Source organism: Microcoleus sp. T3_B1, assembly GCF_036700445.1.
GTDB lineage: Bacteria > Cyanobacteriota > Cyanobacteriia > Cyanobacteriales > Microcoleaceae > Microcoleus.
In genome coordinates this window covers 110168-167838 of sequence record NZ_JAUBOX010000006.1, presented here as the reverse complement: position 1 = coordinate 167838, position 57671 = coordinate 110168, and the positions used below count along the sequence as shown (strand labels likewise).

Genomic DNA, 57671 nt, shown 5'->3' with positions numbered 1-57671 from the left:
AGCATTCATCACCCAACCGCGAGCCGGAACAACTTCCCCATCCTGGATTGGCCCCAATTCCGTCTTCGCTCGATCGGTTACATCCCGTACATTGCCCGTTGTCGAACTTCCTGCCTCTTCCACCCACGGAAACGGCGATGGAGCGCTGCTGAGGGAATCATTAGGACTCGGTGGCACTCCTCCTTTCCCAGTGACAGTAAATGCGCTCTCGACCCCTTGCGTGCAGGGATTTGCCGCAATTAAAGCAGTCGGATCGACAACATTTTGCGGCAGTTCCACTAAACCTTGAGCGGGATTGACGCCAGAAGCACTAAATGTAACAGTACCTTGCAAAGCCGGGCCGCTACTTTGGGAAATGGCGGCGATGTCGCTGGTGGAAAGCTCAGATGTAGGAGTTACTTGCAAAGCTGCAAATTGAGCGTCGCTCAGCCCCAACCGGTCTCTCACCTGTTCGCGGCCCGCTGCTGCAAAGCCCAAGATATTCGGGACATTGACATTAACGCGACCGCCTGCTGCACTGCGAGCGTTGGCGGTGATGTCGCTATTGTTTTGCCCCACTAGGATATCGCTGTTGAGGGTGATGTTGCCGCCGTCGGCAGCACCCGCATCGGTGGTAACTCGGCTGTTGTGGCGCAATTGGATGTCTCGCGATCGCAAGTTAATATTAGCCCCGATACCCGATACAGTCGTGCCGTCAATACTGCCTTTGTTGTTGAGGGCGATCGAATCTGCGACAACATTGATGCTGCCAGCCGCCCCCGTTCCATAACTTTGGACGCTAACCGTCGCCCCGTCTCGGACACTCAACCTGCCCGTTGCAATGCTCAAGCTTCCCGCGGCACCAGATGGAGGTTGCAGCCCCAACAAAGTCTGGTACAGCAAATCTCCCGAAGCTGTGCCAATGGTGCTGGGAAAGATCCCGTCTCTGGTAGTTCCGGCTATTTCCATCGATTCCGAAGCAGTGACAGTCACATTTCCCCCTTGTCCCGTACCCAGAGTTGAGGCTCCGATGGCTGCTCCGTCTCGGACAATCAACCGTCTGGCGTTCACCGTGACATCACCCCCTTTGCCGCCCCCAGCCGTTCCCGCAGCGATTATACTTCGGGAAGGGCGAGCGCCCGGTGCGGTGCCGAGCACTTCCACCGAGTCTGAGGCGTTGATGGTGATGTTTCCGCCAGGCCCGCCCACAGGAATCAACCTTTCTCCTGTGCTCAGCCCGCTCGCAGAAGAGATGCTAGCCCCTGCTTCTACGCGCAGGGAGCGGCTGTTAATTTCAATATTTCCTGCCCTTCCCGTGCCGCCAATACTGTTAGCGACTAGAGCCGTACTCAAAGGGCTATCCGATCGCTCTCTCGCTACTATTACCGAGTCAGAAGCTCTCACGCTCAGATTTCCGCTGTTCCCGGCACCAAAAGTCGAGGGGGAGACGATGGCTCCGTCGGTGACACTCAGTTGACCGGTTTCGATAGCGATACTGCCTGCATTTCCGCTGTTAAAAGTTGTGGTCAACAGCCCGGAGGCATTTATTTCTACCGATTCAGAGGCTCTAATTGTCACACCAGAGCCGTCTCCCGTACCGAGTGTAGGGTTGAGTATTACCGATCCGTCTCGGAGAGTTAATCGTTTTGTGTCGAGCGCGATCTCCCCGGATCTGCCGGCACCGAGAGTTCCGGTAATGATGCTGCTTTCGCGCTCGGTGATATCTCCCGGCTCTTGTGCTGCAGCACGATCGAGAAGCCGTCGCCGAAAGTTCTCAAATCCTATTCCCTTAAGTTCTATATTTTCGGCGGTGCGGATTTCGATCGGGCCTCCGGCTCCGCTTCCGGTAGTGGTGGAGCCGACAAAGGCTCGATCTAAAAGGCTAAATCGTGCTGCTTCGATATTGATGCCGCGGCCGTCAATATTTCCCAAGGTATCGGATACTAGGCTCGATCGATCGCGCAAAATCACATTTCCTCCCCGAAGTGCGATCGCGCCCCCACCGGGCCCGCTCGCCGTCACCGCCGATAAACCTGATAATTCAATGTTGCCAAAATTGGCAACATTTGTATAATCTAAACCTAATCCTATGGGCGTGATGTTGAAGCTTACCAAACCCGGACTTGCCACACTTCCTAATTGAATATTGCCACTAAAAGCGCTGGCAAAACCATTGTTAAAGATTAAATCTCCTCCTACCAGTGCTAAGGTTTGACCGGGAGGAACTGCCAAACCGACTGGAATTGTTGTGTCTTGAATAACTTGGGTGACACTGGAAGTGTTGACAATTGCGCCGGGATTCTCTCGAAATCTCAAACCCACCGGAATATTAACCGTCAATAGCGGCGCTGCTTGGGGATTGGCGCTGCTAAATTCAAAGCCGTTATTAAATACAATGCTGTCGGCAGTTCCAGCCAGAAAAGAGCCGCGCACATCTAACCGAGCGTTCGGCCCGAATACAATTCCTTTCGGGTTAATTAAGAATAAATTGCCGTTCCCCAACACTCCCAGAGTCCCTAAAATATTTGAGGAGTTGGGGCCCGTAACGCGGGTAAAAATATTAGAAATTCCGCTGGGATTTTCAAAATAAGCTCCCCGCCCTTCACCAACGTTGAATTCCCGCAAGCTGTGAAATAAATTAACGCCGCGTGTTGCTCCGCCAGTGATTCTATCTGAGGGTAGGTTATTGATAGTATCGGGAACTGTGCGGGAACTTTCCGGGCCCAGGGTATTATCGGGAATGATTTGGGCGATCGCGGAAGTGGGAAATAGCGACAGGAAGGCAAACAGTAGGGAGTAACTTACGGCCCGGCTAGATGCCCAACCCATATTCCCCACAATAAAATCTACTCTTTGTGGAACAGGCATCTTGCCTGTTCTTGAGAAGGGTGCAAATAGTAACGAGTAATGCAAGGGAGACATAAAAACACTCTTTCCAGGATAAAGTTTATCGGTGTAATCTCATCTCGTTGCTCTAAAGGTTTTGAATTTGGCTGCTGAGTACAAGTTGCTCAACCGTGATTTCTAGTTCGGGAAAAGTTTTAGAGATAATGCGCTCATTACCTCTAAAACTTTGAACTAAATAACTGCCATTTTCCAAAGAGTAAACGAAAACTGTGGGAATTTTGGGATTGCCTAGATAAGCCCTAGAAGCAATGGCTAAATAGTCCACAATCCAATACTCACAAATGCCGAGCCTTTGATACTCATCTAGCTTATCTACATAGTCGTCTTCCCAGTTAGTTGAGGCAACTTCTACTGCTAATTGGATAGGTTCGGTAAGGGCTCCGTAGCCACGTACATTACTGTTCCATACTGATGCCTTAACCACGCCGACATCAGGATTTCTGCCTTGTTCTTGTCCTGAAGCTGTTATTGTTCTCAAAACTATATCTTTGTCAACTATATAGTCAAGCCCCAAGCGTTCGCTTTCTCTGTCGAAAGACTTAACAAGAAATCGTGCCACATTTTTATGAGCCCTGGTTGCTTCCACTTTGACAATCTCTCCATTTACAAGTTCGTAGATGCCCGATCCGTCTGGGTACTTTTCGAGAAACTCTGCAAATGTTAGTTTAGTTTTTGTCTGAACCATAAAACCAGCCCTCTTGTGTTAACTAAGTTATACAATTGAGACTTGAGATTTGAGATTTGAGAGTTGAGATTTTATATCATTTCCGGTAACACCGGAATGATGTTGAGTGTTGACTGTTGACGGTTAACTGTTGACGCCGTGAACAGTGAACTGGAATTTACTATTCCGATGAAGTGCGGATTTGATATTATATCTAATCCGCACTTTATCGGAATTATTCATCTCTCTTCCCTTCCTCTGCGTTCTCTGCGTTCTCTGCGGTTAAATCATTCCAAGCTAACCGGAATTAATATTAGATTGAAGTAGAGCATGGAATTAGCTGATAGCAATTTAATGTGAAGTTGCACATATCTCGATCCCCCTAAATCCCCCTTAAGAAGGGGGACTTTGAGAAGAATCTTGTCCCCCCCTTATTAAGGGGGGCTAGGGGGGATCGGATTCTATGCAACCTCATAAAAAATTGGTATGAACTATATTTAATCGTTCTAGCGGTGGAATTCCGCTAGGATACAGGGGTTTCAACCCCAGCCAGAACTAGCTAGAAAGCAAAGTAATTAATCCGAAAGTAGATGCCTTTTTCCTGCAAAGTTCGATCGCCCGATCGAGCATTTATCAAAGGAATACCATAGTCGAGACGCACATTCAACCGATCGCCCATCTGCCAAATAAGCCCCAAACCTGCACCCAGCAGTTTATCCGAGTCAGGATTCGGCTTTTCTCCTGAATGGTTCCATCCTAACCCAAAATCGATAAACGGAGCCACTTGCAACAATCCTTCGACTTCCGGGACACGCCAAACCGGAATTCGCACTTCTGCAGACGCGATCGCACCGCTATCAGTTAACAGCAAATCTTGGCGGTATCCGCGCACACTTTGAACGCCACCGATCCCAATTTGTTCGAGGGAAAGCAGGGGGCGATCGGCTAATTGAATGTCAGAACGCACAATCAGCAAGGTTTCTGGCGCTAGCAGCCGCACGTACTGGGCTTGGCCGCGCCACGCCAGAAAACTGCTGTCGGGCCCGCTATCGTTCGCAGTAGCGCCGAACAGATTAGTGCCGAGGGAGAATTGCGATCGCGCCGCGAACACTTGGTTGGAAGTCCGCTGCACGTATTCTTGAAAAAACCGCACAGCCGAAACCCGCGTTTCGCCGCGCTCATTTGCTCCCGCCGAAAGCGCAAATCGTTCCCCTGACAGGAATGTATCGCTTTCTTGCCGCGAAAAACTCAGTCCCAAGGCCAAAGTGCGATCGGGCTTTTCGACAATCGGCTGGCGGTAAGTCAATTCGTAGGTGCGCGATTTCCCCTCAATTTCAGCAGCATCAAACGGTTCCTCGATGATATTGGTGCTAGCAGCACTCGCAGCGAACCCAATCGTGCCGTTGCGCGCATTGACGGGGACTGTGTAGCTGCCGTTAAATTCGTTGCTGCCGTCGGTGTTAGCATAAGATACCTCTAATCCGTCGCCCAAACCGAGCAAATTTGCTTGATTTATGCGAACACCGCGCCGAAAACTGCCGACGCTGGGCGATCGATTGTTGTCTGCGAACACTTCAGCGCTAAAGCTGTCTGCTTCTTTTACCCGCACTTCTAAGCGGCTGTTTTCCGGGCGGCTTCCGGCTTGCAATTCGGCGGAAATATTGCCAATTAAGGGGTCGAGTTGCAGCAGTTGCAAGGCTTCCAGCAAGCGAGATCGGTTGAGGGGCCGTCTGGTAGCGCGTTCTAGGCGCGATCGCACGTAATTTGAATTTAAGCGCCTGTTTCCAGTAATCACAATTTCATCTAATCCGCCTTCTACAATCCGCATTTTCACCACACCTCCTTCTCTCGGAAAGGTTTGGTTGGCGATGATTACAGCGCCGGAATTGATGTATCCGGCGGCTACATATTTTTGAGTGACGGCTGCTTCGGCTGCGATCAGTTCGGCAAAGGTGATTTCGCGGCCGGCAAACTGTTGCGTAACTTCTGCGAGTTCGCGATCGCTAAAGGCTGTGTTGCCCTCAAATTCAAAGCGATCGACCCTAATTGTACCTATAATCCCCGGTCTATCATCGCCGGGAACAGGTGTTAGCGGGGCTGGTGGGAGGGGAGACGGCGCAGGGGGTTGCGGCGGCTCAGGAGCTGGTAATTCTGGTTCTCGCGGCAGAATTGGGTTGGGCAGTTGGCTGAGTTGCGAGGCTCGATCGATACCCAATTCAATTTTTTTTCTGTCAATATTTTCTTCTAGCTTTTGATATGAGTTAAAAATCTCGGTTTCTGGAGTTTTTGCGCTGAATTTGCGATCCTCTCCGAGGGCTTCGCTAACGGCCTGAGATGTTGCACCCTTGTCAATAAGCCTGTTACCGGCGGGCTCTATGCCCACCCCACAATCAAACTCACTCGTTGTGGAACAGGCATCTTGCCTGTTCTTGAGAATGGTGTAAGATGTCACATCGACTGAATTTGCCGAGGAAGGGGGTAAGTCGGGAGTTTCCGCCGCCACCGAGTGTTCTGATTCAGCGGGTAACTGGGTTTCCTCATCTTTTACGGGCAAGTCTTCGCGTTTGTCAAGATTAGTATCGGGAAGGAAAGCTCGATCGCCTCTGCTGCTAACTGCGGCCAAATCCTCAACATTTGAGGTCAAAATTTCAACTGTGCTAGCGGATGTTTTCGCTGGTTTTGCCAACACAACTAACCCCAAAATACCAGCGAATAAAAATAGTTTTTGCGAGCGACAAGCCATATAATCTAATTATCTCGAATAATTGGGTGAAAATATTTTCCGCAATAGAGCACCCTCAAGTAAAAATCAATCTTAACAGCAAAAAAAAGAAACAGCCGTCGCAGCCAACAGTTTCGGCGACGGCTACAAACCAAAAGGTCGATCGACGGCTGTTCATTTCCCAACACTTACGCATCAACCAGGTTCTTATCCGAAAAAATATCGTGTAAGTCGATCGTAAACCGTAAAAAAAACCAAATTTTTTGGTTGCAAAACCTACGCTTTCATGGTAAGGCAGCGACCAGAACAGTCCTGGACACCAGGGTAAACCAGAAACGCGCTACAACTGAGATATTGCACCATTCTCAATAATCTTTTTATGAACAGGCAAGATGCCTGTTCCACAAGAAGAAAATTCATCTCTTGTGGAACGGGCATCTTGCCCGTTCTTGAGAATGGTGCAATGAGCTCGGACACCATCCTCAATAATCTTTTTATGAACAGGCAAGATGCCTGTTCCACAAGAAGAAAAGTCATCTCTTGTGGAACGGGCATCTTGCCCGTTCTTGAGAATGGTGGAAGATGTGAGTTACAACGCGCATAGCCACTAAAAAAGCCGGTTTCTTTGATTGTGGTGCATCATCCCAAATCCGACTGTAATACCCCCTTTATTATGGAGTCCGCGTCTACCCACATCCTGTGCGTAGACGCCGTTTCAACCGCCAAGCCTGATAAAGGGGGTTGGTAATGAATTATGCAGACCGGCCCGCACCAGCCGCAGCACCCATTTGAGCGCCGTCAGTCAATCCCACCAACTTAGCGCTCAACTCCCACATCCGCTCGCCTTTTTCATCATCGCGGGCCTGGGGAGAAACCTTTTGCACAAAAGACTTACCATCTTTTTTCTGGCGATTTCCCCAACTCCAATAAGCCCCAGATTGCTTGTATTCTGGATCGGCAACCACCATCGCCAGCCTTTCCCCCGCCAACTCCTGCGACACGTAACCCCCGGTGATATTCTTCTGAAACAGCGGGAACAGCTTCTGAAACAAAGGATAGTGGTTGCGGAAAAGCGGCGTATCCGCGACGCATCCCGGATACAGCGAAGTGAAAGTAATCCCCGTGGATTCGTGAAAGCGGCGGTGCAATTCCCGCATCGTCAGCACATTGCAAACTTTGCTATCTTTGTAAGCCTTGACCGGTTCAAACTTCTTGCCATCAACCATCGAAATCGGGTCTTTGAAACCCGCTTCAAAACCCTCAAACTTGCCCAAATCCGGGCGCGGCGGAATCTTCCCGCCCAACTCGTCTGGATTGTGAGTCACGGTTCCCAAAATCACGATTCTGGCATCGGAATAATAGGAAGGCTTCATATTTTCCATCATCAGGTTGCACAGCAGGAAATGACCCAGGTGATTGGTAGTCATCGTCAACTCGTAACCCTCCGGGCTCCGCAGCGGTTCCTTAATCAAAGGCATATAAATGGCGGCGTTGCACACCAAAGCGTCCAGAGGCCGGCCGCTGGCTTTAAATGCGCGAGCAAACCGGCGCACGCTCTCCAAATCGCCCAAGTCAATCTCCATGATGGAGAAACTGCCTTCAGGTATGCCCAACTCTCGCGCGGCGTCTCCGGCTTTCCGCACGTCCCGACAGGCCATGACTACGTGCCATCCCTTGTCTGCGAGAGCTTTCGCGCCGTACAAACCGACGCCGGAGGAAGCGCCGGTAATGATAACCGTTGATTTGTGATTTTGTGCCATCTTGTTAAAAGCGCTTCCGCTATGGATTTTTTTCAGGCACTCAAACGCTGAGCTAGCAGCTTGGATGTTTTGAAGTACCCTATGGTTATTAGGATATGGGGAAACGTTCTCGATCTCAACTGGGAGCCTCTCACTTTTGCAGCCAAGCTAGAAATTGGAGGCAGGAGAGGGGAGGCAGGGGGCAGGAGGCAGGGGACGGGAGGCAGGAGCCATAAGAAGTGTTTTTACAAATAATAAATACTCGTTTTCAACGGGGGATGAAAATTAAATATGAGTCCAACTCCGACTCTTATTTGGAGAAATTAACCATACATCTTTTATATCATGTCCAATCGATTGACCGCGATTAAAGACCGGGGCGGGTTTACAGATTTTCCCGTTTGTATTCAATATCTTGGTGAACCCGCCCATACAGGAATCATGGTTAATTGACCGGACATGATATTAGGGGCGGGTTGACCATTCTCTATGATGCACTTACTCGGTATTTATTGATAAACCCGCCCCTAAAAACTCAACTAAGAAATAGCTGCTGGTTCCTGATATAGCAATCCTAAATGATTCAGATACATTTGTAGGGGTAGTGCTACCCCTACTCCCCGTGCCTACCCCCTATCTATCGGGCAACCGGGCGTGGGATTGCCCCTACAATAATTATGCAAATGATTTAGGATTGCTATAGGTAGGAAAATCGATATAACCTTCAGGCCCAAAAGAATACCAGACGCCGACTTCAGCAGGCGGATTGAGCGGCCAACCATTAGTAAAACGCTCTACCAAGTCAGGATTGCTGATAAAATCCCGACCAAAAGCTATTAAATCGGCAAGTTTGCTGCTCAGGGCCGTTTCAGCCTGTTCTTGAGTATATCCGCAGTTGCCGACGAGCGGCCCTGCAAACACATCGCGAAACTCTCCTATCATCATCGGCGTTCCCAATTCGTGAAAGCCAAATGCCAGACCGTCTACCAAGTGCAGGTAAGCTAAATCATAGGCATTTAACTGCTTCGCGAAATACAGAAAATCTTCGCGGTAACTGGGAGAACCCATGTCATTGTAAACACCGTTGGGAGAAAGTCTAACTCCCACTCTGTTTGCCGGATATACTGTGATTATTGCCTCGACAATTTCCTTAAGAAAACGGTAGCGATTTTCAACTGTGCCGCCATAGGAATCAGTGCGGTGATTGGTTTTGGTTTGCAGGAATGTGTCAATGAGATAGCCGTTTGCCGCGTGAATTTCTACACCGTCAAAACCTGCCATTTTTGCTCGTTCTGCCGCCTTGCGATAATCTTCTACAACCAGGGAGATTTCATCGGTTTCTAGAGCGCGGGGAGTTTCGTAGGGTTGTTTGCCTAGAGGGGTATGAATTCCTTCTCCGTTTATTTTGATGGCAGAGGCTGCAACTGGCAATTGATTGTTTTGATGAAAACTACTGTGGGAAGCTCGTCCGCAGTGCCAAAGCTGCATGAAAATCGGCGTTTCGTGGGCATGAACCGCAGTCACAATTTGTTTCCAAGCTTCGCCTTGCTCGTCTGAATAAATACCGGGGGTATTGAGCCAACCATTAGCTTGAGTAGAAACCACTGTGGCTTCTGTAATGATTAAACCAGCGGAGGCTCGCTGAGTGTAATACTCTGCCATCAAGGCGTTGGGCATCCGCGCTTCACCGGCTCTGGCTCTGGTCATGGGTGCCATGAGTACCCGGTTTTTTAAGGATAAATCTCCGATTTTGAAGGGACTGAGTAGGAGTGGAGAAGTTGTTTGAGTGGTCATAATTTTGAGGTTTTGTCAACTGAAGAATCTGGGAAATTACATTTAGCAACGGCCGGTGTTAGGACGCAAGGCGCAAGACATCCAAGGGTCGCCAAAATGTAAGCAATCAAACTCATCAAGCTGTTTACGATTTTGACTTTTTAGCCAAGACTCTTCTTTGTTCAATTTTGTTAAACTCTGGAGAGTATGGGGGTAAATATAATAGTCTACACCCTGCTGTTTGAATCAATTCCTGAATCGGAGCACTTTTATCAAATGTGAGATTATCGATGAGCACCACCTGTACTGTGACAAGTGTTGGAAGTAAACTTGTTTAAGGCCTAGGAGATGAGTAAGGAGATGGATAGCTGCGAGGTTTCAATCCCTGGTAGGGTTTTAGGTTGTTTTCGGCGATGTGGATTTTGTAGCATGGCCAGCGATGTGCCGTTTCAATCCCTGGTAGGGTTTTAGGTTGTTTTCGGCTGGGCGCTATGCCTGGAAGCTTGAGAATGTACGGGCGATCGGTTTCAATCCCTGGTAGGGTTTTAGGTTGTTTTCGGCTCGAAATACTTTCACCGATTGAGTGCGATCGCCTGATGTTTCAATCCCTGGTAGGGTTTTAGGTTGTTTTCGGCTTAGAAGCTTTGCTCGAAAATGCGATTGCAGAGTTTCAATCCCTGGTAGGGTTTTAGGTTGTTTTCGGCGCTCTTTGGCCACCGGAGCTTTCGCTGCAACAACCTTAAAAGTTTCAATCCCTGGTAGGGTTTTAGGTTGTTTTCGGCCTACCAACAGGGGTAGATACCAGTAGGGTTATCGTTTCAATCCCTGGTAGGGTTTTAGGTTGTTTTCGGCACGTACAGAGCCTCTAGCATTCCATCAACCTCTATTTGGTCTGTTTCAATCCCTGGTAGGGTTTTAGGTTGTTTTCGGCGTATTGATAGTAGAACTAATTGTTGCCGAAGTTGTCGTTTCAATCCCTGGTAGGGTTTTAGGTTGTTTTCGGCGAGGTGACATTTCCGCAGGATTAAATGATTCAGGTTTCAATCCCTGGTAGGGTTTTAGGTTGTTTTCGGCATTAATTAAGTTGATTGATGGTTTGCAAAAAGAGGTTTCAATCCCTGGTAGGGTTTTAGGTTGTTTTCGGCTGCTAAATTCTTTGGGGACTTAGGGAAAAGTAGCCGTTTCAATCCCTGGTAGGGTTTTAGGTTGTTTTCGGCCAGCCAACTTTTCGGCGAGCCGATCGGCGATCGCCCAAGTTTCAATCCCTGGTAGGGTTTTAGGTTGTTTTCGGCAAGCATTATCAGATGTGGCGGCAGGCGTACCGAAAGTTTCAATCCCTGGTAGGGTTTTAGGTTGTTTTCGGCCGAGTGTAAGCGTCGTTGGCTACCGATTCAGATCGGTTTCAATCCCTGGTAGGGTTTTAGGTTGTTTTCGGCCAAAAATCTTCAAATTCACCTTTGCGCCCAGGACAATCGTTTCAATCCCTGGTAGGGTTTTAGGTTGTTTTCGGCTTAGCCGGACGCGGTGCAGCTTTTCGATCGCCAATTCAGTTTCAATCCCTGGTAGGGTTTTAGGTTGTTTTCGGCAAATTAGTTATCCCGAACCATGAAAACTGAATGCGTTTCAATCCCTGGTAGGGTTTTAGGTTGTTTTCGGCCGAAAAATTCAGCTAAAGCAGCATTAACCCCAGCGCTAGTTTCAATCCCTGGTAGGGTTTTAGGTTGTTTTCGGCCTAAACTTGCAGGAGGACTGAGGCTTTTAATTTCGTTTCAATCCCTGGTAGGGTTTTAGGTTGTTTTCGGCTGATTAGCACTGCTTATGGCATGGGGAATGTTCCGGTTTCAATCCCTGGTAGGGTTTTAGGTTGTTTTCGGCTCAATGCTGTCTACAGTGCTGTCTACAATGTCTACAGGTTTCAATCCCTGGTAGGGTTTTAGGTTGTTTTCGGCGAGCTGCTCAGTAATTCCATAAAGCCATTCAGCAGTTTCAATCCCTGGTAGGGTTTTAGGTTGTTTTCGGCAGCCTTAGAATTTCTCAGAGCGCGGATAACGGTTTCGTTTCAATCCCTGGTAGGGTTTTAGGTTGTTTTCGGCGAATGAGCGGCTTGAGTTCTCCTGGTATTGCAAAAAGTTTCAATCCCTGGTAGGGTTTTAGGTTGTTTTCGGCCTCAATCCCCTTGCCGTCTTGCACTTGTAGCCAGTGTTTCAATCCCTGGTAGGGTTTTAGGTTGTTTTCGGCCCTATTTATTCACAGGTTCCAGACTACTTAGAGAAGTTTCAATCCCTGGTAGGGTTTTAGGTTGTTTTCGGCTCTTTTGGTAACGGCTTCTTGAGTAAATCTTTAATAGGTTTCAATCCCTGGTAGGGTTTTAGGTTGTTTTCGGCAAAAAAGCGCTAACGATCAGTTAAAAATAGTTCAAGTTTCAATCCCTGGTAGGGTTTTAGGTTGTTTTCGGCACAGGGGTTATAGATAATCAACAGGCTGCTATCAAGTTTCAATCCCTGGTAGGGTTTTAGGTTGTTTTCGGCGCAAATTTGGCTCGATCCATGCTCAGGCTCGGTAACGGTTTCAATCCCTGGTAGGGTTTTAGGTTGTTTTCGGCCTTCCCCCGTCTCCCACCGTAGAAAAGCCAATTAGTTTCAATCCCTGGTAGGGTTTTAGGTTGTTTTCGGCAAAGTTGATGCGGCCGCGCCAGTAGCAGAGGGCTGTTTCAATCCCTGGTAGGGTTTTAGGTTGTTTTCGGCTGTTGAGGGATGCCCGCCGATTCAGTAAAGGTGTTGTTTCAATCCCTGGTAGGGTTTTAGGTTGTTTTCGGCATAAACGCCCTTGACTGTTCCTGTCGTATATCTTTTGTTTCAATCCCTGGTAGGGTTTTAGGTTGTTTTCGGCTGTAACCCGTAGCATCATCCCGATTTGCTTCGGGAAGTTTCAATCCCTGGTAGGGTTTTAGGTTGTTTTCGGCTTCTTTAAATCTCTGCTTCCCCCCAAAGTGAAACGTTTCAATCCCTGGTAGGGTTTTAGGTTGTTTTCGGCTAAATCTTTTCATAAAGCAATTATAGAAGTGAGAATAAAGTTTCAATCCCTGGTAGGGTTTTAGGTTGTTTTCGGCTCTTTTCATAAAGCAATTATAGAAGTGAGAATAAAGTTTCAATCCCTGGTAGGGTTTTAGGTTGTTTTCGGCAGATTGTCGTACAGCACTAATTTGTCCAGCCCTTTGGTTTCAATCCCTGGTAGGGTTTTAGGTTGTTTTCGGCAACACCAATTGTCACATTCTTAAAGAAACTTGATTTAGGGTTTCAATCCCTGGTAGGGTTTTAGGTTGTTTTCGGCGATTTTAGGGACTCCCACTTTTGCCTAAGCTTCTCGACCGCGTTTCAATCCCTGGTAGGGTTTTAGGTTGTTTTCGGCCGTACTTGGATTGCTTCTTTTTATTAATAGCAGCGGTTTCAATCCCTGGTAGGGTTTTAGGTTGTTTTCGGCCGTTTCGTATTCTTGATTTAAGATAACTTACATAGTTTCAATCCCTGGTAGGGTTTTAGGTTGTTTTCGGCTCTATTTGATAGAGTCTGGTTTCTCGTCTGCTGTCTGGGTTTCAATCCCTGGTAGGGTTTTAGGTTGTTTTCGGCTTTACGTTTTGGCTGTTCTGGTTCCTGAGATAATAGTTTCAATCCCTGGTAGGGTTTTAGGTTGTTTTCGGCACGGGATGAGATAGAACGAGATGCGCTGCGGGGGATTGTGTTTCAATCCCTGGTAGGGTTTTAGGTTGTTTTCGGCTGCTGAACTTCGCAAATTAGTGGATAAAGTGGCCGGTTTCAATCCCTGGTAGGGTTTTAGGTTGTTTTCGGCCTTCGCCTGCAAAGTGTAGCGCTGTGGCAAAAGCTCCGTTTCAATCCCTGGTAGGGTTTTAGGTTGTTTTCGGCGGATTTTTACAGCTATTGCTTACATGGCTTTGTCGAGTTTCAATCCCTGGTAGGGTTTTAGGTTGTTTTCGGCATTGTGATTGTCCGTAGCGTCGCATCGCGGCCCGGTTTCAATCCCTGGTAGGGTTTTAGGTTGTTTTCGGCTTTTCTGATATCATAGTGAGAACGATTCTTATTTTCTAAGGTTTCAATCCCTGGTAGGGTTTTAGGTTGTTTTCGGCAATCACATGGACAACCGACCCCTGACACCACGCGGTTTCAATCCCTGGTAGGGTTTTAGGTTGTTTTCGGCGCTAGAAATTTAATACTTCAGCGGCCGTATTTATATCAGGGTCGTTTCAATCCCTGGTAGGGTTTTAGGTTGTTTTCGGCCAAGCGATCGCTCCTTCTACTGTTAACACTCCTGTTCGTTTCAATCCCTGGTAGGGTTTTAGGTTGTTTTCGGCTTAACTATCGTTCCCGCTGGCAGCCCTGTACCGGTGTTTCAATCCCTGGTAGGGTTTTAGGTTGTTTTCGGCGGATTGCCGGTGCCGGTTGAATCGGTCAAGAAGAAGTTTCAATCCCTGGTAGGGTTTTAGGTTGTTTTCGGCTTATCTCTTTAAGCGATGGAACCGTTAATTGGAGTTTCAATCCCTGGTAGGGTTTTAGGTTGTTTTCGGCGTAAAAGGTCACGGTAACGCCGTATTGTTCGGCCTCGTTTCAATCCCTGGTAGGGTTTTAGGTTGTTTTCGGCATGATAAAAATCGGTGACAACCTTAGCTAAATCTTGTGGTTTCAATCCCTGGTAGGGTTTTAGGTTGTTTTCGGCGGAAAGGCGGCAGCCGGTTTACGCGCTCCTCAGAAAGTTTCAATCCCTGGTAGGGTTTTAGGTTGTTTTCGGCGAAATGATGGTGATTTTTCTAAAGCTTTACTCGAGTTTCAATCCCTGGTAGGGTTTTAGGTTGTTTTCGGCTTGATTTAGGTTTCTAGTTTCTAGTTTAGGAGTAGTTTCAATCCCTGGTAGGGTTTTAGGTTGTTTTCGGCTTGATTTAGGTTTCTAGTTTCTAGTTTAGGAGTAGTTTCAATCCCTGGTAGGGTTTTAGGTTGTTTTCGGCCTGGCACTGATTATTGGTTTTTTTATACCAGTGATGCGTTTCAATCCCTGGTAGGGTTTTAGGTTGTTTTCGGCCTTAGCTCTATGTTTGGAAGCACGGGCAAATTGAGTTTCAATCCCTGGTAGGGTTTTAGGTTGTTTTCGGCATTTGTTTGTTGGTTTAGAAGGATTTTCTTCTTCTGCGTTTCAATCCCTGGTAGGGTTTTAGGTTGTTTTCGGCTGGATACGTTTTTGTAAAGCTTGTCGATGATTATCGTGTTTCAATCCCTGGTAGGGTTTTAGGTTGTTTTCGGCAGTCTTTACGGCTGTCGGCGGCAATCCCACTGGTTTATAAAAGTTTCAATCCCTGGTAGGGTTTTAGGTTGTTTTCGGCGTTAATAAAGGCAATTCGTTCGCAGACTAATATTGATGTTTCAATCCCTGGTAGGGTTTTAGGTTGTTTTCGGCTGTTTTCGTCAACCCAACAAAACTCAACTTTTTCTCCAGTTTCAATCCCTGGTAGGGTTTTAGGTTGTTTTCGGCGTTAAAAAATCTCAGCGAATTAGAGAGTTAGAAGTCGGTTTCAATCCCTGGTAGGGTTTTAGGTTGTTTTCGGCGAGCCAGGGCCGATCGATCGGAAAATTCTGTGTAGAGTTTCAATCCCTGGTAGGGTTTTAGGTTGTTTTCGGCTGCCCGAATTACAGTTTCCCCAACTAGGCCAATGTTTCAATCCCTGGTAGGGTTTTAGGTTGTTTTCGGCTTAGCGCTGAAATTGTATCCGCCAAGCGGTATCAAGACGTTTCAATCCCTGGTAGGGTTTTAGGTTGTTTTCGGCTTTCGTGAAGTGTCAAGGTTTTCGATGTTTCTGTTTCGTTTCAATCCCTGGTAGGGTTTTAGGTTGTTTTCGGCTTGACTGGTTATTTGCTAGCGGAGCAAAGATAGGATTTGGTTTCAATCCCTGGTAGGGTTTTAGGTTGTTTTCGGCCTGGGCCCAGTATCCACCTATTGTCGCAACGATGTTTCAATCCCTGGTAGGGTTTTAGGTTGTTTTCGGCTCTTGGTCAACAAGGATATCGTACAGTTTTTGTTTTGTTTCAATCCCTGGTAGGGTTTTAGGTTGTTTTCGGCAATGCTGGGCAAAGCTCCTGAGAAAGTTGGAAAGGTGGCGTTTCAATCCCTGGTAGGGTTTTAGGTTGTTTTCGGCGTAGGCGTTAAATCCATATACTGTAAGGATTCCGTTTCAATCCCTGGTAGGGTTTTAGGTTGTTTTCGGCGAGAATCATAAAACCCGGTACATTACCGATGTCGAGTTTCAATCCCTGGTAGGGTTTTAGGTTGTTTTCGGCCATTATCCGGCGGTGAACTTGATGAAGGTTATGCTGTTTCAATCCCTGGTAGGGTTTTAGGTTGTTTTCGGCGCACTGTTTCTGTATTTAATATCGAGTTAATAAGGTTTCAATCCCTGGTAGGGTTTTAGGTTGTTTTCGGCAAGGGTAATATCATCAGTCTTTATTATGGATGATATGTTTCAATCCCTGGTAGGGTTTTAGGTTGTTTTCGGCGATGAGAGATTATTTGAGATTAACGTAATCTCCTACGTTTCAATCCCTGGTAGGGTTTTAGGTTGTTTTCGGCTGAATACCATTTAATTAAATCATCATTAGCGTGATATGTTTCAATCCCTGGTAGGGTTTTAGGTTGTTTTCGGCGAGAGTGAATAACAATCACTAATTATTCCCTGTTGCTCGTTTCAATCCCTGGTAGGGTTTTAGGTTGTTTTCGGCATTACTATTAAGAATACCCGCAAGAAACACGCTATTGTTTCAATCCCTGGTAGGGTTTTAGGTTGTTTTCGGCATTTCGATAGTTTGCATGGAATTGATGGCGGTAGCGGTTTCAATCCCTGGTAGGGTTTTAGGTTGTTTTCGGCCCAACTACACCGGGCTAGACGCTAGAAACCGAAAGTTTCAATCCCTGGTAGGGTTTTAGGTTGTTTTCGGCCTGCATCAGGGAATGATTTACCCAATCAATCAACTGGTTTCAATCCCTGGTAGGGTTTTAGGTTGTTTTCGGCGTTTTCGGCTACGCCGAAGTAGAAAATGAAGAGTACACAGTAAGTTTCAATCCCTGGTAGGGTTTTAGGTTGTTTTCGGCTCCTCACTCACTATCGAAGTGATTTGAAAATATGAGTTTCAATCCCTGGTAGGGTTTTAGGTTGTTTTCGGCCTAGATCAAGTTCAAACGGGTGGGGTAAATTTACTGTTTCAATCCCTGGTAGGGTTTTAGGTTGTTTTCGGCTAAACGGAAGCGAAGACCAAGTGTATGACTGGATGAGTTTCAATCCCTGGTAGGGTTTTAGGTTGTTTTCGGCTCTAGCTCGAATACCTTACCGTCCTCTAGCTCTATCAGTTTCAATCCCTGGTAGGGTTTTAGGTTGTTTTCGGCTAGACCGCTTGCTACGTTCAAAAGGATTATCGATTCAAGGTTTCAATCCCTGGTAGGGTTTTAGGTTGTTTTCGGCGCTCGATCGGCGCAAAGGTATCCGTTTCAAGGGAAAACCGTTTCAATCCCTGGTAGGGTTTTAGGTTGTTTTCGGCGTGTCGCCGACAACCTGGAAAAGCACTTATACAAATACACTTAAGTTTCAATCCCTGGTAGGGTTTTAGGTTGTTTTCGGCGATCGACTATCAACTGGCAAGCTTTTGATAGCGCTAGATGTTTCAATCCCTGGTAGGGTTTTAGGTTGTTTTCGGCGCTCCAACTACTAGCATCCCGTGTCCTGGTTTGCGTTTCAATCCCTGGTAGGGTTTTAGGTTGTTTTCGGCGAGATTGCTCTCGCGACTCCCAGTAGTTATTTTCAAACTTGTTTCAATCCCTGGTAGGGTTTTAGGTTGTTTTCGGCCCTGTTATCGTTGCTCAAAAGTCGCTCGATCGACGTTTCAATCCCTGGTAGGGTTTTAGGTTGTTTTCGGCTCTCGTGGAGAATTTCTTCTCCAAATGTCGCTAGAAGTTTCAATCCCTGGTAGGGTTTTAGGTTGTTTTCGGCCTTCGGCGCTGCTGAATCTGCCTATCAAATGGCGCGAACTCGTTTCAATCCCTGGTAGGGTTTTAGGTTGTTTTCGGCTTTTCAATGAAAAAACGAGCTGTGTATAAACGAAGTTTCAATCCCTGGTAGGGTTTTAGGTTGTTTTCGGCAGAAATTGATTGTCAGCACATAGCGTCAGATGTATTGTTTCAATCCCTGGTAGGGTTTTAGGTTGTTTTCGGCAAGTCAGAAGTTCCCCGCAAGGTTCGCTCTGTCGCCGTTTCAATCCCTGGTAGGGTTTTAGGTTGTTTTCGGCTCTGCCTCAAAAACTGCTTCTTCAGCCTCTAGTGTTTCAATCCCTGGTAGGGTTTTAGGTTGTTTTCGGCGAAATCCAATGAAGTATGCAACCTGGTACAGGGCTATTGTTTCAATCCCTGGTAGGGTTTTAGGTTGTTTTCGGCAATGTATGCCCTTCATCAAGAAGGTCTTGTGCAGATGTTTCAATCCCTGGTAGGGTTTTAGGTTGTTTTCGGCTCAATTGTAGAGTCTGTTGTAGGGGAAATTGCAGGTTTCAATCCCTGGTAGGGTTTTAGGTTGTTTTCGGCATGGAGCAGGAGGCTGAAAATTGTGGATTAAATATTTGTTTCAATCCCTGGTAGGGTTTTAGGTTGTTTTCGGCGTGAGGAATGGGAGAAAAAGTTCAATTCTAATAGTTTCAATCCCTGGTAGGGTTTTAGGTTGTTTTCGGCCTTGCGGATTTGCCCGAATTACAGTTTCCACATCGCGGCCAATGTTTCAATCCCTGGTAGGGTTTTAGGTTGTTTTCGGCATGGATTGATTATATACGCAGGTGAAGAAGCCAAAATATACGTTTCAATCCCTGGTAGGGTTTTAGGTTGTTTTCGGCATATCAGTTATTGTATAAGAATCAAGGAAAACACAGGAGTTTCAATCCCTGGTAGGGTTTTAGGTTGTTTTCGGCATAGCAAGTTATGCTGATTTTGCTAAAGCTGTAGGTTTCAATCCCTGGTAGGGTTTTAGGTTGTTTTCGGCTACCAGAACATACCAAACTATCTAGACTATCGCTTAAGTTTCAATCCCTGGTAGGGTTTTAGGTTGTTTTCGGCCAAAAGATTGTAGATGCCCATGAAAAATATCTTCGTTTCAATCCCTGGTAGGGTTTTAGGTTGTTTTCGGCTGTGGGTTCAATCAGTGCGATCGGCTCATTACTGGTTTCAATCCCTGGTAGGGTTTTAGGTTGTTTTCGGCTTCACTCTAAATCTGATTACCAGTTAAGGGGTGTGTTTCAATCCCTGGTAGGGTTTTAGGTTGTTTTCGGCAACGCACTGCACGGTACAGAGTCTAAATGGGAGTTTGTTTCAATCCCTGGTAGGGTTTTAGGTTGTTTTCGGCCTTACTTACCGTCCTCCTGGTACAAGGGAGAGGGTTTCAATCCCTGGTAGGGTTTTAGGTTGTTTTCGGCTGGAGGATTGGGAAGATCCTTCAGAAAGCCTTGTTTCAATCCCTGGTAGGGTTTTAGGTTGTTTTCGGCTGCTAGCTGTTTTATGGGCAGAAGTCAAAAAATTAAGTTTCAATCCCTGGTAGGGTTTTAGGTTGTTTTCGGCCCGGCTTAAGACAATTTCTCACGGGCATTTCACACGTTTCAATCCCTGGTAGGGTTTTAGGTTGTTTTCGGCTCAACGCCACATTTGGAAACCCTAGAGAAGTGGTGTTTCAATCCCTGGTAGGGTTTTAGGTTGTTTTCGGCGTGTCAAAGAAATGAGAATAGAAGCATATTTTGTGTTTCAATCCCTGGTAGGGTTTTAGGTTGTTTTCGGCGTAAGGGTTGCGAGCAAGGCTCAAGGAACGGGCGGTTTCAATCCCTGGTAGGGTTTTAGGTTGTTTTCGGCTTTGGTCAAGCATCCCTTTTACTCCTTATAATTTTTGTTTCAATCCCTGGTAGGGTTTTAGGTTGTTTTCGGCGCTTTTGGAATAATATCGTCAGCGCCGCTGGTGTTTCAATCCCTGGTAGGGTTTTAGGTTGTTTTCGGCCAAATGGGCTAGGTGCTATGTCTGGCGCACCAGGGTTTCAATCCCTGGTAGGGTTTTAGGTTGTTTTCGGCGGCGCACCAGGAACTTTAGGCGAAAAGATTAAAAGGTTTCAATCCCTGGTAGGGTTTTAGGTTGTTTTCGGCCTAACGGTCTTTTTCCGATTTCTGCTAGTAATTTGTTTCAATCCCTGGTAGGGTTTTAGGTTGTTTTCGGCCATAAGTTTGATGCTACAGCTTTTGGAATTGCTGGTTTCAATCCCTGGTAGGGTTTTAGGTTGTTTTCGGCACTAGGTTTTGCCCCTGTTAGCTCCTTAATTTTGGGTTTCAATCCCTGGTAGGGTTTTAGGTTGTTTTCGGCAAAAATCGGGGGTGCGTGAACAGTTGCTATATAATTAAGTTTCAATCCCTGGTAGGGTTTTAGGTTGTTTTCGGCTTTTTTCTCTGGAAATTTATTTCTAATCACCGAATCGCCGTTTCAATCCCTGGTAGGGTTTTAGGTTGTTTTCGGCAAATTTAAATCGATTCAAGCCGATTTTAGTCGGTGTTTCAATCCCTGGTAGGGTTTTAGGTTGTTTTCGGCTCTATGTCTGCTTTGCTTTTTTTCGATTTAGATGGGTTTCGTTTCAATCCCTGGTAGGGTTTTAGGTTGTTTTCGGCTTGGCGTTTGGCTAGTAGGAAATAATGATGCTGCGTTTCAATCCCTGGTAGGGTTTTAGGTTGTTTTCGGCCTTTTCGTCTTGTTTTTCCAAAAGAGCAAAACTATCATGTTTCAATCCCTGGTAGGGTTTTAGGTTGTTTTCGGCACTTTCTGAAAATATATTACAAACATCTGGATTAAGTTTCAATCCCTGGTAGGGTTTTAGGTTGTTTTCGGCAGCTAGCCGCCGTCATCGGTTTAGAAGAAGCAGTCATCTTCGTTTCAATCCCTGGTAGGGTTTTAGGTTGTTTTCGGCCAAATCTGAAAGACCCGGTTGACTCTAGCCACGCTAGTTTCAATCCCTGGTAGGGTTTTAGGTTGTTTTCGGCTGTAATTAAAGTTCTCGCATACGATGGTTAACAAATGCAAGTTTCAATCCCTGGTAGGGTTTTAGGTTGTTTTCGGCAAGCCGCACCGCCACGGGCACGGAGACGCCCCACCCGCCGAGTGTTTCAATCCCTGGTAGGGTTTTAGGTTGTTTTCGGCAATTTAAGAAAAAGTGCCAGTACGGGGAATTTGAAGTTTCAATCCCTGGTAGGGTTTTAGGTTGTTTTCGGCATGTTCTTTCTGTTCGGTAATATTGCCCCATTGCCTGTTTCAATCCCTGGTAGGGTTTTAGGTTGTTTTCGGCCATACCTTCAAAACACCAGTGATAGGATCGCGACCCTGTTTCAATCCCTGGTAGGGTTTTAGGTTGTTTTCGGCGCGGTTACAGGTAGCGCACAATACCCCAAGGATGCCGGTTTCAATCCCTGGTAGGGTTTTAGGTTGTTTTCGGCCCTCAACCGAAGGTTGCCACGAACAGCGCTAACTGTGTTTCAATCCCTGGTAGGGTTTTAGGTTGTTTTCGGCGATGGCAGCAATCAGACTGGAGAGCCAAAATTTTACGTGTTTCAATCCCTGGTAGGGTTTTAGGTTGTTTTCGGCCTGTACCCACGCCCGTGTACCCACGCCTACACCCGTTGCAAAGTTTCAATCCCTGGTAGGGTTTTAGGTTGTTTTCGGCAGAGAACACGCTTGCTCTCATGCGCTGGTTGGCACAGTTTCAATCCCTGGTAGGGTTTTAGGTTGTTTTCGGCCTTTCGTGTCACCAGCTAAATCAGAAGGTAAGTGTTTCAATCCCTGGTAGGGTTTTAGGTTGTTTTCGGCTTCCCTACATCCCAAGAAGGAAGATTTAGTGGATGCTCTAAGCGTTTCAATCCCTGGTAGGGTTTTAGGTTGTTTTCGGCGTACTAAGATTTGGATTCGTGGTGGCACCGGAGTAGGGTTTCAATCCCTGGTAGGGTTTTAGGTTGTTTTCGGCTTCCTCAGTTGGTGCAGTTTTAGAAGTAAATAAGTTTCAATCCCTGGTAGGGTTTTAGGTTGTTTTCGGCCGATGCGATTAAAGCCAAGCTGACGGGGGGGAATGTTTCAATCCCTGGTAGGGTTTTAGGTTGTTTTCGGCTTTCGATAGTTTGCATTGTGTGGAGGCGGTAGCGGTTTCAATCCCTGGTAGGGTTTTAGGTTGTTTTCGGCCATCAATCCCTGTTTCTTCCAGAATTCGATCGCCCTCTTGTTTCAATCCCTGGTAGGGTTTTAGGTTGTTTTCGGCTTGCTGCTGTTCATTGCTATCTTTTTTGATTGGCTGTTTCAATCCCTGGTAGGGTTTTAGGTTGTTTTCGGCTCCTACACGCGCACTGTCAGCAAATTAGTTAATTCCGGTTTCAATCCCTGGTAGGGTTTTAGGTTGTTTTCGGCCTAGGGTTTTGTTCCGTCCGGGCGTGGGAATTGGTGGTTTCAATCCCTGGTAGGGTTTTAGGTTGTTTTCGGCCATTGAGCAAATTGCCAATTTCACAAACTCTCTGTTTCAATCCCTGGTAGGGTTTTAGGTTGTTTTCGGCCCACTGGCTCCCAGTTGGTCGATTTACGATCGCTTGCGTTTCAATCCCTGGTAGGGTTTTAGGTTGTTTTCGGCAGACGGCGGGCGAATTGAGCTTTCTGTTGGGTATCTGTTTCAATCCCTGGTAGGGTTTTAGGTTGTTTTCGGCCGCCGGGGTCTGGGAGGCTTGAAATATAAGGTTTTCAAGGTTCAGTTGCGTCTGACTGCAATCAATATACCGTTTCAACGATCGCCCTGTCAAGGGGGCAAAATTCAAATAGACCTCAAACTCTCTCCCAGTAAAGGTTTCAGCATTTGCGTCTGACCCGCATGAGGTACAAACCACTGCAAACCCAGTCCTAGTAAAGCTCTCAGCCATTAAAATTCACCCCCTCAGTTTAACACCTACAGCCAGACGCAAAATCAAACCATAAAGATCGTAGTATCCAGCGGTGCCCGGCCGCCAATCCGCTCGATCTTGCCCTGACAGCAAGCACACAAATAGTGAAACAGGATGCTGTCTTCTTCCGACTTAATCACCCTACTCAGACGTTGGCGCATCCGGGCATACTGAGTATCCGTCACCTCGCAATGAAACACCGAATACTGCTTCCATTCCCCATAAGACTTGAGAATCTTGTGAATCTTAGTGCGGCGCTTGTCCTCAGAAATATCATAGCAAACCAAAACAAACATAATTTAATTGCCTCCCTATTTAAGAATCAAAGGCGGATACTTATCAACTTCACCCATCAAATACTTAGCCATCAGCCGCCCTTGAATTTCAAAAGCTTCTTGATAAGTGCACAACTTTCCCATCACAGGATGCTTAAACGTTGACTGCTTCTTTTCTTCGTAAAGTCGCAAAAAAATGTGCAGCGCTTCTTTTGTCAAAGAAACCGCCCCGCTCAACGGTTCTGCCGTAAAATCATTAGGCGAAACTTTCTGCAAATTAATCGCCTTCAACACTACAGCATCAACAACCAAAGGTCGAAATTCTTCCATCAAATCCAGCGCTAAGGAAGGACGGCCATAGCGCTCAAAATGCAAATATCCCAAATACGGATCGAATCCCACAATATTCACCGCACTTTGAACATCGTGCCGCAGCAGAGAATATCCCAAACTTAACAGAGAATTTACCGGGTCAGTAGGCGGACGGCGGCGGCGAACTTCAAAGCTAAATTCCGGCACGCGAATCAGTTGATTGAAGCAGCCAAAATAAGTCGCACTACCCGCCCCCTCCAATCCTCGCAGAGAATTAATACTCGAAGTTTTCTCAATAGACGCGATGACTTGTTTCAATTGGGCAATGGGCTTTTCAAAATCTTGGGGACAATATTTGCGCTGACATTCTAACAAAGAATTGCGGTAATTCTTGAGCTTTCCCCGTACAAATCCTCTAACTAAATGCACCGATTTTTCCGATTCACCAGCCGCTTGCCACTGAGCTTTTCGCACAAAAATATTTTTCGTCATCTCCGGTTCCAACCTCCCCAAATAACGTCCGTTTACAGTCAAAAAACTTAAAGGAATGTGACGTTCCAACAGTTCCACAACCACAGCCGGCGAAACTGTAGCGCGTCCCAATGCAACAACACCATCAATCTTAATTAATGGCACGTCCAACAGATTTTTTTTGTCAGCTTTAACTGTCAGACGTTCATCGACTTTGCCAATAAAAGCATCTTCTTGAGTAATGTAAACTGTTCCCATTGTGAAATCTCCTATTTGCAGGTTAACTTGCTTCTTGATAGCGGTTGACTTTGGCGGCAGCTTGGGGCAGACATTGGGGAAAAAGACTGCATCCCGTACACCGAGCGGTGTAAACTGGTAAAGGGATATTTCCCGATCGCCAAAGAGCACCGACTTTTTCAATAGTGGCGATCGCATCCTGTCTCAATTGCTCAGAAATCTCCACTAATTGCCGCTGATGCGATTGCGCGTAATACACATATCCAGCCGCAATAGTTTTCCCCGTCATCTCCTCTAAACAAAGCGCTTGAGCGCAAACTTGCAACTCATCATTATCCCATTCCCCCTTCCGTCCCCGCTTGTATTCCACGGGGTAAATCTCACCCTCAGCCGACTCAATCAAATCCGATTTACCAATCAGTTTGTAGCGCTCGGATTTCAGCCAAATCGCCCGCACCTGCCAAGTTTCATTGCGGTTAATTTCGCCCATCGTGTGAACGCGATCGTGCAAACTTGTCCCTTCAATGGTATACTGATTATCGGTGAATTCTCCCGCACAAGACATTCGCCAACAGCGGTGAGGACAGTAAGAATACTGGTTGAGAGTTGCGATCGAAATGTAATCAGAATCGTTCATTTTTTTGATGGTTTGTAGGAGATTAGTAATGGGGAATTAGCAACAGGCAAGATGCCTGTTCCACAAGAGTCTACTCGTTCCCAGGCAGAGCTTGGGAACACAGATCCGGAGGCTCTGCCTCCAATTTTCCTCCCTGAGCAAGCGAGGCAGAGCCTCTGGATATCGGTTCCCAGGCAGAGCCTAGGAACCAGTTATTTGAGGAATTAGTGAGCCGCCAGTCCGCCAGGGGTTGAAACCCCTGTCTCATAGCTAAAGTCGGTTGAAACTGAGATATTGCACCATTCTCAATTAGCCGTAGGGGCGGGTTCGCCAACAGCCTTAAAGCTTGCAAATAGGTTCTATAAACCCGCCCGCTCCCACGAAAAATCCTCTTATTGAGATTGCTGCAAGATGTCGGTTTCAACCGACTGAAGAAGTAATTTAATCATTGATGATATTTTGAGCTTATCGGTAACAGTAAGCGCAAAGGTTGAAGCCGACTGAAGAAGTAATTTAACCATTCATTCTTGCAGTCCTCTTCAGAGGACTTTAGCTATTAGGCAGGGGTTTCAACCCCTGGCGGACTATGGGTTTTACGCTCAGTTATCAAGAACTTTTTTAACAACTATTCGCCTAGTCATTCCCATCCCCATCGGAGTTTTTCTCCCTACCCCGCAGTAAACAGCAAAATCAGCCAAAGCATTAATTTGCTTAATCACTAAGGGCTCCACATCTCCCAAAATCCGATAGCTAACCTCCCCAACCATGCCAACAAAATCGCTTTGATAGTTAGTCAATTTTTCACTTCGGATATTGACAAATGTCGAAAAAAGTGCATCGAAGGAAAGATCGGGAAGTGCGATCGGGCTGTACTTATTCCAGCGACTAAGGAGACTATTAAAAACGCAGTCTCTAGTAGGAATCACGGAATCAAATTTGCCCTGTCGAAAGGTAGTAGGAGTCGCAAAACTGAAGGCAATTAAGCGATTGGTTTCAGAAGCGCGATCGTACAGTTGAGAGTAATCGCAAGCATTAGCCCAAGGCTGATCTACTTGGGGCGTTCCGAGAATCTTGGTAATCATCAAATCGGCGGGGCCGAGATGCCACGGCTTCGAGGGATTGAGGTTCAGCCAAAGCTGAGTTAACTTGCCGAATAAAGTGTCATCAAGGAGAGTAATTCGCCACCAACAGAGGGTGTGTTCTGGAATCGGTTCTGTGTGTTCCCATTGCAGGAAATGGTGTTTTTTGAAAGGGCATTTTTTAGTTTGCAAAGGGCTGAGGGTGAAGGATTTTTGGGCGGCGGCATCGTGGAGGCGATCGCCGAGTTTTTTGTCAACGGAGCTCACGAGGGTGAGGAAGAGGGCGTGCAGGTGTCTGCCGGTGAGGTATCCGGGGGGAATTGGGGCCAGGGGAAGGATGTTGAGGACGAGGCTGTGTGGCATATTTGGTTAATGGTTGGTGATTGTTGAAAGCATTGCAGACCACCAGGAAATGATATGATTTGCGATCGATTACCGATAATATTGTAGGGGCGGGTTTACCAACAATATCTGCCAATAATTGACAATCTCAAAAACCCGCCCCGGTCGGGGTATTACGGTCAAGCCAAGGGATATCATATGATAGGATATGGGAACGATCGACCATAATTGAAGATCGGGGCGGGTTTACAGAATCTCTCGTTTTTATTACAGATATTGGTGAACCCGCCCCTACAGGAATTATGGTAAATTGCTCGTTCCCAGGTTCTACCTGGGAACGCATTTCTAGAGGGTCTGCCTCCTATTAATCTGCCCGAAAGCGGTATTCCATACAAGCGGGAATTTTGAGTGGCTCAAACTCGTAATATCGCCCTAGCATTTTGACATTTTGGATGAGGCTAACCGGAGGCATATTAACCACATCGTAGCTAATCACTTGATGGGAAAACATCACATCTAAAGGATTTAGCAGATAGGGAAAATTTAAGTTAGCTTCAGAAGTCGAGCGCTTCACTTCCTTCTGTTCTAGGATTTCGACTGCTGCTTTGCTCATCCACTTTCCCAACCGTATCCACTTTGCCAGTTTCAGAGACTTCTCTGAGATTATGAAAAACTCAAATTTGCTTTCCGGCGCAATTTCTTTGGTTCTGCCAAAACTAGGGATATTTTTCTGAGTTTTCTCCATCTCAACGTGATAGTTGTTGTTGGCATATTTCCAAGTGTTGAGGGTAGAGGAGTGAGAAATAGATCGCCCCGGAGTAACATAAATCCCCTGTTGGTTGAGCGCCGTTAAATGCGTCTCGTATTTAGGAACTTGTTCGGGACAGAAATAGCGATAGGAATCTTCTTCAGAAACGGTGGTGGAATAGATTTCGCTATCCACCAAACCGAGGGCGTAACAAAGCGCGTAATTGTGAATTACCGGCTCTGTTTCGTAAAGTCTCCCTATCTCGCGAGTTGCAAAATAAAGGCTATCGTGCAACTCGATTTGACAGCGGTAAATAAAAGTCATGGTTGTTACTCCGCTGCTGCTGTAGCTCCTGCCTTACCCTTGATATGCTTCTTCGCGTAAGCTTTAGCCTCGTCATCGGCTTTCTTCAACATTTTTTTGAGTTCATCTTCATTGCCAATAACAGCTTTAACCTCTGTCACTAATGGTGTAAACTTATCCCCAATAAAGTCTTCATGCACGATAAATTCCTCAGACAGTAACGTTTGGATAGCAGCCCTAGCAGCCATAATCACATCATCTTCATTGAGAGGGTTGTTGGAATTAAGTTTATCGTCACCCTGCAATTTGTCGTAAATTGCTTGCGTCCAGCGGAGGTTACTGGTAATTTCGCCGTCGGCAAATACGACACCAATTAACTCATTTCTGACTCGACCTGTGCGGGTCGTTTGAGCGCCATAGTGTCTGGTTCTGAGGATGTTGTTGAAAACATACAAAAAACTAGCTTCTGTAGGGTCTTTCAGGGTGACAATGCTAGGAAAGAAAATCTGGGGTTTGATGTGGTCTTGCTGATTGATGCGACTGGTAACTTCGCCTGGTTTAGAACCTGCTTCACCCTTAGATGCCATTGTGCCATTCTCAAAGGGAGCATTGAGGGTAAAAGTCTCGTGAGATTCATCAAAAGCGGTAATTGAAAATGCTGTGTCAACTACTACTTTTGATTTTTCTGAACCAGAGTCACCGATCGCAAATCCGTAGATAATGCAATCAGGATTATTCATTGCAAACTTGACATTGTATTCGCAATCTTCAGCGGTCATAAAACCATAGTTACGCAGCAGCTCGCGGCCGACTAAACGTTCTGGTGTAGATTGCTTGCGCTTAAACATGGTAAGGCGGCTGATAGGTTTTTGATCTTCAATCCCGGCCCTAACTCGCGCTTTATTTAGTTCTCCATCTGTCTGAAAGAGAGGATAAGATTCGGTCACTCGTACAGTCAGGAAGTGGGCATATTTTCCCATTGGTTTGTAAGGAATGCTGGCATGAAATAATTTAGCATCAAGGGTTTTCAAGAAAGGCATGATTTGTCTCCTAAGTGAAATTTGTAGTTAAAATGTTACTGGTGCAAATTGCGTGTAGCTTGTCAAACACTAGCTTCAGCTTTAATTGTCAGATTCTTCCTGAGATTCGTCACCGGATTTGTCATCTCTAGCGCGATTTTCTTTGTCATTCTCTAAACGATAAATGAATTCGCAGGTATCTCGGATTAAGTTGATTTGGCGGCCGGCTAAACGGGCCCGATCGCCCGCAAATGATTTCTCAAATACCTCCTCAACAAAGTAGCGACCAAACTCTAAAATTGCCTGTCTTTCTTCCTCTCGATTGCTGAAAATCCAGCGTCCTTCCGCAGTAGAAGAGTGAACGCGATCCATGAGCTTTGAAACTTCAGCAGCAACTGTCAACACTAAAGATTCACCTTGACAACTCAGATCGGCTTCAAGGATAGTTTTAGAAGCAATATCAATCGGTTTCAGCACAGCATTTGCCTTGGGATTATATCGCTTACTTGCACGGTAAAATCGGCGATACAATTCCGTCAATTTTTGGGGGTGGTTTAAACTTGATGCGCTTGTCACAGTCAATCGTTCCTCTTCATGATTATATTGGGCATAAGCGTCAAAACAAGGGTAAAAATGATAAGCATAAAGCTTGATTTTTTGAATTGACGCCGTTTCATTTTTCTGTTTCCGCACCCACTTACTGAGGTAGCTAAACACATAAAGAGGGCTGGTTTCAAAATCAGTGGCGAGTTCAGTTAATTTTCCCCAGTTGGAGTCATAGCCGGACTTCCCCTGTTTCGCATTAACATCAAGATGAATGGCATAAGCAGCAGTTAAAACATTCAAAGGTGCAGGATAAGATTTGCCGTTTTCCTCCCATCCTTCTAAGATATAGTCGAGGCGAAAGCGATCGCGCTTCGTCAAAACCCTAAAAGCTGGCGGTGCGCTATCTAGAAATACGCTTTCTTCAAAGTCTGCACCGTCATTAAATGGCGGAATAGGCGACTCTGAAACCACAGTTTTGACATCCAGAATCATGGGAAATGCAAACGCTAACCAAGCTGGCATAATCCAAGATTCTGTATCAGTTATTTTTTTATCTTTCCCTTTTTTCTCAGGAGGCAATGCCATAAAATAAAAGGTAAGCGGTTGATTTTCGGGATAAGTAAGCTTGAATGTCTTGTCCTTTTTACCTTCCGCTCTTTCATCCAAATGAAAGACATCTACACTTTGATAGCGGCTCAATTCAAAATTAGCCTGAAGTTCCTTGCTAATAAAGTGATTGCGAACTCCCGTATCGAAGCGAGTTTGGAAAATATTATCGTAAGCCTGATGCAAAAATGCGTTCGTTTCAGGGGTGCAGTAATAAGTCGGATAAAAGTAGAGGTATCGGTATTTAGCATCCTCAAATCGTCCTCCAATTTCCTGAGTTTGGCTCATTAAAATCTGCCGCAGCATCATTTCGATGCCAGCAATACTGGAAATATTGCGTTTAGCATTAGAGCCTCCCAGCATTTGCTTGTTAGTATAAACTTGTGGCGTGAATAAAACGGCTGATTCCATTTGTTCGGTAACGGTATAAGCCGAGTGAGAAATCGAACAAACTAACTGTTTTCCCCGTCCCGATTTTTTAGCGGCTTGATAACGTTCTAACTCATCTAAGAAAATCTGACCTGAGATTGGCTCTGCTTCTGGTGTTTGCAACTTTACAACTCGCGTCACCCACAGCCGCAAATCTTCCCAACCATCGGGGATATTGTATTCAGACAAAATTGGCTGAATTAAAGTTGTAATATGTGCAATCAACTCCTCACCAACTGGACGTACATCCTCAATGCTAGGGTGATGTTCTATATATTTAGCGGCTAAATAGTACCATTCGTAAGGAACTCCGCCCGTATTGCCTTTAAGTTTGTGTTCTTTGAGGCTTTCATTAATCCGTTGAATTTCTCGGATAGTTGGCAGGTGTTCTGAGAGATTCCAGAACTCTGCAACTTCATGAATTAAGTTTTCGGGAGTTAAATCAATTGCTGGTAGTTTGAGTAATTCTGGATCTTTCTTACGTTCCGCGTCGCGCTTCTTGCGTTCCGCTTCCATTTTAGCAACGCAATCTCCCCAGATTTTACGACTCACTGCGTCCCCAAATTCAGCAAGTTGATCTATCCGAATATCATCTGGAAATCGAAAGTTATAATCAGCCGATAAAATTTCCTGTTTTTGGAACTTTACAAGATTATCGCTGCGGTCTTTAGTAACAGGCTTTTTTCCATCTTTCAGAATCCTCAACGTTGCTTTAAGTGCAACTTTCATCAAATCAGGGATGTCGAAAAATAAATTGTAGTAATCGGCATATTTCATGCCTTTACCATCTCGACTAAAGCCTGTTTGTCTGTCTTCTAGTTCTTTGGCACAGAGAGATTTGATTTGATTGACAACTCGATCGGGTATGCTATCCACTGTCACAGAAGGTGCATTGCGGTGTGTCAAATAAATGATACCTGTTGGTAAATACAGCAGTGGCTCATAGTAATGAATATCCTCTGAATTTATTTCAGTATGGGCATTCATTACGGCATTATTGACAATATTGGTGAGGACACCGCGATTTTCAGCAATGCTGTGATAGGAGAGTTTTAGTTGTCTGTCACTGACTTGACCAATCACATTATTCACACCTGGTTTAAGAGCGTCTTGAGGATGTTTGATAATGGATGCTAAACGGTCAGCGAGACAAGCTAATTTTGCTAATTCAACCAGTTTATCTCCTTCCAGTTGAGGCTGAAGTCCACTGTGTATGGAAAAATTCCAGTTGGTATCCGATCGCGTTTGAGCGTTGTAAGCGATGCAGAGTAAATCATCAAGATACTCGCGATAGGCTTCTGGATAGTTGGAATTAATTAATCGATCCAGATTGAGGTCGCGAATGATGGCATCAATAATTTCTCGATGTTCTGGGATTGACAAATCGCGGATTTTATTATCCTTGTTTTTCTGAAAATCTTTGTATTTCTGCGACATTTGCGGAAATCTGCAATAATCAAATTTCTCAAAGTCGTGGAGAATGAAAGCAGCAACGAGTAACCGTCTTTCTGGTTCGCGAATCACGCGCTTAACGGTTGTATTCAATTTTTCTAGGCGCTGTTCGATTAAATTAGCCGGGAAAAGTCCGTTAAGTAAATGAGTATTTAGGGATTGATCGGCGGCATTTCTCCTGTTCATCACTTTGCCTTTTGCTGCGAGTTCCTGTTCTTTTGCTTCGATCCATTTACCGCCTTTAGCAGTAACGCCGATCGCCACTCGCAGCAGATTTGGCAGAACATACTCGGCAAAATCAGCCATGATGGGGTCATTGGGATTTTGAGCCAAGATTGCCGAGCGCAAAAGCTTGACGGTAATTAACTCTTGTTGGGGCGGCTCAATATCGCGATCGGTACTTTCAAAACTCAACCCCAAATCATCATCATCGTCTTCTTCTTCCAAATCATCCTCTTCCAAATCATCAAACTGTTCAACATTCAAATTCTGTGGTGCGTCAAAAAGTGATAGTTGTATAAATTCTGACTCGGTTGGTTTATTCTTCTTGGCCATTTTCTACTTCCTCCTAGAATTAAGATATTCAGTGATTTGTTGGATATAGCTCGGATATTGATTTAATGCTGCTTGAATACCATTGAATAGCTCTACATAATTTATCTCCAAATATCTGTGAGCTAAAATATTACGGAGTCCTGCTGACAGTGCTAAATCTGTCGCAAGTTCAGGGGTGATAATTCCATATTGTCCAGCCTTGACAAAAGAGTCTTTATTGGAGAGAGGCTGAATATTTTTGTCGCGACTTAGGATATGCTCGTTGATATCGATCGCAGCTTGAGCAATTAATTCCATAATTCGCTCCGAAATTGTTTTATGGTCAAAACTACTCAAGTAATTTTCTAAACTCATTCCTCGAAAGCGCCTTAATTCTAGAAGATAATTACCAATAAACTCCAATCTGCTTAAAACAACTGTAGGCTCAATACTCATACTACATCCCATTTCTTCAAAAACAACTCAATTTTATTCCGAAGCTCCCACTCTGTTTGCTTCAGTTCTGAATCGCTCATCAAAGCCTTTTGTTTGAATTTTTCAAATTCTCCCGGTTCGCTTTCATACAAAACCTTGCCATCACGAGCGACAAAATGAGCAATAAGTGAGGAGCATCTGTTTAGCTCAACAACATCAATTTCATCACTGTTGATTTCAAAAATTTCGCCGAGTTTTTGAGGAACCTCAAACCAAGCAAAAGCACGCTCTCCAATGCAAGCTTTCCGTTTGTCTTCATCATAGAGTGTGGCAAAATCCCAGTCACTTTTAGCATGAGTTTTTCCTGTTGCTCTAGATCCAAACAAAACTAACATTTTGAGGTAAGGAATTTTTTCTTGAAGTCGTGAATCAAGGATCTTCATATCAAATAGAGATTGAGTGTTCATAGCAGTTGTGAAAAATTAGGTTGTAGAAAGAAAAGGGAAGCTTTCGCAGAATAAAATTTTTTCAGAGTTTGCAGTTTTGTTGACAAGTGACTTAACCAGCCATTTTTTGGGGGTTGAGACTACCTATGTCTGTACTTAACGCCGCAAGCTACCGATGAGCTTCCCTTGTGAATGAAGAGACTCTTTCAGAAGTAAAGAGTCTCAATAAAACTATGCACTCTTGGCTAAGGCCATCTGGTAGACGTAAACATTGTGAGCAACGCGAACAGTTTCAATGTCGTACCCGTCATCCTTGCGGAGCGACTCGACAGCCGCACTGAACCTGTGAGTTATGGGTATCAACTCTTCTTTGGAGTGAGGTTTTCCGTCTAACAGAAGTTGCAAAATTCGCTGTTTTTTACTCATGTGAGCCTCCTAACTAAATTTATCTGACGCTAACACCTGTCCATAGGCCAAATCAAGGGATCGCTTAAAAAATTAAAGTTCAGACTTATACAACAGTCGAATATGTCAGTATTTACTAAACTTGTCCTCTACCGCGTGTTACCCTTATGTTTGAGCGGGGTAAGACCAAAAACATACTTGGTCTAAATCCCTATCAGGGATTGAAACGAATACGTCTGCACTTACTGGCGTAAGCTTCCTCTCCGTCTCACTCACCCAAATCCCTATCAGGGCTTGAGCTTTCAACAAATCCACGTTTCACCCCCTTTACTCTTGATCCGATAAGCGAGAGTATCCAAAAGCAGGGCCGATTGACCGAAGGCCACCGAGTAAGGTGCTCCGGGTTCGTGCCTACCAGACTCGTCAATTGGGTAGATCTGAAAGTGCATGGGCAATTGCAGCCGTTTTTTAGCTTCCTGAACCGGATAGCGGATGACGTAACTCACCAAACCACGCAATTTAAGCCGCTTGTTAATTTCATTAATCCAGCGATTTCCCGGCTGCAAAACCTGAATACCCAACAAAACTTGAACTTTCCAAGCATCTGCAACTTCGCCCAAATCTCCGGGATAGATAAATTTCCAATTGATTCGCTCCTCTCGATAAATTTGCAATTTCATAAAGGCTAAACAACGTTCAAAACGTCCTTTAGGGATGGGTTGACCTGTCCGTTCTGCGGTTTCTTGCAGCAGTCGCATATAAGCGGCTTCTGTCATAGGTTCAATTTCCAAATTGCTCAAAATTCCCGGCAAATCGTAGGTCTTAAATCGGTCTGCTTCGTTTCGCTCGGTGAGGTCGTACAAACCACACTGAAGAGAACTCGAACCTCGAAAACTGCAAGCATCTTCGGCAATGGGATTTCCAGTTTTTTGTTTCGATAACTCCTGCCATTCTATTGTCCATTTCTTGACGCAACCTCTCACCCTTCCCAAACTGGTGTCAAAGACTTGTTCGCAATCTTTCTTAAATGCTTTATGACTTTCTGCAAATTCCCGTTTGATGGTTTCGTGAGCTAATCCTTGACTGCTGCTGAGCAAAACTGACTGCACCCCGGCCCACCGTTTGTAATAGCCTCGGAAATCATTGATTTTGCGGTAGTTATCGCGGATTTGAGCGTGGAAGTTAGGACGATCGTAAATACCATCTGCTACTAGCGGTTCATCCTTGTCTTCAAATAGTCTTGCTACTAAAAAGTTAGGTGTGAGAGCATAAGCTGTAAACTGATTAAATGCTATCTTTTTACCATCTTTTTCGTGACTGTCATGGCGTCCCAGCCGTCCCAGTCGCTGAATGAAACTGCCTGCATCCGCAGATTCAAAAATTAAGAAATTAATTTTGAAGTCAACGCCGACATCAATGGTGCTAGTTCCCAAAATTAAGTCGGCTTCGAGCGATCGCTCTTTATCTCCTTTCCCCGTCAAACTGGTGTTTTCCTCAACTCTGAGAGTATGCAAGAATTCCTTAAATCTGGGAGTTAGACGCTTGACGGCTGCAATTGAATTGAGAATAATCGCTCCTTTACTACCCGGATGCTGCCGAAAATAATCTTCGATTAAATTGCGATTTTCCCAAAGCCAAGTTTCGGTAGCTTGATAGGTAGGTTCCAGAGAAATGAAAGTTAAAGAAATTGCTCGCGATACTTGCCGCCATCCCTCTGCTTGTAATTCAAGATTTTGGCTTGCTGTATCTGGAAACCGATATTTGTTCTCTGTCAGCGGATCAATGATCTTCGGTTGAAAACCAGCTTTCTGTAAAAGCTGAATTAATTGTTCATCTGGTGTTGCTGACAGAAATAGATACTTTTTGCGGCCGTTGGTGTGCTTAATCAACAGCATGGTGTTGATAACGCTGGCAATTTGCGGAGCAGTGAAAACGTGAAATTCATCGAAAATGAATAACTTGAATCTAGTATCGATCGGACTCCACAGCTTATTCGGACTATCTTTGGGAGTTAAATAAGCATGGCGGTGGAGGTAGTGAAAAATGTCAGGATTAGTAAGAATTATTTCAGATTGCTGAGTGCGAGTGGCGATCGCCTCCCACTTTTTGATGTTTTCACTTTCGGCGTAAATTTCTAACTCCGGGCCACTCAGTCTCGAAACTCGCAAGTCATCAACGAGTTTAAACAACTCCAGGTATTGCTTAATTTGGATTTCTTGGTCGCGAGCTAGTTCATTTGTTGGGTACAGTCCAATGACATTGTAATACCCTTGGAGTATTCCTTGGAGAAGTGTTTCTAGATAAGCCGCCAAGCTTTTACCGTCGCCGGTCATCGCGGTATTGATAATGACATCAATATTCGGATCGCGAATTGCCTTTAAAGTTTCGAGTTGATGCCAAGAGAGTTTCCAATTTTCCGGTAATTTGACTCCCTTGGGAATTTCCGCAGCGGGACAGGAGTAAACGGATTTGAGAGTAATTTGGTAATCGGACATATGCTGAATCTGTGTCCGTAGAAACTGGATATTTCCCATATTGACACCGACAATAGAGATAATCAAGCCTGTACAAGAAGAAAGTGTCCGTATATTTATGAGTCGCAAAGGTCAATCGATCACCCTATCGGTTTCTGAACGAGATAAAGCCCAGTTGGAAGCCTTGGCCCAAGAATTCGGGAAGACGTGGGGCGATCGCCCGAACATATCCAAACTGATAGAAGCGATCGCCCGCCGCCAACTGACGATCGCCCCCAACCACGACTGGCCGGAAACGCGCATCCAAGCCCTAGACATCGCCCGACAGCAATTGCTTGACTTGGGCAAAATTGATGAAGCGCTGGCAATTGCCCAATTGTTGAGCGATCGCAGCGAACTGACCCTCCCTTTCCGGGCCCAAATCGATCAGTTTTTGAGCAACCCATTACCTGCTTGGCGGCAAAAAATCGATAATTTTATCCACAGACACCAACCATTTCGCCTTTCCTATCGAGATGCTGCTGATCGACTTTGGAGTTACACAGTCTTACACGCTCGGATTGTCCCTATTGAAAAGCGACAGTATTTAATGTGCCGCTGCGAAGAATCTGAGGGAAATCAAGACGTACCGGGACTCGAACACAACTGGACGCTGCTGCTCGATCGCATTGAAGATGCTGCGGTGATGTCGGTCGATCAAACATGGTTGCCCGATTTAGAGCGAATATCCGTAGAGTTTCACTTATTTGGCAGGCTTGCCTTTAACTACAGACGAAAGCAAGGCGATGTGGAAGTCAGCGACTTAGAAGGCGATCCGCCAATGAGACGAGTCACCCGTCCGATTTTCAATACCTTCTGGTTTTTCCGCGAAATTGCCCCCTATTGGGAAGATTGCGCGATCGCCTCTCCAGACAGCGTGCGCGATCGATTCCAACAAAAATTGATCGCCCTCTGCCGCCAGTACAACCTGGAAATCCGCGATTAGATCAAAAAAAAAGCAGCCTGTAAAGGCTGCTTTGACAAATAAACCGTTGTTGAGTTAGAGGAGAAAACTTTAAATCGAATTCAAATTACCGCTGTTTCCACTCCTGCCTGAGTTTCCACTATTTTCATCTACCGCTGACTCACCTTGCCTTCAGAACAAAACTTCAAATCCCGATTAGAATGCTGCTGAAAGTTCGTTGACTACTTGGACTCGGCCTCGGAGCACCGCCCGCAACAAGCGGTTGACACAGCCTCTGTCTTCGTCATTCAGAGAGTCGTCGAAGGTGGCGGCCATCAAACCGTAGCGATCCGCCAGAGTCAAAACGCCTGTATCCGTTACAGAAGCGAGGATTTCAGAGATAGCGCCGGGGAGGAGTTGTACGGGGTGCATGGCAGTGCGGTTGAATTCGATATATTTATCATCTTCTGGTTTCCTCAAAATATCAGTGATATTAATAAGGGCGCGAAGGTGATTGTCAGGGGTCAAAGCAAGTGATCCGAGTAGAGTCAAGTTGTGACTTCGGTCACAGGGCGATCGCCCGACAGCTTAAAACCCACCTCTGGCAGATGCGCCCATACCAGCGGAATTTATACATTGGGTATGATTTCTAAATGAGTTCCACCCTTAGCCCCGTAATGAAAATGCTTGATTTTCTCAATCCCATCTTGGGCCGCAAGCCCGATCGCATCAAAGCCAATGTGGAAATCTATACTTGGCAAACCTGTCCCTACTGCATCCGCGCCAAAACTTTGCTGTGGTGGAAAGGCGTAAATTTCACGGAATATAAAATTGATGGCGACGAAGCGGCTAGAAAGGCAATGGCCGATCGCGCTAACGGACGCCGCAGCGTACCCCAAATTTTCATTAATAAGCAACACGTAGGCGGCTGCGATGACATTCACAAACTCGATGCAGATGGAGAGTTAGATTCGCTGCTAGCTCAACCAGCAGTTTAAACTGAGATATTGCAGCCTTCCCAAGAACAGGCAAGATGCCTGTTCCACAAAGTGTGAATTTTCTGCTTGTGGGGAGTAGGGGTTGGGCCGAAGAGCCCGCCCCCGAAAGGCTTATTGACAAAAGTCTTGACTACAAATCTTTGGCAAATTTACCTAAATTATCTTGCCGCCATTTAGCATCCGATCGCCTGTCTGTTTGCAATTCTAAGACGCGAATCCCGCTATTTGGCAGCAAATTTAATTTTTCTTTGAACAGTTCCCAATCCTCAATTACCTCGTGTTCCACGCCATAAGTTGCACACAACTGAGCAAAATTTATCTGCTGTGGCGTGGCAAAAAACTCTTCAAAGGGCGGGTCAAATTTGGCAACTGGCAACATTTCAAAAATTCCCCCGCCGTTGTTATTAATTAATATGATTGTCAGATGACCAACAAATTTATTTTTAATTAAAAAACCGTTTGTATCATGCAAAAGTGTTAAATCCCCTGTTAGCATGATGCTGCTTTGATTGCGGTGAGCAACTCCCAACGCTGTTGATAATGTGCCGTCTATACCGTTAGCGCCGCGATTGAAAAACGGCTTTATTTCTAAGTTGTTCGGCTTCCAGAAAAACTCTACATCTCTGACGGGCATACTGTTGGCAATAAATATCGGTGTTGCTGGTGGCAAAATTTGGGAAAGCAGCCAGGAAACTTTGGGCTCGATTATGTGGTTAATTGTTGCTATTTTTTGGTCTATTGTTTGTCTGACTTGGATTTCGGTGTTGTGCCAAAGTTGGAGGTATTCGTTTGAGGGAGAGGTTTGAACCCCCCCTAACCCCCCCTTGCTAAGGGGGGGGACTGGAGTTGATTTGTCCTTGTTTAGGGGGGGGATTTGAGTTGATTCCCCCTTGTTTAGGGGGGGGATTTGAGGGGGGATATTAGTGGTAGCAGGGGCTCGATCCCCCCCTAACCCCCCCTTAATAAGGGGGGGGACAAGAGTTGACTCGCCTTTGTTCAGGGAGGGGACTTGAGTTAATATAGTTGCGAGATTAGTTGCGAGATTTTCTACGGAGGTTCGCAGGTGAATTGTTTGGCCGTGTAGGGGATCGAAATTGTGGTGGCTGGGGTCGATTATGTAGCGTTTTGGTTGGGTTTTGTCTAGCCAGTTTCGCAGTTCTTTGCTTGTGGGTAAGTCTCCGATTTGAATGGCGATTTCTGGGGTTAATTTATCTGCTAGTTCGCGGTTTCGCAGGATTAAATCGTAGGTGGAAATTAGATGGGGGTTTAGTTGGGCGTAGTTTCTGACTGGGGATAGTCCTTCTGCTAAAACTGGCCAGTTTAAGGATTTGGAAATTTGGCCGATCGCACTACAGTATTTTTCGGAAAATTGAGGCTGTGCAACGCCTGCAATAATTATGCCTTTGCTGCACTTTTGCCATTGTTGCATGGTACTTTCTTCTCCCCCCCTTAACAAGGGGGGGCTGGGGGGGGTAGAGCTTTCTCCTGCGAAAATGGGTTCTAATCCTGCAAAGAAATGTTCGGGATTGAATTGTGTTTCTAAAGCTTCTACAGCTATGTCTGGAACGGGTACCAGCGGGTCACGAAAGGGGATGTTGAGGTGGACGGGGCCGGGTGTTGGAAATTGCGATCGCTCCCAAGCATACACGATCGTCTGCCGCAGATAGTCTAGCATTCCTCTGGATGCAGAAGGTATCGCTAATTCGGCTTGCCAGTTCGGGTAATTGCCGTATATTTTCACTTGATCGATCGCTTGTCCGGCGTGACAGTCCCGCAGTTCGGGAGGTCGATCGGCTGTGAATATTAGCAGCGGAATTCGACTTTCTCTGGCTTCTATTATCGCAGGATAAAAGTTAGCGGCGGCGGTTCCTGATGTACAAATTAGTGCTGTTGGTAAACCGGATTTTTTGGCAATTCCTAATGCAAAAAAGCTGGCTGAACGTTCGTCAAGTATGGGAATAGTTTCTATTTTGTTGTTCAGGGCAAAGGCAATTGTTAGCGGTGCCGATCGCGAACCGGGACAAATCACGGCGGTAGTTAATCCCAACCGCTGCAATGTCTCTGCTAATATTGAAGACCAGAGAGTGTTTGTGTTGCGAAAATCAATCATTTTTCTAATATATTGCTAAACTAAAGCATTTAAAAGTGCTTGTAATTTGAGCTGAATTTCTGCTAGTTCTTTTTCGGGTTCGGAACCCGCCACAATACCAGCACCAGCATACAGTATAGCCCGATCGCCATCGATTAAAGCCGAGCGAATGCCGACGGCAAATTCGCCGTTGCCGGTGCGATCGATCCAGCCGAGGGGTGCTGCGTACAAAGAGCGATCGCAGCTTTCGCAGCCGCGAATTTGCTGTAGGGCAATATCTCTCGGTACGCCCGCCACCGCTGGCGTTGGATGCAGTTGGGATAAAATCTTTAATAAATGAATATCACGGGGAATTCTAGCCCTTATGGGTGTCCACAAATGCTGAATGTTTGACAGTTGCAGCAGCCTGGGAACCGGGGAAAAGTCGGGATTGATACCGAGACTCGACAGGCGATCGACTATAAAATCAATTACAACTCGGTGTTCTCGAATATCCTTTTCGCTGTTGAGTAAACCTTTGCCTAAATTCGCATCTTCCGCTTCATTTTTCCCCCTCGGTGCCGAACCAGCTAAGGCATCTGTTACTAATTCATTTTTGTGAATGCTGATTAAGCGTTCTGGACTGGCACCGATAAAGTTTTGACCTTGGCCGTTACTGGTGGAAAATACGTAGCAACCGGGATAAGTAAGGCGCAAGTTATTTAACGAATCTATTAAACTGAAAGGGGTTTGGGAAATGACATTTATTGCTTGGGACAAAACAATTTTACTGAAATATTGAGACTTGATAAATTCTAAAGCCGACTTTACAGACGTTTTAAATTGAGTGGCATCGTTCACAGGGATTTGTTTTAAAAATATCGAACTGTTTCTAATAGAAGTTATTTTGCTGTAAGAAATCGACGCAATTTTATCGAAATTTTGCCAAATATTATCCGTAATAATCTTAATATTTAAATCTCGGTGAATGATGGCATTTGCAACAATGATGCAGCTATCTTTCAGGCGAGTAATCTGCCATTTTGGTAAAAATACGGTGCCAGGGGGAAAGTAAGAATTGGTGGCGACATTCTCATCGAAAAAAGCAAAGCTACAAAAAAAGTGCGGCCCGCTGAAGGGCAAGCGTTCTGTACCGATGGTAATTGTTCGGGCAAGACAAGATTGAATAAAATTTTGAGCGAGGGTAAATCGATCGCTTCCGGCTACTGTTAAATGGATGGCCGAATCTAGGGCGGCGATCGCAAAACTGTTGCCGGAAATCGGGTCTCTTTTTTCAAAGTAAAAGTGCCGCTGGCAAGGTTCGGAAATCTCTTGAAGTACAACTAGCGGATCGACGGGGGCAATCTCCTGAGAAATACTAACTATTTTTGTTTGATCTTTTTCGGTTAAAGACTGCTGGCAATCTAACAGAAACTGATGCAGTTGATTGCGGTCTTGTAAAAGATTAGCGCGGTGCGGTATTACTGTCATGAAAGCGAGAATAGCAGATTTGTCAGAAAGAGTGCGGTTTTGTCCCGCTAGAACCCCTATTTCGATCTAAGCACGGGAGGGCGATCGCAAAACATGACCTTTCGAGTTTCCCGGAAAGTTTGGGCTCAGCGGGGGGCAAAAAACAGACGATCGTCTTCGTTGGCGTAGCCCCCGTAGGGGCGGGCTTTCCTTCGGATCGCAACGCTTTCGCCAAGGCGCGATCAATCGAAACATTTAGACATAAAACTTTAAGATTGAGCGACTCAATTTCGACTCTCATGCGATCGACCCCGCAGAGGTTTGCAGACGGGCATTACCGGGCGCGCGATCGCCCGCAAAGCCTCTCAAGGGATGCCCGCCGCGCACTCAACCAGATACAGAGTAGAGTTTCTTCACCAATAAAATTGTAAAATTACTACGCTGCTATCAATTGCATCAAGTTTGTGTAATGACAACAAAGTTAATTGAACGTTCAAATAGTAAATTGTGGCTGGCGGCAATCAAGCCACCTATGTACAGCGTTGCGGTGATTCCTATTTCAGTAGGAACAGCCGTTGCTTTTGCCGAAACTCAAACGATTAATTCCTCAATTTTTTCGACATTTTTAATGTCAGCCATTTTGATTATAGCATGGCTGAATCTCAGCAATGATGTATTTGACTCGGAAACAGGCATCGATAAAAACAAAGCGCATTCCCTAGTTAACTTAACCGGAAATAAAGCTTTAATTTTCGGGCTAGCCAATCTGTTTTTAGCAGTCGGAGTGTCTGGAATCTGCGCCATAAGCTGGTGGCAAAAAGACCCAACAGTAATTTTGCTAGTAGTTTTGTGCTGTGCTCTCGGCTACACTTATCAAGGGCCTCCGTTTCGTCTTGGCTATCAGGGTTTGGGGGAAATAATCTGCTTTTTCACCTTTGGGCCGCTAGCCTTCGCCGCTGCTTATTACAGTCAAACTCAAACTTGGTCTGCTACTAATTTGGCGGCTTCGGTTATCGTGGGAATTACTACGAGTATCATCTTATTTTGTTCCCACTTTCATCAAATTGCGGATGATTTGGCTGCGGGTAAAAAATCGCCAATTGTGCGACTCGGTACGAAAAAAGGTGCCCAGTTGTTGCAGTGGTTGTGCGGCAGCGTTTATGCTTTGACTGTGCTATTTGTGGCTTTGGGAATGTTCCCAATTTGGACGCTGTTGATTTTTGGGAGTTTGCCATTTGCGATCGACCTTTGCCGCCATGTCACAGACTATCACGACCAACCTGTTCATGTCAGCAACTCTAAGTTTATCGCAGTTACGCTGCATTTTTCGAGCGGATTGCTGCTGGCGTTGGGCTTTGGTTTGTAGATCGGGCGATCGAGAATTCCGGTAAACTGGAGGTATGGTTTGCTAAGTTGAAGGAGTTGGTGGAGTTGGCAGAGTTGGGCGACTTCTCAAAATCTTCTTTAATTTAGCAATCCGTACCTCACATTGAATCGTAAAAAAGGAGAATCAAAGCATGAGTACGCAAGTAGAAATTGACAAAATCCTCAGCCTAGAAGAAATTTTTAGCCTATATCCTGATGAGTGGGTACTCATCGTCAATCCTGAATTAGATGAAGAATTAAACGTAATTCGGGGTCAAGTTTTAGCCCATGCAACAGAACGCGATGAAATTTACAGTAAGCTTTCATTAAGGAATGGAAAATCTGTAGCCATAGAATATACTGGATCGATACCTGACAACATAGCAGTGATGTTGTAACGAAAATGCCAGCTTATCAGAAAGTTTACCGTTTGTTGCGTTATGGCCAAAATTTGCTAGCCGTGCAAGCGACTGTTGGCAGTAGAGAAGGGGGCGATTTTGTGCGGGTGCGTTTATTGGTAGATACGGGATCTAGCTTCACAATATTGCCAGTTCAAGTATTACAAAATCTGGGTTATGATACGCGCAATCCTTTACGCAGGCAAGAATTAGTTACAGGTCAAGGAAGAATCTATGTTCCTGTAATTAATGTATCTTGGTTTAATTGCGTGGGTCAACTAATAGAAAGTTTTGAGATAGTTGCCCACGATATACCGCCAAATATCCGCATAGACGGTCTTCTTGGTATGGACTTTCTCACTCGTTTTCAGGCAGTCATCTCTGTTGGCAATGCGGAAATTAGATTGCAGTAAATACGGCAATTATAGTAAGACTTGTATATGGATAGATTTAAAAAATATCAATTTCACTATTCCTTAACTGGCAACAGAAATCACCCAATAATTTTATTCCTCCACGGATTCACCTGCGATGGTCAAGACTTTAATCCCATCATTTCCTTACTATCTCAAAATTATTGCTGTCTAGCAGTTGACCTTCCCGGTCACGGAAAAACTAGAGTAATCGGCGAGGAAAGTTGCTACAATATATCAAATACAGCCGAAGCATTGATACAGTTATTAGATGATTTACAAATAGACAAATGTTTGTTGTTGGGCTATTCAATGGGCGGGCGATTGGCACTTTACATGACATTACATTTTCCAGAAAGATTCGAGAAAGTAGTGTTAGAGTCAGCTTCTCCGGGATTGAAGACAGAAAAAGAGCGATCGCACCGCCTGCAAGCCGATTTACAGCTAGCACAAAAGCTGGAAAAGAGCAACATTAAAGATTTTTTATTAAACTGGTACGATATCCCTTTATTCAAATCTTTAAAAAACTCTCCCAACTTCGACAAACTCATAGAAACCCGCTTAGCAAACAATCCCTTAGAATTAGCCAAATCCCTCCGCAACATGGGAACCGGCAACCAGCCCTCTCTCTGGGAAAAACTCGCACAAAATCAAATTCCCATCCTCTTGCTAGCGGGAGAATATGATGATAAATTTACAACTATCAATACCGAAATTGCCAGCTTGTGTCCGGCCGCCCTTCTGGAAATTGTACCAAAAGCTGGTCACAATATCCATTTTGAAAATCTTGATAAGTTTGGATCAGTTGTGAGACAATTTTATGATTAACTAAAAAACAAATGCTTTATCAATTCGAGTTTCGCACTTATCAGCGAAAATTTAAGCGCCCCTTGCGAACAAGTCACGGCATCTGGGATATTCGATCGGGAATTATCCTGCGACTTTTTGGCGAAAATAATCAAATTGGTTGGGGAGAAATTGCCCCTTTGAGTTGGTTTGGTTCCGAAAGTTTTGAGCAAGCTTTAGATTTTTGTAACTCGTTGTCAGGTAATATTTCATCAGAGATGATTTTTGCTATTTCCGGTGAATTGCCGGCTTGTCAATTTGGCTTTGAGTCAGCACTATCAAACTCTCGATCCCCCCTAAACAAGGGCGGGCACGGGGGCACCGCCCCTACTAAGGGGGGGACAAGAAATATTCTCAAAGTCCCCCTTATTAAGGGGGATTTAGGGGGATCTAGACTTCGCCTAAAATCGACATTGATTGCGGGTTCAGTCTTAAGAAGTCACCAATCGAGAAAGGGGGGGAGAAATATTCTCAAAGTCCCCCTTATTAAGGGGGATTTAGGGGGATCTAGACTTCGCCTAAAATGGACATTGATTGCGGGTTCAGTCTTAAGAAGTCACCAATCGAAAGAGGTTGGGAATGAGGAAGAAAAAAATCGGTTCAGCGGTTTATTGCCAGCAGGTGAAACAGCTTTGCAGGTTTTGCAAGTGCTTTGGTTAGAGGGATATCGGACGTTTAAATGGAAAATTGGGGTTGCTGCAATTGAACAAGAATTAAATATTTTTCAGCAGCTAATCGAAGCAATGCACAATTTGTGCGATCGAGAATCGGCATTTTTGCGGTTAGATGCCAACGGGGGACTCAGTTACTCGCAGGCTAAAACATGGCTGGAAGCTTGCGACAAGGTAAAAGCAACTCCCGACTTTTCCGCAGACATTGAATTTTTGGAACAGCCGCTGCCAGTAACACAGTTTCAGGAAATGGTAGAATTGAATGCTATTTATGCAACTCCGATCGCCCTTGATGAATCTGCCGCCAACCTCGATCGCATCCAAGAGTGCTACAGCCAAGGCTGGCGGGGCATTTTCGTCATTAAACCTGCGATATGCGGTTCCCCATCCCAACTGCGAAAATTTTGTCAAACTCACAATATAGACGCTGTTTTCTCATCAGTATTTGAAACCGAAATCGGCCGACAAGCAGCATTAAATTTCGCAACACAATTGTCTTTAAATAAGAGAGCACTCGGCTTCGGCACCGATTCCTGGTTCGATGACAACCATTCGATTTTGGATTTTAGATTTTAGATTTTAGATTACTCCCACGACTAAATCAAACGGGTTAGGTAATTGTTTTGAATCGAGAAACTTGGTGAAAGCATCTATGGCAACAAATCTAACAGTAAATATTCGGGATATCGCGTCTGGCTTGCCTGATAATTGGCTTATCGGTTGTGACAGTCGCGAATTTTCCCGAATTGTCGATCGGCTATTTCAAGAAATCACCCAAAATTCCGCACAAAAAACACCCCCAAAAATTTGCCTCGCCGAACCAGAACCCGTGCAATTTCTGGCCAGTTTCACCGCCGCCCACGCCGCCAAATGCCCGATTTTTCTCTGCAATCCCAACTGGGTAAAACCAGAATGGCAACAAGTCTTTGATTTAGTCCAACCAGACTTAATTTGGGGACAATGCCCGCTTCCCAAAAATCCCCATATCCCAGTCCGCGAAGGCGGACTTCGTTTGTATAGCCGCGAATTCCATTCGCCCGAATTCTATTCGCCGACTAAAAACGGTTTTGATACAATCATGATTCCCACCGGCGGTTCTTCAGGAAAAATCCGTTTTGCCATCCACACTTGGGAAACACTAACCGCATCAGTACAAGGTTTTCAACAATATTTTCAAGTTGACAAAATCAACTCGTTCTGCGTTTTGCCATTATACCACGTCAGCGGTTTAATGCAATTCATGCGTTCCTTTACTACCGGAGGAAAACTGGCTATTCAGCCATTTAAAGAATTAGAAAATGGTAAAATATGTCAGATTGAGCCAGAAGAATTTTTCATTTCTTTAGTTCCAACTCAACTGCAACGGCTGCTGCAAAATCCAGATACAGCTAATTGGCTGGGACGCTTTCGTGCCGTACTTTTGGGCGGTGCTCCCGCTTGGTCGGAACTTTTAGAAACAGCTAGAAACTATCAAATCAAATTAGCCCCAAGTTACGGCATGACAGAAACCGCCTCGCAAATTGCTACACTAAAACCCCAAGATTTTCTCGCTGGCAATAACAGTTCAGGTAAGATTTTACCGCACGCTAAAATAACTATTCGCAGTGCCAATGGCGAGATTTTGTGCGATAATCAAATCGGAAATATTGTGGTAAATGCTAAATCTTTGGCGTTGGGTTATTATCCTAAAAATTTTACCGATCGCCAATACTTCCAATTAGACGATTTGGGATTTTTTGATAAAAATAACTGCTTAAATATCGTCGGACGCAGCAGCGACAAAATTATAACAGGCGGAGAAAATGTATTTCCGGCGGAAGTTGAAGCCGTTGTGCGATCGACTAATTTAGTTGCGGACATTGCTGTAATTGGCTTGCCAGACAAAGATTGGGGTCAAGTCGTTACAGCTATCTACGTTCCCGCTAATTCCGAAGTTACTGTCAAAAATCTGCAAGCGGCAATAGAAGATAAGTTGAGCAAGTTTAAGCGACCGAAATATTGGGTAATCGTCGAACAATTGCCGCGCAATTCTCAAGGCAAAGTTAATCGAGAACAATTGCAAGAAATTGCGATAAAATATCAATAATTATTAGGCGATCGCAATCAATGCAGAAGGCAAAATTTCTCATGCTTATTTCCGACTCCTAACAACAGTCAACAGTCAACAGTCAACAGTCAACAGTCAACAGTCAACTGTCAACAGTCAACAGTCAACAGTCAACAGTCAACTGACTAATTACGACAAACCTAATAGCCTTCTCGTCCTCTCCGCTTCTTGCCTTTGAAAATCCATAAACTTTAACATTCGGTAAAGTACCTCTATTTGCCGCAACTTAATACCTGCTTGCTGCGCCACCCGTATCGGATTACCAAAAATCGCCTCAACTTCCAGGGGCCGCGATTCATCATAATCGATTTTCATGCTGGTGCGGTAAGGCTTCATTTTCTCAGTGTAGTCGAGCATATGTGGGATAAAGTCATCGGGAATAATGCGATCGCAACTTTTGGCTGCCGCTACCACTTCCCCCATGATTTCCTTAACTAAAATCAGAGTATCGGGATTAGCCATCAGTTCGTCAGTTCTCGCATCCAACACTACAGACAGCCCGTTATAAGGAATATTCCAAACCAGCTTTTTCCACCTTGACAATAGCAAATCTTCGCTCATTTTAATAGGAATATGAGCACGTTTAAAATCCTTAGCAATTTGGTGCAATCTATCAGTAATACCGATTGCTTTGTAGTCTTGGGCATATTCTCCCAGCGTGATAGTGCCGTAATCTAGGTGGAAGATATGACCGGGCCCAACTTTATAAGAGCAGAGAAAACACAGCCCGCCAAGCACTCGTTCTGCACCCACAATTTTAGCTACTTCCGGTTCGGCATTCAATCCGTTTTGCAAAACTAAAACCGCGCCGTTATCCTTTAATAAATGAGGCAAAATTTTGGGCAATAAGTGATTTTGAGTTGTTTTCAGCGCTACAATTACTACGTCGCACTTAGGCATTTTGTGCGCGTCGTGGTAGGCGCGGACGTGGGGGAGGGTGAAGTCGCCTTCGGGAGACTCGACAATCAAACCGTGTTTTTTGACATGATCGTAATCGCTGCGTAGCAAAAAATTGACTTCTAAACCTGCTTGTTGCAGTCTAGCACCGTAGAATCCGCCTAAAGCTCCCGTGCCCACAATGGCATAATTGCGATTTGACATACTATCAAAAAGTCAGAAATAATATCAACAAAACAGAAATTTAACTGTCATACCCTGCTATTATTTAAAGATAAAACTAATCTGAAATATCAATCTCAAATTTCCTCATCCACTGCATCAAGTCTTCAGATAGCTGTTTTCGAGTTCGGCTAACGGCATCGATGCAGACGTGCTTAGTCAGAGCTTTAGCAGCGCTTCTTCCTGCAACTTCCTGAGAAAATACTTGATAGGCAATTTCAAATTCATCGCCAGTAACTTGTTTGGGCGTCAATTGAATTATCAGCCGATCGCCCGCAAACATTGGGCGATAAAAATCTACACTAGCATGAATTATGGGAAAGGCAACCTCGGAATTGCTAAAAAATGCTTTGAGATTGATTCCCGATGCTGCTAGAGATGCCTCGTAAGCTTCGTGGCACATCGCCAAAACGTTAGCAAAGTAAACGACTCCAGCAGCATCGGTATCTTGAAAGTGAACAGTGCGGGTGTAAGTGAAAGGCATTTGAGGTAGTAGCTGGCGATCGCACATTGGATCGCAATTTTACCAACCATCATATCCGTAAACCCGCACTTTTGGAGAAGTTATTAGCTAAGTAAGTAGGCGCTAATTTTTTATATTGTAAAACTCGCCCTCCTCACTCCTTCCCCTGATTTCTTAACCTTTGTTCTTAATCAACATCACGTCTATAATCTTGAGGGCAATATCTTCGGAAAGCCCCAATGCACTGTAAAGATCGTTCAAAAGTTGTTCTTCTTCTTCTGAAACCTCGCCATCTGCTAAAGCGATATCAGTTGTTACAGCAAAAACGGTTTCTTTAAGTTCGTCGGGAAGCGTTGCCAAAGCCGCATTAAACAGTACCTCAACTCCTTGCCGTTGCAGAATCATCAGCAGGCGATCGAGCATTTTTCTCATTACGTCATCGGGATAACTGCGGAACAGTTGCATCCGAGATAGCGTCATGCTAATCGCTTTACTTTCGCTGTCATTGATGTAACCGTCTGCTGCTACTGCAATTAGCGCGATCGCCGCAAATGCTTCGGCAGGCCCTAACGTTACGTCCGTTTCTTGGCGAGTCTGCGATACTTTATCAAATAAACCCATGATATTTTCCTCTTTATTTAGTGGTGGATTTAGGGAGTCAGGATGGGTTCTGGCTCTGGAGGTTTCTTTGGAGATTTTGATAATTATATCAAATTTTGTTAGTTATTTATTATCAATAAAATTATGAAAAAATTAAGAATTTTTATTTCGCCCTTCGGCGCTGCAATGGCGGGTTTATTCAGATCCTGAATTGCCTTCCCATATTTCAGGTAAAACTGACATCTTCTACCCTTCTCAAGAACAGGCTTTTCGGCCTGTTCCACAAAGAGTGAATTTTATTGTGGAACAGGCCGAAAAGCCTGTTCATAAAAAACTTATTGAGAATGGTGTAACATCTCGGCTAAAACCCGCCCTCCCAGCGCAGACGATCTACTTGTGAAAAATGGCTAAATCTGCTTTCAGGAAATCAACAAACTGCCGCGCAGTCCTGCCCGATCGCCCATTGCGACGAGTTGCCCATTCTTTAGCGCGGTGTTCCAAATCATCGGGAGCGAGTTTGATTCCAGCGAGTTCTGCCAGATGTCGGACTATAGTTAAATAAGTGTTTTGATCTGCCGGTTCAAAAGTTAAAGTCAAGCCAAATCGATCGCTAAATGAAAGTTTTTCCTGCACAGTATCCCAAGCGTGAACTTCATCTCCGTCGCTGGGACGAGGCCTGTCGTCAAAAAACTCTCGAATTAAATGCCGCCTGTTAGATGTGGCGTAAACTACCACATTTTGAGAGCGAGCAGTGACATTCCCCTCCAAAACAACTTTCAGAGCTTTAAAAGCATCGTCATCTTCTTCAAAGGAAAGGTCGTCCACAAAAATAATAAACTTTTGAGGAACTCCCCGCAACTGCTCGACAATTAGCGGCAAATCTTGCAAATCCGATTTAGATACTTCAATCAAGCGCAGATTGCGACATCCAAATTCATTTAACAGCGACTTCACCAAAGAAGACTTGCCCGAACCGCGGCTTCCGTACAGCAAAACGTGCAAAGCCGGATAACCAGCAAGCAAAAACTCCGTATTTTTCACCAGAGCATCCCGCTGCCAATCGCAGCAAACCAACTCTTTTAAAGTGATGCCATCGGGATGCGAAATAGTCGCCAACTGCCCTTCCCGCCACGCAAAAGCGCGATATTCGGCAAACAAACCCGTGCCAAACTGTCGGTAATAAGCTGCCAAAGATTCCGTAGCGCTCGACCATTTTTCCAGTTTTCCGTGCAGCGGCAAATCTCCCTGTTCTGCTACACTTTCTGAATGCCAAATCGGAGGCACTGCGTCAAGTTGACCCGCTACCCGCACCCACTTGCTCAACTGTTCGCTGCTGCATTCGTAAATATTTTGCAGCACTTCTAAATCATGTCGGGCGGCCTCCACCAAAGCGGGGGGCAAACTTGCAAAATCTGTTTGCTGTGCTCGGCGTGAAAAGGGGTTTTCGTTTTTGAGAATTTCGGAAATCAAAGAATCTTTCCAGCTTAAATTTTTAGCAGCCTGAAGTTTGAACCAGTTCCCGTAAGCTATCTGACATTCCAAACCGCTGACTTCGCTGTGGTGAAGGGCTTGCAGCAAATCGAGAAAAGCTTGGCCGGCGGGGCTTTTGAGAACCGATTGATACAGCAGCAGGGATGCTGCGAGGCGCTGGAGGTAACGGATTTGGGCGATCGCACCAGAAGTTAGGGCTGACATAATGGCAATTGTATAACAGTTAGATATCCTGACTGGCTTTAATAAATTTTCTAACAATTCGTGACACTCATTGCAGGCCGCGCTGTATAAATTTAGATGCACTTGTGAAATCGGGAGGATTAAAAATGAATTTAGGTACAGCAGCGGCGATCGGCTACGGCATTTTAACACTGGTTGGCGGCATCATGGGTTATATCAAGGCCAAAAGCCAAGCCTCGCTCATTTCGGGCTTGATTAGCGGTTCGCTGCTAATTTTTGCCGGCACCGCGCAGCTTATGGGACAAAGTTGGGGTTTAACATTAGCAGCAGTCATCTCGGCTGTTTTAGTAATAGTCTTTATTTTACGGCTTGTAAAAACTCGCAAATTCATGCCGGCCGGAATGCTGATTCTAGCTAGTTTGGCATCTTTGGGCGCGATCGTTTACGAAATCAGCGGTCAATATCAATAATTTGTTGACTGTTGACTGTTGACTGTTGACTGTTGACTGTTGACTGTTTTTAGTGGTCAGTGGTTATTTGTTAATTGTTAGTTGTTCGTTCTAATAACCAATAACCAATAACTACTAACCAATAACCAGTGACCAATAACTAATGACTAATGACTAATAACTAATGACTAATGACTAATGACTAATGACTAATAACTAATGACTAATGACTAATGACTAATGACTGCATCAATATACTCCTGAACTTCCCTGAGTTGCTGCCGCTGGTATTCGATCCAATCTTTTTCCGCCGCTCGCTGTTCCGGCGTCTCTTGCTGATACCGCGCCTGCTTCTCTAAAAAATCATTGTAGAACTTTATCGCTTTTTCAACTGTGTGAGTTGCCAGTTTCATGCGCTCCTCAAAAATGGCTACAATCAAACTATCCATGATTGACCCAATCACTTTACAGGAATCTTCAAAATCGACCAAACTGATTCCCATCTTGCTTTTATGAACCAGAGCTTCTACAGGGGCTTTCAGCGTTTCTTTAAAAGTCTTCACAGAAGAGCCAGGTAAATATTTCAGAGGTTCCGTAAACTTCGACACAATCTCGCCGCCTATTGATTGCAGTCTCTCTCTAAATCTCGATTGACTGTTGAGATCGAAGCATTCAATATAAAATTCAATTTTTTCTATATCAATAGATTGTAATTCTTTAAAAATCAAATGGAGTTCATTCTCCATAATTAAAATCACTCGCTCTGCCTGGTAATCAACTTCATTCCGTAACTCTTTGTGCAAATTATCTTTTTCAAAAAAACCGAGAGTATCTCTTTGAAATATTTGATGGTTTTTATCCCACAAAAACCACTGATTTTTTAACTTGGTAGCCTTGTCGCTCCACGATTTGCGAACTTTAAAAACAGCATCATATTGGCCCTGTTTTCCTAAACTGCGAATTCTCACATCGCATCCGCTTAGTTCGCCAATTTGCTCCCAGACATCAACAGGAGATGCTCCAGCAATTCTCGGCTTGCTATTCCAGACATCCTCAGCGTGAGATACATCTTTGAAACATACCTGAAGTAGCCCCTTGAGTCTGAGGGCTGATTGCTTGATTTCCTGAATACAAGGTTCCACATCTAAGCTGAGTTGGGTAGCTGACTGTTTGATCTCTAGGGATTGATGTTCGTCGGCCAGCAATCGATCGCTAAACTGGGTAAGAGCCTGGAATACCTTGAGATACTCATTCATTTCCTTTGATGCCTCGTTTCCCTAAATAGCATACAATACAGAACATCTGCCTTTTTGAATACGAGCTAAGTCATACCATTTTAGATTTTAGATTAAAGAATTGAAGAATTGGGAATGACTGGTGACTATCGTGGTTTGGAGCTTGCCTACAGTTGCATTTTTTTTAAACTGGTGTCACAACATGGATTATATATTCACCCCTGCAACTCAGGCTCTACTTAATACTGGCAAACTGGTACAGCCTACTACCAAAACAGGAAAATTGCTCCCGGCAGCTAGAGATCCAGTGACAGGGGAGTTTGTGGAGCTTGCAAAAATCTTTTATCAATCAACAACTGGAACTAGCTCCTCGCGCGGAGTTCTAGAATTGCTCGCACAGTTAGCCGGAGGTGGCCCCATACAGCCGCTGGTAGCTCCTGTGTACGTGACAGTGGCGCCGTTGCAGGTTGCTCAAACTCATCAGGGGTTTCAAAAAACATACAGAATGCTTAACTGTCTGAAAATTAATTTGGCAGTGATGCAAGCAACTGCGGCAGTCATTGGTATTGGCGCTGTATCGAGCACAGTTTTGTCAGCAGTCAACCTCAACCAAGTATTAAAAATCAGAGAAGATGCAAAGCACCAGAAGCTAAAAATTAAAGACGGATTTATCGATCTCAGACACATCCTCAAAGATAGGGGAGTAGAGGTGATCCAGCAGATTTTTAAGGTGGCTCACGACTCTAATTTTGAAATGCACCGCCAGAAATGGGTTAACGGTTACGATATTTTTTCTAAGGCTGTCAAACGCTGTCAGTCAGCCCTGACAGTACCCGATCTTAAACTTCGGAATTCCGAAATTAATGGCGGGCGGGATATGCTGTTTGAGGCTTTAAAAATTTATGACAATCCCAGTTTGTTGGATGGGCTGTGTTCTGCCGGAAAGCTCAGGCAAATGGAATGTGTTTGGGCGATCGAGCAGGCGATCGGGGTCACGTTTCACTTGCAGCGGGCCTACGATATGGTGAGCGATCGCCTGCTGGAACTCCAATCAAAAATTTGTCAAGATATTCTAACTGTTGTTAAAGGATGTGAATCCGAACCCGAACTAGATTTTTTATTTCCCGAAGTTACTAGGATTCTGGGTCATGATTTAAGTGTAATAGAATTTTGGCAAAATGAGGTGGATTGGATGCAAACTTTGTCTCCAAAAGAGCAGCACCAGTTAGCTAGTTTAGATAAACTCACCGGCGATAGTTTAAAAAGCAGCGTGTACACTACATTCGCGGTATTAGCTGCCGAACCTTCACTTTATGAAACTTTAAAGCAAAAGTCTCACTTTCTCTCCTTGCGCGACCAGTTAACCTTCGCTGTGTCGCCGGAAATCCGCCGGAGATACGAATTTTATGTCAGCCAGCAGGCGATCGCTACTGGCTATCAAGGTTTAGCTGCCTCGAATTGGCAAGAAATATCCGATTTAACTGTCGCTAACCTCTACCACTTTTTTCAAATCCGAGAGGAGTCAACTGAAAATTCTCCAACTGAGGACGAATTAGAAACGCCTTATTGGCACTTTCCCCAAACCTTACAAAGCGAGCTGAATTACAGCAATTAAATGACCAATGACTAATTATATCATTTACGATCGAGCGATTAAAAGGGCGGGTTTTTGAGATTGTCAATTATTGGCAGATATTTTTCGTGAACCCGCCCCTACTGTATTATATCATGTCCGGTCAATTAACCATGATTCCTGTAGGGGCGGGTTCACCAAGATATTGAATAGAAACGGGAAAATCTGTAAACCCGCCCCGGCCTTTAATCGCGGTCAATCGATCGGACATGATATTAGGGGTAATCGACCGGAATTGATATTACACCAGTTCCTCAAAAGGATGCAACTGTAGGGAAATTCCCAACCATTATGCAGTAAGTCATTCCCATCTAAAATCTAAAATCTAAAATCTAAAATCTAAAATCTAAAATAATATTACCTCAACCACAACTTAATAGTATTGTCTTTAGAACCGCTAGCAATAGTTTTACCATCGGGACTAAAAGTCACCACATAAACTTCATCGGAATGTCCCGTCAAAGTATTCAGCAGTTCTCCGGTAGCAAAATCCCAAATTTTAATAGTTTTATCCTTGCTCCCGCTGGCAATAAACTGCCCGTCCGGGCTGATAGCAACCGAGACAATATCGTCATAATGTCCCTTGATAGAGCGAATTAAATCTCCGGTTTCGAGATTCCAGATTTTAATACTTTCATCGTAGGAACCGCTAACAATTGTCTTCCCGTCCGGGCTAACAGCCACCGACCTCACCGCGTCGCCGTGTCCCTCAAGAGTTTTGAGCAACCTCCCCGTTGCTACATCAACAACTGTAATTTTGTTATCCTTAGAAGCGCTAATCAAACTTTTTCCATCGGGAGTGAAAGCAACAGAATAAACAAAATCTGTATGGTCGGGCAAATTGTAAATCAAACGGCCAGTTGTTGCATCCGAAATCTTCGTGGTTTTGTCTCCGCTGGCACTAGCCACAAGCTGTCCGTCGGGGCTGAGGGCGACAGACCAAACAGAAGCAGTGTGGTCGAGACTACGAATCACTTGCCCTGTTTTCAAATCCCACAGCATGACTCGCCAAAAACCGGTTCCAGTCGCCAGTCTTGTACCGTTTGAGTCAAAAGCAACCGACCAAACGGTGGATGAATCTCCTGGAAAAGTGCGGATCGACTTGCCTGTAGCTAAATCCCAAATTTGGATGGTTTTGTCTTTAGAACCGCTGGCTAACATTAAGCCGTCTGGACTGAAAGCAACAGACCCAACTGCATCTGAATGCTGAGCGAAATTTTTGACTTTGGCGTTCTTCCAACGCAGACCTGCTTGGCACTGTTCTTGTAACTCCTGAGCGGACGAATAGGTGCTGGAAGTGTTGGCAATTGTTGGTATTTGGCTGATGCAGCCTTCATAATTGCTGGCTGTATAAAGAGCTTCAATTTGAGTGATCTGTTGGGATTCTTTCTGGACTCGCTGCTGCCATTCTTGCCACTTGAGATATCCGTAAACTCCGCCGATCGCAGCTAAGAGAGCCGCAATTGTTGCCCCAGCAAGATAAGGATTGAATTTGCGAGTTTCTTTGGGGACAATCGCTGCTGGGCTGGCGATCCTCTCCGTTGGCGTAGCCCCCGTAGGGGCGGGCTGCGCTAACGAGAAATCGGTTTTTCCGTTCAGATTTACCTGCGGGGATACCGCCGGACTTGCCTGCAATTCGAGGTGAGGGGCGCTACTCGGTGGTAGCCCATTGGGGTTGCGGTGTCCCTCCAAAACTGTGGTAATCGCCTTGTACAATTTAGCGAATAAAGATTTAGGAATGACTAATTCTTCGATTGTCGCGGCATCTTCGTCAGTAAGCCCTAAAACTTGCTGCAAGCGTTTTAACTCCTCGCGAGTTTCCAGAGAAAAAGGATATTCTTGCTGCATTGCTTCTTGCAGTGATTGTTCGTAGCGTTCGCCTTTTTCCCTGTATTTCCGGTAAGGGTTCAATACCTCATCTTCGATCGCCTCTGCTTCTTCTGGCAGCAATTCCAAACTGACGCGCAGTTCATCTAATATTCTCCGACCGACGACTGTAATATCACCCCGGCTGCTGCTGCGCCGATCGACTTCTTCGCGATATATTGTTAGCTTGGGAATCCGTGCCCGCGAGCGATCGCCAATTTTCCTCAAATCGGCTAAAGCTTCCGCCGCCGACTGGTACCTCTCCCGAAAATCATAGCGCACCATATTGTCCAAAACATCGGCCAGCGCTTGGGAACACACGGCTAAATGCCGCCAAACAATTTCGCCTTTATTAGAATTTTTCAAATCCCGCAGTTTCGGCAAATCGTAAGCCGGCAAACCCGTCATTGCTTGGATGCCAATCATTCCCAAAGCGTAGATATCGCTATTGAGTTGGGGGTTGTATTGAAATTGTTCGATCGGCATATATTCCAGCGTGCCAATCCGCACCGTTACCGGCGCTTGTCTTTGAGCGATGTGAATTTCTTTCACCGAGCCAAAGTCAATCAAAACTAACTTGTTGTCTGAATAGCGGCGGATTAAATTTGCTGGTTTAATATCTCGGTGAATTACTCCCTGTCCGTGTACAAACACTAAAATTTCTAACAGTTCCTTCAGCAAAGCAATCATTTTTTCTTCGCTCATAGGTTTGCCCGGTACAATCTCGGTTGATAGCGAGTGACCGGCAACAAAAGATTCAACTAAGAAAAATTCTTCATTTTCTTCAAAATAAGCGAATAGCTGAGGAATTTGGTCGTGTTGACCGAGCCTTTCTAGAACTTCTGCTTCTTTTTGAAAAAGACGGCGCGTAGTATTAATTAATTTCGGTTCGGTGGTACCGGGACGCAGGTGCTTGACAAAGCACTGCGGTTCTCCGGGACGGCGAATATCTTTGGCCAGATAGGTTTGCCCAAATTCTCCTGTTTCTATGACTTCAATGATTTGATAGCGTCCATCTAAAAGTTGGCTCACCATGATAATAACGCAGCCTTTTTTTGGTTGATTTTCGCAAGAAACAGTTGCACTGTTGAGTCAGTTGTATAGCCTTTTTCAGGTAAATTAGGTGTTCCGGGGAATGGGCAAAACAGGGCATTGGGCATGGGCAAAACAGGGCATTGGGTATTCGGAATAGTTGTTTCTTTCCTTCTTCTTTCTTTCCTTCTTCCGACTTCCATCGGACTTCTTCCCTCTGACTTCTTTCCTTCAGACCTCTTTCCTTCTGACTTCTGACTTCTGACTTTTGACTGAGATATTGCACCATTCTCAATTACTTGTTTAGGAACAGGCAAGATGCCTGTTCCACAAGAAAACTCACTCTTTGTGGAACGGGCATCTTGCCCGTTCTTGACAATGGTGCAACATCTCAGTTCTAACTGAGATATTGCACCATTCTCAATTACTTGTTTAGGAACAGGCAAGATGCCTGTTCCACAAGAAAAATCATTCTTTGTGGAAGGGGCATCTTGCCCGTTCTTGACAAGGGTGCAACATCTCAGTTCTGACATACTTTATTTTTTCAACATCTGCAAAGCTTGATATCCCAAAAAGAAAAAACCCAAAGCGCCGAGTACCGCTATCGTGTTCGCAAACACATCGACTGTAAAAAATTCGCCCATTGCAATATCCTCTGAAAACTGATATCTATCCTCGGCTTTTCGGTCGCTGTCTGGGTGAGGGGTATTGCCCCTCGCTGCGGGCGAGCCGAAAGATGCTCACAAATTATAGCAAAAGAGGTGGTCAATCGATTTTAGATTTTA

General features: G+C 45.1%; 38 protein-coding genes and 1 CRISPR repeat array (1 of these 39 cut by a window edge). Of the genes, 10 read left to right on the top strand and 28 right to left on the bottom strand.

The window, feature by feature from the left end:
* The 18 genes from QT990_RS06060 to cas3 form a co-directional block, all read right to left on the bottom strand.
* Positions 1 to 2847 carry the 5' portion of a two-partner secretion domain-containing protein gene (locus tag QT990_RS06060; RefSeq protein WP_333465031.1) on the bottom strand. 90 nt of this gene lie to the left of the window's left edge, so only the first 2847 of its 2937 coding nucleotides appear in the window; it begins with the start codon at positions 2845 to 2847; its stop codon lies beyond the left edge, outside the window.
* Between the two features lie 106 nt (positions 2848 to 2953).
* Positions 2954 to 3571 (bottom strand): Uma2 family endonuclease, encoded by a 618-nt coding sequence (locus QT990_RS06055; protein WP_333465030.1) that lies wholly within the window; start codon positions 3569 to 3571, stop codon positions 2954 to 2956.
* 538 nt (positions 3572 to 4109) lie between these two features.
* Entirely contained in the window at positions 4110 to 6293 is a 2184-nt protein-coding gene (locus tag QT990_RS06050; protein WP_333465029.1) for a ShlB/FhaC/HecB family hemolysin secretion/activation protein, read from the bottom strand.
* 319 nt (positions 6294 to 6612) lie between these two features.
* The gene (locus QT990_RS06045) at positions 6613 to 6780 is read right to left on the bottom strand and encodes a hypothetical protein (RefSeq protein WP_333140101.1); all 168 of its coding nucleotides are present in this window, start codon (positions 6778 to 6780) and stop codon (positions 6613 to 6615) included.
* A 244-nt stretch (positions 6781 to 7024) separates the two neighbouring features.
* Positions 7025 to 8032 carry a protochlorophyllide reductase gene (locus QT990_RS06040; protein WP_333099251.1) on the bottom strand — a complete coding sequence of 336 codons (1008 nt, stop codon included), beginning with the start codon at positions 8030 to 8032 and terminating at the stop codon, positions 7025 to 7027.
* A 654-nt stretch (positions 8033 to 8686) separates the two neighbouring features.
* A complete protein-coding gene (locus QT990_RS06035) occupies positions 8687 to 9805 on the bottom strand; it encodes an alkene reductase (RefSeq protein ID WP_333140104.1) in 1119 nt (372 codons plus the stop codon).
* A 124-nt stretch (positions 9806 to 9929) separates the two neighbouring features.
* Complete coding sequence (locus QT990_RS06030) at positions 9930 to 10082, bottom strand: transposase (RefSeq protein ID WP_445300748.1); 153 nt, start codon at positions 10080 to 10082, stop codon at positions 9930 to 9932.
* Positions 10083 to 10159: 77 nt separating this feature from the next.
* Positions 10160 to 22576: direct repeats of the CRISPR family, unit length 37 nt; unit sequence GTTTCAATCCCTGGTAGGGTTTTAGGTTGTTTTCGGC.
* A gap of 254 nt (positions 22577 to 22830) precedes the next feature.
* Positions 22831 to 23103 carry a CRISPR-associated endonuclease Cas2 gene (cas2, locus tag QT990_RS06025; RefSeq protein WP_333140106.1) on the bottom strand — a complete coding sequence of 91 codons (273 nt, stop codon included), beginning with the start codon at positions 23101 to 23103 and terminating at the stop codon, positions 22831 to 22833.
* 15 nt (positions 23104 to 23118) lie between these two features.
* Positions 23119 to 24123 carry a type I-D CRISPR-associated endonuclease Cas1d gene (gene cas1d, locus QT990_RS06020; protein ID WP_333140108.1) on the bottom strand — a complete coding sequence of 335 codons (1005 nt, stop codon included), beginning with the start codon at positions 24121 to 24123 and terminating at the stop codon, positions 23119 to 23121.
* 22 nt (positions 24124 to 24145) lie between these two features.
* Complete coding sequence (cas4, locus tag QT990_RS06015; RefSeq protein ID WP_333140110.1) at positions 24146 to 24739, bottom strand: CRISPR-associated protein Cas4; 594 nt, start codon at positions 24737 to 24739, stop codon at positions 24146 to 24148.
* Positions 24740 to 25317: 578 nt separating this feature from the next.
* Complete coding sequence (gene cas6 / locus QT990_RS06010) at positions 25318 to 26160, bottom strand: CRISPR-associated endoribonuclease Cas6 (protein ID WP_333140112.1); 843 nt, start codon at positions 26158 to 26160, stop codon at positions 25318 to 25320.
* A gap of 343 nt (positions 26161 to 26503) precedes the next feature.
* Positions 26504 to 27211: a type I-D CRISPR-associated protein Cas5/Csc1 gene (gene cas5d, locus QT990_RS06005; protein ID WP_333140114.1), complete on the bottom strand. Its 708-nt coding sequence runs from the start codon at positions 27209 to 27211 to the stop codon at positions 26504 to 26506.
* Positions 27212 to 27216: 5 nt separating this feature from the next.
* The gene (cas7d, locus tag QT990_RS06000) at positions 27217 to 28230 is read right to left on the bottom strand and encodes a type I-D CRISPR-associated protein Cas7/Csc2 (RefSeq protein ID WP_333140116.1); all 1014 of its coding nucleotides are present in this window, start codon (positions 28228 to 28230) and stop codon (positions 27217 to 27219) included.
* An 81-nt stretch (positions 28231 to 28311) separates the two neighbouring features.
* The gene (cas10d, locus tag QT990_RS05995) at positions 28312 to 31797 is read right to left on the bottom strand and encodes a type I-D CRISPR-associated protein Cas10d/Csc3 (RefSeq protein WP_333140118.1); all 3486 of its coding nucleotides are present in this window, start codon (positions 31795 to 31797) and stop codon (positions 28312 to 28314) included.
* A gap of 3 nt (positions 31798 to 31800) precedes the next feature.
* Positions 31801 to 32232, bottom strand: a complete 432-nt coding sequence (hepT, locus tag QT990_RS05990; RefSeq protein ID WP_333140120.1) for a type VII toxin-antitoxin system HepT family RNase toxin — start codon at positions 32230 to 32232, stop codon at positions 31801 to 31803.
* A complete protein-coding gene (gene mntA, locus QT990_RS05985; RefSeq protein WP_333140122.1) occupies positions 32229 to 32678 on the bottom strand; it encodes a type VII toxin-antitoxin system MntA family adenylyltransferase antitoxin in 450 nt (149 codons plus the stop codon). Before mntA ends, hepT begins: the two co-directional genes overlap by 4 nt.
* Before the next feature lie 210 nt (positions 32679 to 32888).
* Positions 32889 to 33083, bottom strand: a complete 195-nt coding sequence (locus QT990_RS05980) for a hypothetical protein (RefSeq protein ID WP_332980042.1) — start codon at positions 33081 to 33083, stop codon at positions 32889 to 32891.
* A 281-nt stretch (positions 33084 to 33364) separates the two neighbouring features.
* Positions 33365 to 35557, bottom strand: a complete 2193-nt coding sequence (gene cas3, locus QT990_RS05975; RefSeq protein ID WP_333140124.1) for a type I-D CRISPR-associated helicase Cas3' — start codon at positions 35555 to 35557, stop codon at positions 33365 to 33367.
* 97 nt (positions 35558 to 35654) lie between these two features.
* Here cas3 and QT990_RS05970 point away from each other — a divergent pair, with 97 nt between their 5' ends.
* Positions 35655 to 36521, top strand: a complete 867-nt coding sequence (locus QT990_RS05970; protein WP_333465028.1) for a WYL domain-containing protein — start codon at positions 35655 to 35657, stop codon at positions 36519 to 36521.
* 174 nt (positions 36522 to 36695) lie between these two features.
* Here the strand turns inward: QT990_RS05970 and QT990_RS05965 are convergent, their stop codons facing one another.
* A complete protein-coding gene (locus tag QT990_RS05965) occupies positions 36696 to 36911 on the bottom strand; it encodes a hypothetical protein (protein ID WP_172188518.1) in 216 nt (71 codons plus the stop codon).
* Positions 36912 to 37162: 251 nt separating this feature from the next.
* Here QT990_RS05965 and grxC point away from each other — a divergent pair, with 251 nt between their 5' ends.
* Positions 37163 to 37477 carry a glutaredoxin 3 gene (grxC, locus tag QT990_RS05960; RefSeq protein ID WP_333239750.1) on the top strand — a complete coding sequence of 105 codons (315 nt, stop codon included), beginning with the start codon at positions 37163 to 37165 and terminating at the stop codon, positions 37475 to 37477.
* A gap of 130 nt (positions 37478 to 37607) precedes the next feature.
* Here the strand turns inward: grxC and menD are convergent, their stop codons facing one another.
* Together menD and QT990_RS05950 are read right to left on the bottom strand one after the other, a co-directional pair.
* On the bottom strand, positions 37608 to 39587 hold the full coding sequence (menD, locus tag QT990_RS05955) for a 2-succinyl-5-enolpyruvyl-6-hydroxy-3-cyclohexene-1-carboxylic-acid synthase (RefSeq protein WP_333308084.1): 1980 nt from the start codon (positions 39585 to 39587) through the stop codon (positions 37608 to 37610).
* A gap of 15 nt (positions 39588 to 39602) precedes the next feature.
* Positions 39603 to 41036, bottom strand: a complete 1434-nt coding sequence (locus QT990_RS05950) for an isochorismate synthase (protein ID WP_333308083.1) — start codon at positions 41034 to 41036, stop codon at positions 39603 to 39605.
* A gap of 448 nt (positions 41037 to 41484) precedes the next feature.
* Here QT990_RS05950 and menA point away from each other — a divergent pair, with 448 nt between their 5' ends.
* From menA to QT990_RS05920, 6 genes are all read left to right on the top strand, one after another.
* A complete protein-coding gene (gene menA, locus QT990_RS05945) occupies positions 41485 to 42381 on the top strand; it encodes a 2-carboxy-1,4-naphthoquinone phytyltransferase (RefSeq protein WP_333308081.1) in 897 nt (298 codons plus the stop codon).
* A gap of 151 nt (positions 42382 to 42532) precedes the next feature.
* Positions 42533 to 42778 carry a hypothetical protein gene (locus QT990_RS05940; RefSeq protein WP_333308079.1) on the top strand — a complete coding sequence of 82 codons (246 nt, stop codon included), beginning with the start codon at positions 42533 to 42535 and terminating at the stop codon, positions 42776 to 42778.
* A gap of 5 nt (positions 42779 to 42783) precedes the next feature.
* Entirely contained in the window at positions 42784 to 43191 is a 408-nt protein-coding gene (locus QT990_RS05935; protein ID WP_333308077.1) for a retropepsin-like aspartic protease, read from the top strand.
* 27 nt (positions 43192 to 43218) lie between these two features.
* A complete protein-coding gene (gene menH / locus QT990_RS05930) occupies positions 43219 to 44019 on the top strand; it encodes a 2-succinyl-6-hydroxy-2,4-cyclohexadiene-1-carboxylate synthase (RefSeq protein WP_333308075.1) in 801 nt (266 codons plus the stop codon).
* Positions 44020 to 44030: 11 nt separating this feature from the next.
* Positions 44031 to 45284 (top strand): o-succinylbenzoate synthase, encoded by a 1254-nt coding sequence (locus tag QT990_RS05925; RefSeq protein WP_333465027.1) that lies wholly within the window; start codon positions 44031 to 44033, stop codon positions 45282 to 45284.
* A 76-nt stretch (positions 45285 to 45360) separates the two neighbouring features.
* Positions 45361 to 46794: a 2-succinylbenzoate--CoA ligase gene (locus QT990_RS05920; RefSeq protein WP_333465026.1), complete on the top strand. Its 1434-nt coding sequence runs from the start codon at positions 45361 to 45363 to the stop codon at positions 46792 to 46794.
* Between the two features lie 150 nt (positions 46795 to 46944).
* On the opposite strand, the gene QT990_RS05915 is transcribed toward QT990_RS05920, so the two are convergent.
* The 4 genes from QT990_RS05915 to QT990_RS05900 all read right to left on the bottom strand — a co-directional run bounded on the left by QT990_RS05915 (position 46945) and on the right by QT990_RS05900 (position 50692).
* Positions 46945 to 47916, bottom strand: coding sequence for a putative 2-dehydropantoate 2-reductase (locus QT990_RS05915; protein WP_333140141.1), 972 nt, complete (start codon positions 47914 to 47916; stop codon positions 46945 to 46947).
* Between the two features lie 76 nt (positions 47917 to 47992).
* The gene (locus QT990_RS05910; protein WP_333465025.1) at positions 47993 to 48418 is read right to left on the bottom strand and encodes a thioesterase family protein; all 426 of its coding nucleotides are present in this window, start codon (positions 48416 to 48418) and stop codon (positions 47993 to 47995) included.
* A gap of 153 nt (positions 48419 to 48571) precedes the next feature.
* Positions 48572 to 49018: a tellurite resistance TerB family protein gene (locus QT990_RS05905; protein ID WP_190739853.1), complete on the bottom strand. Its 447-nt coding sequence runs from the start codon at positions 49016 to 49018 to the stop codon at positions 48572 to 48574.
* Between the two features lie 369 nt (positions 49019 to 49387).
* Entirely contained in the window at positions 49388 to 50692 is a 1305-nt protein-coding gene (locus QT990_RS05900) for an ATP-binding protein (RefSeq protein ID WP_333140146.1), read from the bottom strand.
* Positions 50693 to 50817: 125 nt separating this feature from the next.
* Between QT990_RS05900 and QT990_RS05895 the strand changes: the two genes are divergently transcribed.
* Positions 50818 to 51141 (top strand): TMEM14 family protein, encoded by a 324-nt coding sequence (locus QT990_RS05895; protein ID WP_333140147.1) that lies wholly within the window; start codon positions 50818 to 50820, stop codon positions 51139 to 51141.
* A 209-nt stretch (positions 51142 to 51350) separates the two neighbouring features.
* On the opposite strand, the gene QT990_RS05890 is transcribed toward QT990_RS05895, so the two are convergent.
* Complete coding sequence (locus QT990_RS05890; protein WP_333140149.1) at positions 51351 to 52376, bottom strand: hypothetical protein; 1026 nt, start codon at positions 52374 to 52376, stop codon at positions 51351 to 51353.
* Positions 52377 to 52557: 181 nt separating this feature from the next.
* Here QT990_RS05890 and QT990_RS05885 point away from each other — a divergent pair, with 181 nt between their 5' ends.
* Positions 52558 to 53970 carry a hypothetical protein gene (locus QT990_RS05885; protein WP_333308063.1) on the top strand — a complete coding sequence of 471 codons (1413 nt, stop codon included), beginning with the start codon at positions 52558 to 52560 and terminating at the stop codon, positions 53968 to 53970.
* Between the two features lie 375 nt (positions 53971 to 54345).
* Here QT990_RS05885 and QT990_RS05880 read toward each other — a convergent pair whose 3' ends face one another.
* Positions 54346 to 56889: a protein kinase domain-containing protein gene (locus QT990_RS05880; RefSeq protein ID WP_333465024.1), complete on the bottom strand. Its 2544-nt coding sequence runs from the start codon at positions 56887 to 56889 to the stop codon at positions 54346 to 54348.
* Positions 56883 to 57419: a hypothetical protein gene (locus tag QT990_RS05875; protein WP_333465023.1), complete on the bottom strand. Its 537-nt coding sequence runs from the start codon at positions 57417 to 57419 to the stop codon at positions 56883 to 56885. Before QT990_RS05875 ends, QT990_RS05880 begins: the two co-directional genes overlap by 7 nt.
* Positions 57420 to 57671 lie beyond the last annotated feature (252 nt).

Bases quoted from the DNA above. Each gene is read 5' to 3' on its own strand.
- QT990_RS05925 (WP_333465027.1), top strand. From the start codon at position 44,031: ATGCTTTATCAATTCGAGTTTCGCACTTATCAGCGAAAATTTAAGCGC.
- cas7d (WP_333140116.1), bottom strand. From the start codon at position 28,230: ATGCCTTTCTTGAAAACCCTTGATGCTAAATTATTTCATGCCAGCATT.
- cas3 (WP_333140124.1), bottom strand. From the start codon at position 35,557: ATGTCCGATTACCAAATTACTCTCAAATCCGTTTACTCCTGTCCCGCT.
- cas10d (WP_333140118.1), bottom strand. From the start codon at position 31,797: ATGGCCAAGAAGAATAAACCAACCGAGTCAGAATTTATACAACTATCA.
- menA (WP_333308081.1), top strand. From the start codon at position 41,485: ATGACAACAAAGTTAATTGAACGTTCAAATAGTAAATTGTGGCTGGCG.
- menH (WP_333308075.1), top strand. From the start codon at position 43,219: ATGGATAGATTTAAAAAATATCAATTTCACTATTCCTTAACTGGCAAC.
- QT990_RS05895 (WP_333140147.1), top strand. From the start codon at position 50,818: ATGAATTTAGGTACAGCAGCGGCGATCGGCTACGGCATTTTAACACTG.
- QT990_RS05935 (WP_333308077.1), top strand. From the start codon at position 42,784: ATGCCAGCTTATCAGAAAGTTTACCGTTTGTTGCGTTATGGCCAAAAT.
- QT990_RS05880 (WP_333465024.1), bottom strand. From the start codon at position 56,889: ATGGTGAGCCAACTTTTAGATGGACGCTATCAAATCATTGAAGTCATA.
- QT990_RS05910 (WP_333465025.1), bottom strand. From the start codon at position 48,418: ATGCCTTTCACTTACACCCGCACTGTTCACTTTCAAGATACCGATGCT.
- QT990_RS05915 (WP_333140141.1), bottom strand. From the start codon at position 47,916: ATGTCAAATCGCAATTATGCCATTGTGGGCACGGGAGCTTTAGGCGGA.
- QT990_RS05905 (WP_190739853.1), bottom strand. From the start codon at position 49,018: ATGGGTTTATTTGATAAAGTATCGCAGACTCGCCAAGAAACGGACGTA.
- cas6 (WP_333140112.1), bottom strand. From the start codon at position 26,160: ATGCCACACAGCCTCGTCCTCAACATCCTTCCCCTGGCCCCAATTCCC.
- QT990_RS05970 (WP_333465028.1), top strand. From the start codon at position 35,655: ATGAGTCGCAAAGGTCAATCGATCACCCTATCGGTTTCTGAACGAGAT.
- cas5d (WP_333140114.1), bottom strand. From the start codon at position 27,211: ATGACTTTTATTTACCGCTGTCAAATCGAGTTGCACGATAGCCTTTAT.
- cas1d (WP_333140108.1), bottom strand. From the start codon at position 24,123: ATGGGAACAGTTTACATTACTCAAGAAGATGCTTTTATTGGCAAAGTC.
- QT990_RS06035 (WP_333140104.1), bottom strand. From the start codon at position 9,805: ATGACCACTCAAACAACTTCTCCACTCCTACTCAGTCCCTTCAAAATC.
- QT990_RS05950 (WP_333308083.1), bottom strand. From the start codon at position 41,036: ATGACAGTAATACCGCACCGCGCTAATCTTTTACAAGACCGCAATCAA.
- hepT (WP_333140120.1), bottom strand. From the start codon at position 32,232: ATGAGTATTGAGCCTACAGTTGTTTTAAGCAGATTGGAGTTTATTGGT.
- mntA (WP_333140122.1), bottom strand. From the start codon at position 32,678: ATGAACACTCAATCTCTATTTGATATGAAGATCCTTGATTCACGACTT.
- QT990_RS05965 (WP_172188518.1), bottom strand. From the start codon at position 36,911: ATGCACCCCGTACAACTCCTCCCCGGCGCTATCTCTGAAATCCTCGCT.
- cas2 (WP_333140106.1), bottom strand. From the start codon at position 23,103: ATGTTTGTTTTGGTTTGCTATGATATTTCTGAGGACAAGCGCCGCACT.
- QT990_RS05940 (WP_333308079.1), top strand. From the start codon at position 42,533: ATGAGTACGCAAGTAGAAATTGACAAAATCCTCAGCCTAGAAGAAATT.
- QT990_RS06050 (WP_333465029.1), bottom strand. From the start codon at position 6,293: ATGGCTTGTCGCTCGCAAAAACTATTTTTATTCGCTGGTATTTTGGGG.
- menD (WP_333308084.1), bottom strand. From the start codon at position 39,587: ATGATTGATTTTCGCAACACAAACACTCTCTGGTCTTCAATATTAGCA.
- QT990_RS05920 (WP_333465026.1), top strand. From the start codon at position 45,361: ATGGCAACAAATCTAACAGTAAATATTCGGGATATCGCGTCTGGCTTG.
- QT990_RS05875 (WP_333465023.1), bottom strand. From the start codon at position 57,419: ATGTCAGAACTGAGATGTTGCACCCTTGTCAAGAACGGGCAAGATGCC.
- QT990_RS05890 (WP_333140149.1), bottom strand. From the start codon at position 52,376: ATGAATGAGTATCTCAAGGTATTCCAGGCTCTTACCCAGTTTAGCGAT.
- QT990_RS05900 (WP_333140146.1), bottom strand. From the start codon at position 50,692: ATGTCAGCCCTAACTTCTGGTGCGATCGCCCAAATCCGTTACCTCCAG.
- cas4 (WP_333140110.1), bottom strand. From the start codon at position 24,739: ATGAACGATTCTGATTACATTTCGATCGCAACTCTCAACCAGTATTCT.
- QT990_RS06055 (WP_333465030.1), bottom strand. From the start codon at position 3,571: ATGGTTCAGACAAAAACTAAACTAACATTTGCAGAGTTTCTCGAAAAG.
- grxC (WP_333239750.1), top strand. From the start codon at position 37,163: ATGCTTGATTTTCTCAATCCCATCTTGGGCCGCAAGCCCGATCGCATC.
- QT990_RS05980 (WP_332980042.1), bottom strand. From the start codon at position 33,083: ATGAGTAAAAAACAGCGAATTTTGCAACTTCTGTTAGACGGAAAACCT.
- QT990_RS06040 (WP_333099251.1), bottom strand. From the start codon at position 8,032: ATGGCACAAAATCACAAATCAACGGTTATCATTACCGGCGCTTCCTCC.
- QT990_RS05885 (WP_333308063.1), top strand. From the start codon at position 52,558: ATGGATTATATATTCACCCCTGCAACTCAGGCTCTACTTAATACTGGC.